Origin of the sequence: Francisella adeliensis (genome assembly GCF_003290445.1) — a bacterium.
GTDB lineage: Bacteria > Pseudomonadota > Gammaproteobacteria > Francisellales > Francisellaceae > Francisella > Francisella adeliensis.
Map to the genome: position 1 here is coordinate 865,070 of NZ_CP021781.1, position 57,671 is coordinate 922,740.

The window sequence follows — 57,671 nt, forward strand, 5'->3', positions numbered from 1 at the left end:
CTTGCCCAAGCTTCAAAACTTTCTCCTTTAGGTACTTTTCCAAGTTTATGTGTAATAAATGCGATATTATGTTCATCACAAATATTGTTACAATACTGTTGCCAACTATTAGCATCAGAGTGAATAGCATGGTTTATATATATAGCTATGATTGGAATTTTAATTTCTTTGAAAATATCAACTAATACGCTAGAGTCAATGCCACCACTGAAACCAATAATTATATGAGAAGGGTTAAATTCTAGGGTTTTTGATATGATAGAATGTTTGCAGATAGTCATTTAGATAAGATAGCGAGCTCGAATAGTGGCTTTAACTTTTTTAAATTCTTTAACTAGGATTTTTGCATCTTGAGTTGATGATTTAATATCCATAACTACATAGCCTATATCATCTTGTGTACGTAAATATTGACCTTCGACATTTATATTTTTCTGAGCTAGTATTTCATTGATTTCATTCATTACACCAGGGATATTTTGATGAATATGAAGAACTCTATGATTATCAGCACCTGCATTTGAAGGTAATGAAAGTTCTGGGAAATTAACTGCATTTAAAGTAGAGCCGTTATCAGAATACTTAATAAGTTTAGCACTCACTTCATTAGCAATATTTTCCTGTGCTTCAATAGTGCTTCCACCAATATGCGGAGTAATAAATACATTGTCAAAATCTTTAAGTGGACTTTCAAATTGCTCATTTTTTGATGAAGGTTCACTTGGAAATACATCTATAGCAGCACCTTTAAGTTTCTTACTTTCAAGAGCATCCACTAAAGCATCAATATCTACAACATTACCTCGCGAAGCATTAATTAATATTGAGTTATTTTTCATCAAAGCAAATTCTTTTGCTGTAATGAGATTTTTAGTACTAGTAAGCTGGGGAACATGCAAAGATACTACATCAGATTGTTTTAGTAATTGTGCTTGAGACTCTACTTGTGTTGCATTACCTAACGGAAGTTTTTCTTCTACATCATAGAATATTACATTAATTCCCATACTCTCAGCTAATACGCCAAGTTGCATCCCTATATGGCCATAGCCAATAATTCCAAGAGTTTTGCCTCGAACCTCATTAGCATTATCAGCAGATTTCAACCATAGACCACGGTGAGCTTTAGCATTTTTATCAACAACATTTCTAACTAATAGAATTGCTTGAGCAAGCACTAATTCTGCAACACTTCTAGTGTTTGAGTAGGGCGCATTAAATACGGGGATACCGTGCTTGTGAGCTGTTTGAAGATCAACTTGGTTTGTACCAATACAAAAGCATCCAATAGCTGCTAAATGTGTAGAATTTTCTAGGACCTCTTTAGTAAGCTGAGTACGTGAGCGCAAGCCAACCATTTTATAATTTTTTAATTTATCTATAAGTTCTTGACCTTCTAGTGCAGAACTCATAAGTTCAATATTTTCATAGCCAGCGGTTTTGAAAGATTCAACAGCATTATTATGAATACCTTCTAATAGTAAAATAGGTATTTTCTTTTTACTTAAAGATAATTTAGACATCAAAAAATTCCTTTATATTGAGATTTTTGCTTTAATAGCGGGATGGTGATCATAACTTTCAAACTCAAAGTCATCAAACTTATAATCAAAAATGTTTTTAGCTTTTCTTTTTATTTTTAGAGTTGGAAGTTTTAATGGATTACGAGTAAGCTGCTCATTTACCTGATCAGTATGATTATTATAGATATGACAATCACCACCAGACCAAATAAATTCTCCAACATCTAAATCACATTGTTGGGCAATCATGTGTGTAAGTAATGAGTAGCTTGCGATATTGAAAGGAACCCCTAGAAAAGCATCAGCACTTCTTTGTGTAAGCATACATGAAAGTTTATTATCAGCGACATAAAATTGAAACATTGCATGACAAGGAGGAAGAGCAGAATTACCTTCTGCTACATTTTCTTGAGGAGTTAGTCTTTCAGATGGTACTACACATGGGTTCCAAGCAGATACTAATATTCTACGTGAATTTGGATTAGTTTTTAAAAGCTCAATCACATCAGCTATTTGGTCAATGCCTTCGCCATTAAAGTCACGCCATTGCTTACCATAGATAGGACCTAGATCACCATCTTCAGTAGCCCATTCGTTCCAAATACGGACTTTGTTTTCGTTTAGATATTTGACGCTAGTATCACCACTTAAAAACCATAAAAGTTCATGAACCACACTTGGAATATGGATTTTTTTAGTAGTTACTAGAGGAAAACCTTGCTGTAAATCAAAGCGCATCTGATAACCAAATACACTTTTTGTTCCAGTACCTGTACGGTCACCTTTAGCAACACCATGAGTTTGAATATGTTTTAAAAAGTCTAAATATTGTTGCATTTGTTACCTCTTGTTTTAATAAATACAGCAATCAAAATTATTGCACCTAATATAATCATTGGTAGAGAAAGTATTTGCCCCATAGTCATCCAATTAAAGAATATAAATCCATACTGAGGATCAGGTTGCCTTACAAACTCGCAAATAAATCGTGCACAGCCGTATAAGAACATAAATAAACCTAGCACAAGGTATCTAGGTCTTTTCTTAATAGTTACTAGCCATAGTACGGTAAATAAAACAACTCCTTCAAAGAAAAACTCAAAAAGTTGAGAAGGGTAACGAGGTAGTGGTCCGCCAGTAGGGAAAATCATACCAATTGGAGAGTCAGTAACTCTACCCCAAAGTTCACCATTGATAAAATTACCTATTCTACCAGCACCTAAACCTATAGGAACAACTGGGGCAACAAACTCACCAAGGTCAAAAAAATTAACTTTTAATTTTTTAGCATATATCGCAAAAGCAATAAGCACACCAATAAAACCACCATGGAAAGACATGCCTCCATCCCATAGCATTAACATTTGAAGAGGATTGTGTAGATAAAATGATAGGTTATAGAAAACTATGTAACCAATTCTTCCGCCTAAAATAACACCAAGTGCGATGTAGAAAGTTAGATCGCCTGCTTGATCTGGCGAAAATGGAGCCCAAGGTTTTTTTTTCGCTCTATATCTAAGTAGCATCCATCCAGAAAAAATTCCAAAAAGATACATTAAGCCATACCAATGAACTTTAATAGGACCCAAATGTATTGCTACAGGGTCAATATGAGGATACTGTAACATTTAACAGCCTTATCTTATTGATTGAGATTCAAAGTCAATAGCAGGTGAGTAGTTAATAAACTCTTCTTTTACTGATGTTTTACTCTGTTGCTTAGGAGCATCTTTAGCTTTAGCTTCAGTTTTTTCTTGCTTAGGAGCTTTTTGCTTCTTATCAGAAGGTTTTTTTATTTCTTCTTTTGGAGCATTTACCTCTACTTCATTAAGCGTAGTTGTTTCTGCTACTGCAACTACTTTTTCTTCTACTGAAACAGTAGCTTCAAGAGGCGCCTCGGATATAACTACATTTTCACTGTCGTTATGCTTAATTGACTTTTCTTCGTTAGCAACTTTTTTAGTTTCAGTAGCTTTGATTTCAGCATCTACAGATACGGTGTTAAATCTAAGATACTTGTGAGTTTTACCTTTTTCAGTTGTAGTGATTTTAGCAGAGCCATCGTCTTTTAAACTATCGTAGTTTTCAAGCACATCTGTAACCATTACTGACATAAACTCATCAGGGTTTTTAGAGATTACTTTCTTAATGTTATCTACTTCACTCGTTGTAACTTTATTAGCGTACTTAACTTTAGTGATATCAACAACTTCTTCAGCATTATTTAGGTTTAAGTTACTACTTCTGCTTGAGCTATTGTTTCTATTGTTCGATTTTTTATCAAACTTATCATTTCTCTTATCGTTACGGTTGTTACGATCACCTTTCTCACTTTTGTCGTTGCGATTATTTTCGCTACGATTAGGACGATTGTTGTCACGTTGCTCATTATTACGAGGACGTTGATCTTGTTTTTGGTTATCGTTTTGGTTACTGCGATTAGAGTTTTCAGGACGAGATTTTTTTAAATCATTATTTTTATTCTCATTCTTGTTATAATTTTTATTTTGCTCTTTAGTTACAGGCTTTTGAGGTTTATTCTCTTGCTTAGGCTGAGCTTTTTCAACTTGTGCTTGAGGTTTTGTTTCTTCATTAGCAAAAGACCCAAAAAGTTTGCTAAAGAAGCCTTTTTTTTCAGCAGGTTTAACTGGAGCAACAACTTCTTTTTGTTTGATTTTAGGAGCTTGTTGCTTAGTTTCTTCCTGATTATTTTCTTGCTTTGCTTCAACTTTTTGTTGAGGTTTTTCAGATTTAATAACTTTAGTCATATCAACAGCAGCTTGAGTTTTTTTAGCAGCTTTTGGTACTTCAACACTATAAACTTCTTCTATAAGATCTGGACTTGTTTTGTTGGATTTATAACTAGAACCCCATATTCTTTGCATCTGAAACTTAGGAGCTTCAAGGTTGAAGTTAGGTATAAGCATAACTTTAACATTAGTGACCTTCTCTATTTCAACGATATTATCTCTTTTTTCATTAAGAATATAAGCTGCAATATCGACAGGTACTTGTACACGAATTTCATTAGTATCATCTTTCATAGCTTCAGCACGAACTTTTCTTAAAATAGTAAGAGCTGTTGCTTGAGTAGTTTTAATGAAACCATGGCCTTCACAACGAGGACATTTTTGCATTACACTTTCACTTAGTGAAGAGCTAAGTCTTTGTCTTGAAATTTCAACAAGCCCAAGTTTAGAAATGCGAGACATTTGGATTCTAGCTTTATCTTGTTGTAAAGCTTCCATAAGCTTTTCTTCAACTTGCTTTCTATTCGGGAAAAAGCTCATATCGATAAAGTCAATAATCACAAGACCACCTAAGTCTCGGATTCTAAGTTGTCTTGCAACTTCTTCAGCAGCTTCCATGTTTGTTTTGAAAGCAGTAGTTTCAACATCTTCAGCCTTATTTGCACGAGATGAGTTAACATCAACAGCAACTAAAGCTTCTGTAGTATCTATAACGATTGAACCACCAGAAGGTAGACGAATTTCTCTTTTGTAAGCATTTTCAATTTGCTGATCAATACCAAACTGAGCAAATATAGGTAAATCCTCATCATAGAGTTTAACTTTGTTGATGTTAAAACTTTGTCTTAATAGACCTAGTTGTCTTTTTACATCTTCAAAACATTCTTTAGAGTCTACAACAATTTCTTTAACATCTTCTTTTAAATGATCTCTAACCGTACGGATTATAATGTCACTTTCTTTATGTAAAAGAGTTGGCTTTTTGATTTTGTGATAAGCACGAGAAATAGAGCTCCATAACTCAGCAAGAGTATCAAAGTCATGTTTTAATTCTTCAAAAGTACACTCAACACAAGCTGTTCTAGCAATTACGCTCATGTTTTTTGGCATATTTAAATCTTTTAAATATTTTTTAAGCTTTTCTCTATCATCACCTTCAACACGACGAGAAATACCACCACCAGAAGGATTGTTTGGTAATAAAACCATGTATGATCCTGCAAGTGTAATGAAAGTAGTTAAAGCAGCACCTTTATCGCCTCTTTCTTCCTTATCAATTTGTACTATAAGCTCTTGACCTTCAGATAAAAGGTGGGCAATATTATCTCCCTTAGGAGTATCTTTTAGGTAGTATTCTGAAACTTCTTTAAATGGTAAAAAACCATTTTTTTCTTCGCCGTAGTTTACAAAAATTGCATTTAAACTAGGTTCAATTCTTGAGATATAACCTTTGTAAATATTAGCTTTTTTTTGCTCTCTATCTACATTTTCAATATCTAAATCTATAAGTTTTCCATTATCAAGAGTAGCGATTCTAGTTTCCTCATTACTCTTACTGTTAATTAGTATTTTTTTCATTATTTTAAATTCCTTTTGTGTAATTCATAATTGACTGTTTAACGAGTCAATTCGTTTTTAGATCTCTGGATTTGTAAGCCTTCGATCTTCTTAATTAAATCACTAGTAAATATATGACCGTTTAGTACAGCAATAAGTTGATTAAATTTACCATCTTTAATCAGCTTCATATATATGGTAGTGATTTTGTAAAAGTAGTATGTATACAATTATTTGATATAATACCAATATTGACTATTAATTAAAAGAAGTAATAAAGTTTAATGAGCTTTATATACCTAGATTACGCAGCGACAACACCACTTAGTAAGCAAGTAAGATCAATGCTTGTTGATTCAATAAATGATGATACTAGTTTTTTTAATTCTGGTTCTTCTACTTATGAAGAGGCTCAACAGATTAAGAGTCAGATTGAGCAAGCAAGAGCTACCATCGCTGACACGATAAATGTACTCCCTCGTGAGATAATATTTACATCAGGAGCTACAGAATCAAATAACCTTGCTATTAAAGGTGTTGCTTATGCTTGCAAAAACAAAGGTAATCATATAATTACATCAAAAGCTGAACATAAAGCAGTGTTAGATGTTTGTAAGTACCTTGAAACAGAAGGTTTTGAGATTACATACCTTGATGTTAATCATCATGGTCAGATTAATATAGAAGAGTTAAAGAAAAGTATTACACCAAATACAATTTTGGTAAGCTTGATGGCTGTAAATAATGAACTAGGGACAAAAAATAATCTTTTAGATATCGGTGGGGTTACAAAGCAAAACAAAATACTATTTCATGTCGATGCAGCTCAAGGTTATGGAAAGGTTAATATTGATATTAAAGCTATGAATATAGATCTACTTTCAGTATCTGGTCATAAAATATATGCTCCAAAAGGAGTGGGTTTTTTATATGTAAGATCAAAAGCTCCTAAAGTAAAACTTGCTAAACAGATTCATGGAGGTTCCCAAGAATATAACATTAGAGCTGGTACGCTAGCTAATCAGCAGATATTTGCACTTGCTCAAGCTAGTAAGGAGATGTTTGAAAATTTCGATAAGAATTTTGATTATATTTCTAATTTAAGAAGAGTTTTTTTAGATATGTTGTTATCAAATGTTGAAACTAAAGAACAGGTCGTGATCAATACTTCTCTTGAGTACAGCTATCCTGGTATTTTAAATTTAACGATAAAAAACATTAAAGCTGAAACCCTTTTAGCGATGTTGCCAAATATCTGTATATCTACAGGTTCTGCGTGTAATTCTCGAGCGATTGAACCATCCCATGTGTTAACAGCAGTAGGTTTATCAGCTGAGTATGCTGATAGTACTATAAGAATTTCTTTTGGTATTATGACAACTAAATATGAAGTTATAACTGTAGCAAATAAGATGCTTGAAAAGATAAGTCTACTGAACGCTATATCTCCCCAAAAAGCTGATGGAGGAGAGAATGTATAGTGATATTATGAAGGATTGCTTAGAGATGATAAAAGTTACAGATGCTCAGGTAAGTGCTGAACAACTAAAATATAGTGTTAGAGATGGTTATGCAGAGATTGAATTGTACATTTCAAATAAGCGAGTCAGCTATAGAGTAAAAGGTGATCCATATATAATTGCAATGGTAAAGTGGTTGCAAATATATTTATCTAATAATGATACATTTAAGTTAAGTTTAAATACTTTCATTGAAAAATTTGAACTACCAGATAATAAACTCAGAAATGCTATTTTAATGATGGAACTTATTGAGCAACTTAAATGAAAGATCAACTATATGAATTTTACATATTACACCAACAAAAGTACAAAGAGAATGCATTGTTGGTATCTATATTTACTCGTGAGTTTGGTAAATTGTCAGCAATCATTAGGGTACCAAAAAAACAAGCGAATCTTTATCAGCCTTTGGTTAAATTAAGAGGGCAGATTTCTCTCTCAAAGAAAGCTACTGGGCTTAGTAAGGTTTATAATATCGAACTTGTAGAATCATTTTATAAAAAATCTTATATAAATTTATTATCGTTACAATATTTGAATGAGCTTTTGTATTTGTTGTTAAGTTACTCACATGAAGAGTACAAGCTATTTGAAAAATATAATTTTGTTATTGAGAATATTATAGATGAAAATTATAGGTATTTACTAAGGTTTTTTGAATTAGAATTGCTTGAAAGTCTAGGGCAAGGCATTTATATATGTGATGATAGTGACGGTAATGAAATTCAATCCGATAAAAGTTACTCTATAACTGGATATGGATTTAAACTGATAAGTGATGAATCTTTACAATCTATAAAAGGGGAGAGCCTGCTTAAAATCAATCAGTCAATTAGTCTTTGGAATGATATTGATTTGAAGGCTATTTCAAAGGTTATAAGAATCAATATTGATAGCTTGTTGACGGACAAGGAGTTAAAGAGTCGTAGACTTTTAATTGATTATCTTAATTTGAAAAAATAATTCTAGTTTAAATATAAGTATTTCGTTATTTACTATAGGCTAATACGGCCTGCTTTTCCCGTAATAGAAAAATATGCAAAGCCCCCATAGCATCAGTATATTGTGGCCCAAAACAAATAGATAAAACTCACAACTTATTACTCAAATAGTTTTATTTTCTATTTATTTTTTTGTAACTATTAACCTCTGTAAACCTAAAATCAAAATAGGTTATTTGAGTTTAAATTGAGTTTTTTGAAAAAAGTTTACTTTTCATTGCTTTTAAGAATGATATGGCTGCTGGAACTACAGAAACGGCAATGATTACAATTATAAATAATCCAAAGTTTTTGCGAACAAAGTCATTGTTGCTAAACATAAATGCTAAATATGTGATTGAATAAACCCAGATAAACGCTCCTAATATACCCATGGCAACAAATTTAGGATATCTCATACGAGCCATACCAGCTGTAAATGGCATAAATGTACGCACAATGGGTGTAAATCTAGCTAGTATAATAGCTGCAGCTCCATACTTGTCAAAGAAGCTTTGAGCTTTATCAAGGTGAGCTGTTTTCAGTATTCTAGCATCATCCTTAAATATTCTTTTACCAATAAGTCTACCTAAGAAGTAGTTGCAAGAATCTCCTAATACAGCTGCTAAAACAAGAATCGGAGCAACGAGGTGGACGTTAAGAGTAGTTGCTGCACCGGTTAATCCAATGGCAAATAAAAGTGAATCTCCTGGAAGGAAGGGAGTAATTACAAATCCTGTTTCACAAAAAATAACTGCAAAAAGCAGTAAATAAGTCCAGTCACCAAGAATGTTAATGTATGAACTGATAAATTGATCTAGGTGTAAAATGATATTAAATAACGCTACGATAGTATCCATATTTTCGCTTTTGGTATTTTAATCGTTAAATTATAGGGAAATAATGATTAAAGGTTAAGTTTTTTTCGCTTTTATTTTATTTGAGATATATTTATAGAATGTTTGAATAGCTACAAATATTACAATTAGCATTATTATAGTTGTAAGATTTTCTCTAACAAAATCATTGTCACTAAAGAAATATACAGTATAAGTAATTGAGAAAGACCATATGATTGCGGAAATAACACCTAACAAAACAAACTTAGGGTAGTTCATACGACCAATACCTGCAACAAATGGCGTTAAGGTTCTAACAAATGCAATAAACCTAGAAAATAAGATTGCTTTATTGCCATGTTTATCCATAAATTTTTTCGTTCGTATTAGGTGAGCTGTTTTAAAGACTCTTGCATGAGTAGTAAAAAACTTATCACCAATGAGTTTACCAGTAATATAGTTACAGGAATCACCAAGAATAGCCCCAAGACAAATAGCTAATACAGCAAAATGTATATTTAAACCAGTTGCAGCGGCTGTAAGACCTACAGTAAACAGCAGTGAATCCCCAGGGAAAAATATTCCAAATATCGATCCTGTTTCACAGAATATTATAAAAAATAACAATATATAAAACCATGGGCCAAGACCGTTTACAAATTCACTAATATTTGAGTTAAAGTGCATGAGTGATTCAAGCATTTTTAGACTCCTTATTAGCTAATAACTTTATAGATAAAGCATGAATATGTTCCATAAGTGGATCCACAGCTTTATAAATGTTTTTATGAGCATTAATTTTAGAGATTGAGTTTAATTTATCTGATACTATTTCAAGAGCAAAATGTCTTTTACCCTCGATAAAGCCTTTGTGTTTTTTATGTTTATGAGTTTCATCAATAATTTTGATAAATGCTGCTGAATCAATGTCTTTTAATAAGCTTTGACGGATTTTTTCGATTAGTGCAGATTCATCCATTATAGTATCCTAGTTGGCGTGATTATTAAATCAAGCTGAATATCATGATTATCTACGATAATATCATTATTTTGTTGTTCATCAAAGGCTATACCTATAGTTATTGGTAAAAATGTGTTTTTTTTGAAACTAAAAGAATAGTCATAAAAACCACCTCCCATTCCCATTCGGTATTTATTTTGATTAAAACCAACTATGGGTACTATAACTAGGTCAAGTTCCCATGGGGCAATTATATCCTTGGCATTATGTATAGGTTCTTTGATTTTATATTTATTTAAATAATATTGTCCAGTATCTTTTGCAAACCACATACAGTGTTTAAGATGAGGATGTACTATTGGTAGATAAGTTGTTAATGAGTTGTTTATAGTGGTTGTATTGACTTCATTAATTAAAGATACGAAGCTTGCTATCTTTGAATTTGGATAATGTTTTGAAATATGCTCTAGCAGTTTATTGCAAATGTCTTGGGAAAGCTTATGCTTATTATTAAGATTGTTGCGAATTTGTAGTAGATTGTTGCGAATTTCAGATTTAGTCATAAATTTAATTAGCTACCCGAGTTACCGTTTTAGTTCAATGTTCTTGATCCCTTTAAGGTTCAAGTGGGTGTCATAGTTCCAACATTGGGTTTCTTTGTGAATACTAATGTATCAAAGCTTACTCTCTAGTCAAAACACCAAAACTCCCTATTTTAGTATTATCGGCTCAAGATTGTAACTAAATCACAAACAACCCAGGTAGCTAAACTGTTAACTGGAGTTACGTGAACCACAGTTTAAATTATATAAGCTATTATAATTGATAACTTAAAAGATTCAAAAAGTTTTAACACCAAATATTTTCCTCAAAAGACTATTACTAGGTACATATATAAAGTAAAATATTATGTTAATAAAATATAACTACAAAACACTATTATTCATATGCAAAATGAAAAACCGAATTTTGAAGATGTGCGTGAAGCACTGAATATCATGCAGGCATTAACAACAGCGTCAGAGTCTCATGGGCTTTTGTGTGCGTTGTTTAGCTTTGGAGCTGAAGTGAAATTTACAGCGTGGTCAGATTCTTTGATGACAAAGTCACTAGAAGAGGGTGATTTAGTTGCTATATCTGCACTGCAAACTATGAAAAAACTATATGATTATACTAAAGCTCAGTTTGATGAAAAGGGTTTAAGCTTTGATTTATTTATTCCTGCAGATGATGAGGAACTTTGTTATCGAGCAGAAGGCTTAGCTAACTGGATAAAAGGTTTTTTATCAGGCGTGGGACTTTTTGGTTTAGATTTTGAAAAGACTGATAAAAAAGATGTTAAAGAAGCGATAAATGACCTAATGCAGATATCTTATATGGATCATAGTGAGTTAGGTGATGATGAAGATAGCGAGGCTGATTTTTTAGAACTTTTAGAATATACACGAGTAGCAGTATTACTTATAGATAGTGAGAAAGTTTAGCTTATGCAAAAAAAATATGATATTGCTATTGTTGGTGGAGGTATCGTTGGTTTATTAACTTCACTTGCCTTAGCAAAAACAGATTATAGTATTATTCATATTGAAAAAGACCAACTTGAGCTTAAAAATGATAATCGAAGTCTAGCTGTGTCTTATTCATCAATAGCATTTTTAAACACTCTTGGATTATGGGATAAGGTTACAACATATACACAAGCTATTAAAAAAGTGCATATTACTGATAAAGGTAAATATGGTCGTGCTGAAATTTATGCTGAAGATGAGAATTTGCCATTTTTAGGTGCAATAGCACCAATGAAAGAGCTTTTAAGAGCATCTTTGCAAGCGGTGTCTGACAATACCAATATTACTAAATCATTTAATACTACTGTCAAAAAAATAGAGCTACAAGATGATGATAACTATGCATTAGTTGTTGAAGAAGCTGGTCAGAAGAAAATTATACAAGCAGATTTTATAATTGCTTGTGATGGTGCAAACTCTAGCATGAGGAAAATGTTAAGTGTAGATGCTGAAACTACTGATTATAATCAAGATGCGATAGTTTTTGATATTGAAACAGACATTACTCATAACAATACTGCTTTTGAGCGATTTATGAGTGATGGTGTATTAGCGATGTTACCAAAAACAAATAATACTATGGGTTGTGTTTGGACTGTTGATAGGAAGGATTCAAAAGCTAAGCTTGGGCTTAACAAACAAGAGTTTCAAGAGTTGGTGCAGGAGAGGTTTGGATTTAGGTTAGGACAAGTTAAAGTAGTGTCTAAACCAGCAATATTTCCTCTCTATTTAGTTCAATCAGAAGAAATTTTTCAGAAAAATGTATTATTTTTTGGAAATGCTTTACATTTTTTACACCCTGTATCTGGGCAAGGGTTAAATTTAAGTATAAGGGATATCGGCTGTTTGTATGATTTGATCGATTCTAAGCACTCGTTAGATGAGATACTGTCAGAGTTTAGTCAGATTAGAAAACCTGATCATGATAGAACTATAAAAGTTACACATGGATTTATAAAATGGTTTGTCTCTAATGATCCTAGGCTTGTAGCTAGTAGAAATATTGGTTTACATTTGTTACAAAGAAGTAAACTAGCAAAGAAAGTATTATCAAGGGTAATGATGGGTAAGTTAAGTAAAGGCTCAACCTTAATGCGTAAGGTGGTCGAAGAATGACAACTCCGCAAATAAATAAAGATGTAGTTATAGTCGGTGGTGGTATGGTGGGGCTTAGCCTAGCATTATCTTTACATAAAAATGGTTTACAGGTTGCTATAGTTGAGGCAAGAAGTATATCAAAAAAATCTCTGGCTAATGACAGGATTGAAACTCGAGTAAGTGCTATAAATCACACTTCGAAAAAACTACTTAAAGACTTAGGTGTTTGGAAAGATATTCAGAACAACCGTATATCACCGTATTATCAAATGAGAGTTTGGGATGATGAACCTACGCAATCAATAAATATAACAGCTGAAGAGATAGCAGAACACAGCTTAGGAAGTATCGTTGAGAATGATGTTATAACACAGTCACTGCTTAAAGAGATCGCAAATACAGGCATTGAAATTTATGAAAATCAAACTATAACTAAAATTGAGCGAAATGGTAATACTGAAAAATTATACTTAGCTGATAGAGTTATTGAAACAAGTATAGTTGTAGGGGCGGATGGAGCAAACTCATTTATTCGAGATTATTTTAACTTTGATACAAAAGTTAAACCATATAAGCATACCGCTATCGTGGCGACACTTGAGCTAGAAAAACCTCATAATCATACAGCATATCAACGATTTTATAATAAAGGTGTGCTTGCATTTCTTCCATTAGAAAACTCAAATAAAGCTTCTATAGTTTGGTCAGTTAATAGTGATTATGCTAGTTATCTTATGGCACTTGAAAATACCGAGTTTGAAAGGGTGTTAGCTGAAGCAATATCTAATGAGCTTGGTGCTATAAAACTTTTATCAAAAAGATTTAGCTTTGAGTTGATACAGCGTCATTCTAAAAGTTATATTCAAAATAATGTCGTGCTTGTTGGCGACGCCTGCCATAGCATCCACCCATTAGCAGGGCAAGGCGTAAACCTTGGTTTTAAAGATGTGCTTTCTTTAAATGATGTGATTAGTAAAGCATTTGCAAAAGGACGATTGATTGGGCATATATCTACCTTAGATAAGTACCAACGTGACAGAATGCTTGATAATAAAAAGATGGTACTATTGATGAAATCTTTTAAAGAAGGTTTTGGTAGTCAAAAAGAATTTATTAAAAGAACTCGTAGAGCAGGCTTAGACTTTGTAGATAACAGTGAAGTTCTGAAAAAGATTATAGTTAAGCAGGCTTTGTAGAGGTTTAAAATACTACCTTTTCAAGTGTCGAAGGAGTGTATTGCTTACAAGTGGGATAAAGCTTAAATTAAAGAATAAAAAGAGAAGAAGAAAAATGAAAACAGATGATTTTGATTACACGCTCCCAGAAGAGCTAATAGCAAGTTATCCTCTTGAAAGTAGAGATGCTAGTAGGCTACTAAAATTAAGTAAGCAAACAGGCGATATTATTGATCATAAGTTTACGGACTTTATAGACTTCGTGACAGATAAAGATTTACTAATATTTAACGACAGTAAAGTAATGCTTGCTAGATTGTATGGTAAAAAAACTACAGGAGCTAAGCTTGAGTTTCTAGTTGAGAAAATTAAAACACCAAAAATTTTTGAAACTCATATCAAATCAAACCGTTCACCAGCTATAGGTAGTGAGATATTTATAGAAGATACGCCGGCAAAAGTTCTAGAGAAAGATGGTAGCGTATATTTACTTGAGCTTCAGGGCGATGCAGATATTTATCAGATAATGAATGAGTTTGGGCATATTCCATTGCCTCAATATATGAAACGAGAAGATGAAGAGTTTGATGCTGAGAGATACCAAACAGTCTATGCAAAAGACTTGGGTTCTGTAGCAGCTCCAACAGCAGGATTGCACTTTAGTGATGAGCTTATGCAAGCTATAAAAGATAAAGGTGTAGATACGGCTTACATAACTCTTCATGTGGGTTCTGGGACATTCAAACCTGTACAAGTTGACGATGTAAATAATCATAAAATGCATTCAGAAGTTATATCTGTGTCAGAAGAAGTTTGTGAGAAGATTCGCCAGACTAAAGTAAATGGTGGTAGAGTGATAGCAATAGGGACCACTTCTGTAAGGTCGCTTGAGACAGCAGGGCAAAGTGGTCAGATAGAAGGTTATCAAGGTGAGACGGATATTTTCCTGTATCCTGGTAAAAAGTTTAATGTCGTAGATGCGATGATTACAAACTTTCACTTGCCAAAATCCACTTTAATAATGCTTGTAAGTGCATTTGCAGATAAAGAAAAAATTATGAAAGCATACGAGCATGCCATAGAAAACAAATATCGTTTCTTTAGTTATGGTGATGCAATGTTTATTTGTTAAGAGATAATTTAAAACGGTCATACTCGCGTAGGCGAGTATCTTTTAGATATTAACGGTGATTGAAGAGATTCCCATCTACATGGGAATGACTTTATTGTTTAGTTATAAAAGTAGGAGCAAAATGAAAAAAGCATTTTTTTTTGATATAGATGGTACTTTAGTGCATAAAGTTGGAGATAAATTAGTTGTATCGGATAAAAACATCCAAGCTATAAAAAAGCTTAGAGATCAAGGTTATAAAACATTTATCGCAACAGGTAGGTCGCAAGGCTTTATACCTCCAACAATACTTGATTTGCCAATGGATGGCTATGTTACGGCAAATGGATCAGTAGTCGAAATTGTAGGTAAGATTATCTATGAGAAGCTACTTCCTCAAGAAGCTTTAAATCATGTTTTAGAGTTTTGTGAGAAGCACAATCATGATTGGTTATTTGAAGGTGAATTTGCTTACACAAATAACTTAAAATCAGAAGCTCTAATAGCTTTTTATGAAAGTGTTGTCGTGAATAAAGATAAAATATTTGAAGCTGATCATAGTAATCTAGGAAATAAAACTATATATAATGCTTTGATATTAGGGTACGATGTCGATGTTGTTGGCTTACAACATACTTTAGGTGATGAGGTCGTTACAGCACCACATCCCGCACATGGTTATGTAGATTGTTACCTTAAAGGTAATACAAAAGCTGATGGTATTAATAAAGCGATTAAGCATCTAGGCTTGGAAGACTATGAGACTTATGCTTTTGGTGATGGGAATAATGATCTTGAGATGTTTGGTCGTGTAGATGTAGCAGTAGCTATGGAAAATGCAACTGATGAGTTAAAGCAAAAGGCAAGCTTTATAACAAACTCCAATAATGACGATGGAGTTTATCATGCTATAGCTAAAATCGAAGGTTGGAATACTATCTAGTGATATTTATAGTTTTAGGGTTCATATTTGTTGGGTTATTGATCGGAGTCTTAGCGGGGCTTTTTGGTTTTGGTGGGGGACTGATAGTTGTTCCTGCTGTGATGACATTTATAACAATATATGCGCCAGCATTTGCAAGTGACTCTATGCACATTGCAATAGCTACTTCTTTATTTTGTATGATTTTTACTTCATTAACAGCTTCTTACGCCCATCATCGTGCAAAAAACATACTTTGGAATATTGTACTAAAGCTTAAAGGTGGACTTATATTTGGTGTTATTTTTGGTGCGGTTATAGCTAGTTATTTTTCAAGTGAAGTTTTAAAAGCTTTATTTGTTATATTTATGCTTTATACCATAATAAAATGGGTATCGAAACTACTAAGTAATTCAAAGTCTAGTGTAGCTGTAGAAGATTTACCGGTAAATAAGCCATCATCTAGGGTTTTGTACATTTATGGGTTTATAACAGGGACTGTGTCAGTACTTTTGGGTATAGGAGGAAGTATAATTATTGTTCCTTTCTTCAAGCATCGTAACTATAAGCTTGCTCAAGCTGCAGCTATTGCTACATCAATTACACCGGTTTTAGCTTTATTTGGTGCGGTATCTTATATTCTATTAGGATCTGACTCATCAAGTGTGCCTGATTATTGTTTAGGATTTGTATATTTGCCTGCAGCTATTGGGATTATTATAGGATCTATGATTGGGGCGATTTTTGGCGTTAAACTATCAAAAAGTATTCCTAATAATATACAAAATACAATTTATCTATTTATTATGGTTGTTGTTTTACTTGTTATGATTCTTTAGATAAAGTTGAATTATATATTGGCAGTATTAACTTTTATTGATTCTGGACTATTAGCCTTATAAACAGGGTATTTTGGATTATCAACAGTCATCTTAGGCAAGAATTTAGAGAAAATATCTTTGGTTTTTTGAGTCTCATTAAGCTTTGTTAAGCAGATATTTATATCGTTTTGATATGCTTCTTTACAGTATGATTTTGCAAAGCTATAGAGTTCTGAAAGTTTAAAATCTCCATTTTTATTGCTATGTAGTTGATAAGCTATATAGTCATCTATACTCCATTTTTCAGTAGAATCTTTATGTATGGAATATGTTTTGTATGAAGGAGAGTTTCCATGAGAGGTTGATAGACCTGCTGTATAATATTCGCCTAAAACTTTATCTTTAAAAGGTAGTATCTTAAGCTCTTCAATGTGTGTATGGCCTACGAGGATACCTGCTATTTGATTATGATACTTTTTTATTAGTTTTAAGTATTTGTTCATATAATCTTTTTTGAAAAAGTTTGAGCCATCATAAATGTTATTACCAAAAGGTATATGTGTTGCAATTAGTACAGTTTGGTTATTATCTTTAGCATTTTTCAAAGTATTTTTTAGGAAATCAAATTGCTGATTAGATTCTTCTTTACTAAAGCTAGATATATCAGTATACATTACTGTATTTAGACCAATTAATACTAGTTTATTTTCTAGCTTAATGCTAAAAAATCCAGTGTGAGTATTTTGGTTTATTAGACAAGGGAATACTTTTTTATCTTTATCACAGATTTCACCAGAAGATAAAAATCCATTTTTAAATCCACTTTTCATAGCGATAGTATATGGCGAAATGTTATTACTTTCAAAGCTTCCATAATTTTTTTCAGCACTATCATTATTGCCAAAGACATTAATTATAGGAGTATTAGGGAAGCTTTTTTGCAGGCTTTTATATATTAAAGTTTCATTTTTAGTTACAAATTCTGCTCTGTCTTTAGGTTTTAGTGTGTTGTCATGTCCAACAGCATCTCCAAGATACAAAACTGAGTTAGGTAGATTAGAGCTGTTATATTCAGTAATCTTCTCCATTATTTTATCAAACGAATCTTTGTCCATATCATTTTTAGGATTATAACCTTTCGGGTCACTTTCCATTATATTCTTCTGATTAGCATTTAAATGAATATCTGAAATAGTTAGTAATTTATAGTTATCAGCATCACTTTGTTTAGTTGTATTTGCAATAGCTAAAGATGTTAGGAGACTTAGTATTATGCTTATTTTTATTGCTTGTTTAAATAACATTTAGTGGTTGAGGAATTTTTTTAGATATAGTACTTTAAATTTTGCCATATGCAAAGCTAAACTCTAGGTTTAACTGCTGCCAGTAGATAGAATAAAGGAGCGTTTATAGCAGTAATTATATACTTGATTATTAATGTTGAAAATACCATTTCTAAAGCATATTCATTTGGGATAATTCCAGCAAAAACAAAGCCATAAGTAATTAAAAAACTATCTACTATTTGTGATAATGCTGTAGAGCCAGAGTTTCTAAACCATAACCACTTAAAGTCTGAGTTATAACTCTTAAGTTTTGAGTATATTAGTACATCAAATGATTGAGAAATTAAGTATACAAGGTTTCCTATAATAATAGCTTTTATAGCACCACCATTTAATGAGAAAAATAGATTCATTGCATGGTTAACATCGTTATACTCTTGTTGATTAATCGACTGAAAAAGAGTCGCAAAAAACATTAGTAACATAAATCCTATACCGAAGAATATAGATGTAAGAACCATTTTCTGAGCTTCAGCTTTTCCGTGTTTCTCATTAATAAGATCATTTGCCATAAAAATACCACTAAACATAACATTGCCCATAGTCGCTACAAAGTGAAAGCCTAGGATGTCATATTCTACTCCTTTATTAACTTGTATATTAGCAGCGATCACACTAATAACTATAAATATACTAATACCTTTCTTACCAAAATATTTGTATGACAACAGCATCATTACAAAGTTTGTTAAGGTGTAGGCAATTAGTAGTTCAAAGTTGCTCATTTTAGAGTCCTAATTTTATATTGGAATGATAAAAATTTGTTATAATATATTAAAAATAGTTTTAAACAATAGTTTTAAGGGCTTTTACTTGAATATGTGTTTTTTATCGGTGTATTTTTTTCAAGAAATAATGGTACTAAAATAAATGAATATTCTTATTATCAGAGGTTATGATAGTAGCTTTAGCATGAAAGAAACTATTGAAATATACGGTAAAGCCGTAAATATAACTATGGAACCTATAGGTAAGCCAGTTAACCTTAGAAAAAAGTTCAAGAACATATTATCAAAATATCATCTTGCAGATTATGATCAGATTTATCTAGTATCAATGTCGTCATGTATGACGAGTATTATTGATAAGAAGTACTTTGATCGAGTTTGTTTGATTACTCCTTTTTATCTCTATACAAAACCCGTTTGTAAGCTTTTAAAAGCAGCACCTAAAGATTTTTTTGGATGTCATATTCTGATACTTTTGAATGGTCGTATGGGTACTTTTGATAAGAGAATTAGACTCAAGCTTGCAGAATTAGATAATATTACAGATAATAAATATTTCATGAAACATTTTGAGAATATTGAAGTTATAAAAGGTGTTGATCATTATCTTGGTGAAATGGGGGTATTAGATATTGTTAAAAGTGATATTTCTAAACAAATTTCTAACTAACTTTATAGGCAATCATTCTTAGTCGCACATAATCTGCATACCATTTACCATTTTTGTATAATTTAGTTTTAGCAACATTTTGGACCTCTTTTAAAAATGCATCTTTATTACTAATTTGATCTAATAGGTTACTTCTGAAAGTCGAAACCCAATTAGCTAAACCATTTTTGCCTTCAAGTAAAGTTGGACGGTTAAAAAGCAGAGCGTATCTTACTTCAAAGCCATTTTTTTCAAGTAGAGAAGAGTATTGTGAGAGACTTGGGTAAAAATTTTGTAAATGATAGTCTTTAAGTTGATAGCTTTGAGAAACCTTATCTATAGAAGCCAAGACTTCTTTGATATTTCCATTACCACCCATTTCAAATACAAATCTGCCATTAAGCTTTAATACTTTATGTATGTTCTTAATTACACTTTCTGCATCCATCATCCAGTGAAGAGCAGCATTAGAAAATACAGCATCAAATGTTTGATCTGGGTAATCCAAGTTTAATTGGGCATCTGCTACACTAAACTCAATATCTTCAAAATTTTTTCTAGCACTATCAATCATTGCTTGTGAATAGTCTACTCCATAGACCTTTTTTGCTTTTTTAGAGATATCGCTGGTTAAACGACCTGTTCCGCAACCTAGGTCTAAGATTGTTTCATTTTGATTTGGCTGTAGTAGATTAACTACATCATCGCCATAGTTGGTTACAAAACTTCCTGTAGAGTTATAATGCTCAGCATTCCAAATTTGTTTTTCCATATTTAATCCTTAGTTATTGTAGAGTGGTGCATTAACCAGTATATAAGTAAACCCCAAATCCCAAAGACTAGCCCAACTAGTATCCAGATGTTTTTTGGTAGTAGTACGGTTGTAATTCTTCGTTCAAGTACTCGAGCTATATCCTTTGCAATCGCCAAACCACAGAATATATGTATAAGCACACTAAAAGCTGTAATTATTGGTAAGGAGTTGTTGATTAAAGTGGCTGAAATAGTATTAATATCCATAATAGTAGACCTTTAGAATATGATTTTTGAATCTTCTTGTGAATGATACGTGTTGTTATAATGATCTCTAATTATTTCGATAGTCTCATCGATACTGTCAACAAGATGTAGAATTTTAAAATCACTTTCATCAATAACCTTATTATCAATCATAGTTGTTTTTATCCACTCAATCAAACCACCCCAAAAATCCTTACCAAAGAGTATAACAGGCATATGTGATTTTTTACCAGTCTGTACTAATGTTGATATATCAAATAACTCATCCATTGTACCAAATCCCCCAGGCATAACGACATAAGCCATAGAGTGTTTAATAAACATGGCTTTTCGTGTGAAAAAATATCTAAAAATTAAGCTAATATCTTGATAATCATTTGGTTTTTGTTCATGAGGTAATGTTATATTGAGTCCTACACTTTTAGAACTCCCTTCATGAGAGCCTTTATTCCCAGCTTCCATAATTCCAGGACCTCCACCTGTGATTATACTAAAGCCATGATTTGAAAGTGTTTCAGCAAGCTCCACGGTTTTTCTATAATATTTATTTTCTTTTGAAAGTCGTGCTGAACCAAATATACTAATAGCAGGTGTTAAATTATCGAGCCTTTCATAACCTTCGACTAATTCGGAGGTAATTTTCATGATGTTCCAAGTTTCTTTTGCTCTATCAAAAGTTACTTCACCGTTATGAGAAGGTACTATTTTTTTGGTTTTATTTGTCATTATTTACTCCCTTATAATTTAAATAGTGATTTTTAATGACTGATTATCTATAATTATAGCTATTAGTTTTAAATATTAATACTAGGTTGCAAGCACAGGCTGATAATTAGTACTTTAGTTTGTTGTAAATCTAACTATAAATATAGTTTGTCAAAATCTACAAAGGAGAAATAAAACATGGGTTTTCTAGCAGGAAAAAAAATACTTGTAACAGGACTTTTAAGTAACAAATCAATAGCTTATGGTATCTCAAAGGCTTTACATAGAGAAGGTGCTGAGCTTATCTTTACTTATGTTGGTCAGTTTAAGGAAAGAGTTGAGAAGCTATCTAAGGAGTTCAACCCAGCAGCAGTATTAGAGTGTGATGTAACTTCTGATGAGCAAATTAAAACATTATTTGCAGATGTCGCTAAAGTCTGGGATGGTTTAGATGGGATTATCCACTCTATAGCATTTGCTCCTCGTGATCAATTAGAAGGTAACTTTATTGACTGTGTAACTCGTGAAGGTTTTGCTATTTCTCATGATATTAGTGCTTACTCATTTGCTGCATTAGCAAAAGAGGGTCGTAGCCTAATGAAAGGTCGTAATGCTTCTATGGTTGCTCTTACTTATATTGGCGCTGAAAAAGCTATGCCAAGTTATAATACTATGGGGATTGCAAAGGCATCCTTAGAAGCTACAGTTCGTTATACTGCACTAGCTTTAGGGGAAGATGGTATCAATGTGAATGCTGTATCAGCGGGCCCTATTAAAACATTAGCAGCATCTGGTATTTCAAACTTTAAGAAAATGCTTGACTATAATGCTACGGTTGCACCTCTAAAGAAAAATGTAGATATTATGGAAGTTGGTAATACAGTAGCCTTTTTATGCTCTGATATGGCTTCTGGTATTACAGGTGAAAACGTTCATGTAGATGCTGGCTATCATAGTGTAAGCATGGGCAATGTTCTATAGTATTTAACAAAATCTAGCTCTCAGAATTAACTGTAAGCACTTTCTTTTTTATTCAATAATTTTTCAAAATTCTTAACTTTAGATTATTACATATATCTTTAATAAGATTTACTTATATATAATATAAAAAACTTTTGTTTTACTAATATTGAATATGAACTTACAATTGCTCCATAAGTTTATTAACTCATTGTTAAATATGAGAAAATCAAGGAGAATCATAATGAAAAAAAAGCTTGCTGGTTTGGCTTTAACATCACTATTAATGGCAACTGCCTCTAATGGTATTGCAAAGACATCTTTGCAATGTTTAGATAAGTCTTTTACACTTCAATTGTTAGGGTCTGGGGGTCCTATCAGTGATGATAAAAGAGCATCACCAGGCGCAGTTATATGGATGGATGGTAAATCTAAAGTATTAGTTGATGCTGGTGGTGGAACATATCTTAGATTTGGTCAGTCAGGTGCTAGAATTGAGGATTTAGAAAGCATTAATATGACTCATTTCCATGCAGATCATTCAGCTGATATCCCTGCAATATTAAAAGGTGCTTATTTCTCAGATAGAAAGACAGACTTACCTTTTTCTGGTCCTATTCACGGCGGATTATTCCCAAGCGCTACTGAGTTCTTACAAAGAGTTTTTGGTAAAGATAGCGGAACTTATGCTTATTTACATGGAATCCTTACGGGTACAGATGGTTTTCCATTTAAACTAGATCCAGTAAAGAATATTGATTATACAAATAAAACTCCAACAAAAGTATTTTCAAATGATGAATTTACAATTTGGGCATTAGGAATTCCTAAAGGTGATGTACCTGCTTTAGCATATAAAATAGTTTCTAAAAAAGGAACTATAGTTGTTGCAGGTTCTAGTGGTCATAATCAACCAGATGACTTTAGAAAAGCATTTGTTGATTTTGCTAAAGGTGCTGATGTACTAATGATGCCTATGCCAATAGATGAAAATGCAGATAAAGCTTCAACATTCTTGCATGCTAAACCATCAACAGTTGGTAAAGTTGCTGCAGAAATTAATCCTAAAGTTTTAGTGTTGAGCCATTTCTTAGGTAGAGGATTAGTCTTAAAAGATCAATCTACAAAAATTGTTAAAAAATACTATAAAGGTCAGGTCTATGAAGGCAGAGACTTATCATGTTTCCCAGTTGATGGAATAAAAAAGGAGAGTAAAGATGAAAAATAAAATACCTTTAACAATAGCGTTAACAGCTACAATGAGCTTAAGTGCAGCATTTGCAGCAGATACTAGCAGTACTGATAATTCATCAAGTGCTGAAGCCTCTGAAACAAGCCCAATAGCACAGGGTGAAGGAAAATGTGCGAGTGGTAAATGTGGATCACTTAAAAAGTTTGGTGTTGTTGAAGTAGATGCAGATGAGCAAGATGGAAAGCTTGTTCGTGTCAGAGATGGCAACTGTGGAACAGGAAGCAACAAGGTTTATGGTAAATTAGACAAAAAAGAAGTACCTCAGTTAGGAAAATGCTCTAGTGGAGTTTGTGGAAAATGATTAAAAAATCTCAGGGTATAGGCTTAAGGTCTGAACATCAAGCTGATTTGGCAAGTAAAAAAGTTGATGGAATTGATTTTCTTGAGCTGTCACCTGAGAATTGGATGAATTTAGGTGGTTATAAAAAAACTTACTTAGATAAAATCGCATCAATCTATTCACTAGTAGCACATGGTTTAAATCTATCAATAGGTGGTTTTAAACCATTAAATACTGATTTTGTAAAGCAAGTAAAAGTATTTTTAGATGAGTATGATATAGAGATATACAGTGATCATTTGTGTTTTACTGATGATGATAAAGGTTATTTATATGATCTTTTGCCTGTACCTAGGCAGAAAGAAAATATTGACTATATCGTAAGTAGAATACAGCAGGTTCAAGATATTATCAAAAGACCGTTGGTTCTTGAAAATATATCGTACTACCATAAGTTTGAAAAAGATATTTCTGAGACATATTTTATAAATACTATCTTAGAAAAAAGTGGTGCTAAATTGTTGCTTGATATTAATAATGTATATGTAAACGCTCTTAATCATAGCTATGATCCGTATGCGTTTATTGATGAAATTAAGCAAGAAAGTATTAGTTACTACCATATCGCAGGGCATTTGCAAACTGAAGATATTGTCTTAGACACTCATGGTAAAGATGTGAATCTAGCTGTTAAAGACTTAGCTAAGTATACTGTCAAAAAGCATGGTTGGCATCCGTTGCTACTAGAACGAGACAATAGATTACCTAGTTTGTCAGAGCTTGTATCTGAGCTTAATGGTATAACTGCCCATATAAATCAGGAGTAAAAAATGAAGATACCTGAGTCACTAAAACTACAGATGGAGAACTTTACTAATAGCATTAGAACTGGTTCGAAAACTAAAGATTTAGAGTTGTATCGTGAGTTTATAGTGAGTAATGTTGAAGGAGTTTTGGAAAATACCTTTCCATACTTTAATACTTACGCTTCTGATAAGAATAAAAATGAGTTAGTTGACTATTTTCTGCAGCAAAATGATAGTAATGATCCGGCATTTCACCAGATTGCTACAGAGTTTTTAAAATGCTCTCAAAATATAGAGCTAGGTACTGAGTTGAAAAAATTATTAGAGTTTGAATGGTTGATATTTAATACTGAAATTTCGCCAGAAAAAGCTTTTGACAATAAACAAATTAACATCGAAATTGATTATAGAGATGTAGTTAAAGTAGATGCTAATCCAACGCTAAATTTTATATCTCTACCTTTTGAGATATGTGATTTAGAGAAAAGTTTTGATAGTGTTGATGATATTTCTTATGCGGTATATCGAAATATAAATGACAGAGTCACATATCAAAAAGTGAGTATAGTTGATCATCTAGTCTTAAAATCCTTAATAGATGAAGGGGTTGAAAAGACATTTGAATTAATAGGTTATGAGAATCTAAGTATAAACCGTAAAAGTGATTTTTTTAAAAAAATTACAAATTGGCATAATCAAAATATGATTAGATTGAATTTGAAAGGAGAAAAAAATGATAAATAAAGTATATAATCTTTATTCTAAGGTTACTAGTAAGTTTGTATCGGTAGACTTTTTGCTACTTTTAGGAATTAGACTATATTTGGTGCCAACAATGTTTGTTGGAGCTAGATCTAAAATTGAAGGGTTTAGCACTACAGTAGCATGGTTTGCAACGCCAGCATCAAAAGGTGGTTTAGGAATGCCTTTCCCAGAAGTTATGGCGTTTTTAGCAACATCTGCTGAAGTACTTGGCTGTATAGGGATTGCTTTAGGTCTATTTACTAGACTAGTTTCTATCCCGATGATGTTTGTTATGGGGGTTGCTGGTGTAATGGTACATTGGGCTCACGGCTGGCCTGCAATTGCTGACAAAACAGCAGAGTCTACTCAAAGACTAAACGACTTATTTATTTGGTTAGCTCAAAACTTCCCAGATAGATATAACCATGCTACAGCTTTAGGAGATCCTGTTGTGCTAAATGGCGGAATGGAGTTTTCAGTAACATATTTTATTATGCTATTTACACTATTTATATATGGTGGTGGTAGATATGTAAGTGCTGACCATTGGTTAAAGAAAATATTTATCAAAAAATAATAAGAAAAATAAAAGATTTATTTCAATCCTAACTTCACCAAGTCGTGGAGTGTTACTACACCAATTATATGATTTTTCGAGTCTACAACTGCTAGACTTGTAATTTCAAACTCTTCCATTATTTCAAGAGCAGTTATTGCTAAATCATCTTTTGAAATTGACTTAGGATTTTTGCTCATTACATCTGCTATAGGTAAGTGAGAGTTAAAGCTGTCAGCTTCAAAGATTCTTCTTAAATCACCGTCAGTAAATATACCTAGTAGCTCATTGTTTTCAGTAATAAGAGTATTACCTATACCTTTACTACTAATTTCGAGTATTGCCTTACGAATAGTGTCTGTTGGGTTTATAGTGGGTATTTCATTTTCTCTACGCATAATATTTTCAACTTTCAAAATTAGTTTTTTACCTAGTGCACCACTAGGGTGAGAAAATGCAAAATCCTTAGCTGAAAAATTCTTTGCTTTTAACAATGCGATAGCTAGAGCATCACCAAGTACTAGTGTAGCTGTAGTACTTGAGGTTGGAGCTAAATTTAGAGGACAAGCTTCTTTTTGTACTCGTAGGTTTAGGGTAACATCACTTGCTTTTGCCATTAGGGAGCTACTATTACTAGTCATAGTAATAATTGGTATTTTTAGGTACTTAATCATAGGCATAAGACCCATAATTTCTCCAGAGTTACCGGAGTTAGATATAGCGATTAAAACATCGTTAGCTGTAATCATGCCAAAGTCACCATGTCCAGCCTCGCCTGGATGAACAAAAAAAGCAGGGGTACCAGTACTAGATAAGGTTGCTGCTATTTTCTTACCTATATGTCCTGATTTACCCATTCCTGTAATTATAACTCGACCATTTGGGTTTTTTAGGATTATGTCGCATGCTTTTTCAAAATTTTCATCTATAGAGTTTTTGAGTGTTTCTAAAGCACTAATTTCGAATTCGAATGTTTTTTTTGCATTCTCAATATTACTCATGTATAAGCCCTTAGTATGATATAAATAATTGATTAACTTAAATATTATAGGATTTGTCTAAGCTTAGCTCAATTATTTTATCGGATTATGGTAAAATAATTTTAAATAACTTTAATATAATGTATTTCAAATATGAGTGTTTTTCAAATTAATCCATCAATTTTATCTGCTGATCTAGCAAGACTTGGTGAAGATGTAAAAGCTGTACTTGATGCAGGAGCTGATAATGTCCATTTTGATGTGATGGATAATCACTATGTACCAAACCTTACATTTGGGCCTATGGTCTTAAAAGCGTTGCGTGATTATGGTATTACAGCGGGTATGGATGTGCACCTTATGGTTAAGCCTGTAGATAGTATGATAGAGAGTTTTGCAAAAGCTGGCGCTAGTAGCATAGTTTTTCATCCAGAAGCGAGTGAGCATGTAGATAGAAGTTTACAACTAATTAAGTCTTATGATATTCAAGCAGGGTTAGCTCTTAATCCAGCTACTAGTTTAGAATGCTTAAAATATGTAGAGAAACATATTGATAGAGTATTGCTTATGTCTGTGAATCCTGGTTTTGGAGGACAAAAGTTTATACCCGAGATGCTTGATAAAGCAAAAGAAGTTTCAAGCTGGATAGAATCTACAGGTAGAAATATAACTTTAGAAATAGATGGTGGAGTAAATCCACAAAATATTGTAGAAATTGCTAAGTGTGGTGTGAATGCTTTTGTGGCGGGATCTGCTATTTTTAATTCAGATAGTTATAAGAATACTATTTCTAAAATGCGTGAAGAGTTAGCTAATATATAAGATGTTTGTATATATTAAGATATTTGAACTTGTAGTTTCAGTAGTTATTATACTTGCTAGTTATTCTATTCCGCTTCATTTTTTTAACTACAACTCTAGTAACTTTTCAAGTTTTAATTTTCTTGCGATATTTATGGCTATCATAGCGATATTAATCCTATTGTTAGCTGAATATACTAATGGTGAAAAAGTTTCTAAGACAAAAAATATATTAAAGGTTATTATTTCCTCTCTAGCTATAGCAATAGTGATTACAGCATTAGCTTTCTTTTTAAGAGGATTTTCATTTCCAAGAAGTATTATACTTATCGGTTTTGTAGTTCAAGTAGTGTTTTTATCATTTACTAGAGTGTTTTTTAGGAGCCTTATTAGAAAAACTATTTATAACAATATACTACTTATTGGTTTAGCAGATGAACAGCAGTGGATTTTTGAAAAAGCTGAAAGCTCTAAATTACCTAAAGAAAAATTAGGTGGATATTTTGAAATTGATAACGATGGCTATGACTTAGAGACTATAGTTTCACAATATACAAAAGCGTTTATATCTGATAAAGCTTTAAAAATAATGACAGATGATGACTTAGCTTGTTTGAGTCAAAATAATATAGAAATAGTCGTGATACCGCGTAAATATGAAATATCTATATGGGGAGCAATGCTTGTACCTCTAGGTGACAGTGTTGCAATGAGTGTAAGAAATTTTGGACTATCCTTTGAGGCACAAATAGTAAAAAGAATATTTGATATAGTGTTTAGTGTAATTTTTATAATAATAAGTTCGCCTATAATGCTAATTACAGTATTAGCAATATACTTAGAAGATAAAAGTAATCCATTTTTTGTACAAGAACGAGTAACAAAGCATAATAAAAAATTTAAGCTAATCAAGTTTAGAAGTATGAGCGTTGATGCAGAATCAGCAACTGGAGCTGTATGGGCAACAAATGATGATGCTAGAATAACCAAGGTAGGTAAGTTAATCAGACCATTGTGGATAGATGAGTTACCGCAATTTTTTAATGTACTGAAGGGTGATATGTCTATAGTTGGTCCTCGTCCTGAAAGGCAACAACTTATAGAAGAGTTTACAAAAGATACTCCAGAGTTTTCTTATAGAACAAAAGTAAAAGCAGGAATTACTGGGTATGCTCAAGTTTTGACTAGTTACTCAACACTTCCAGAAAATAAATTAAAGCTGGATTTAATATATATCCGTAGGTGGAGCTTTTTGTTTGATTTATTGATAATAATCGAGACAGTTAGGGTAATTTGCATGAAGTTTATCGGAACCTTTCGACCAAGTAAAAAAGACGTTAGTGTTAAAATAGAAAGAGTGGTAGATGGAAATTATATAAGGTATACATTATGAGTAAAAAAGTATTAGTAACAGGTGGTGTAGGTTATATAGGTAGCCATACAGTAGTTGAGTTGTTAGCTCGTGACTATGAAGTTGTAGTGGTTGATGATTTATCAAACAGTAAAGAATCTGTGATAGATAGAGTCAAAGAGATTTCGGGTAAAGATTTTGATTTTTACAAACTAAATATACTAGATAAAGACTTATTAAAGAAAGTATTCCAAGAGCATAAAATTGATTCAGTAATTCATTTTGCAGGCTTTAAAGCAGTTGGTGAAAGTGTCGAGAAACCACTAGAGTATTATTATAACAATATTGTAACTACTCTAAACTTACTTGATGTGATGAAAAAGTATGACTGTAGAAACTTCGTGTTTAGCTCATCAGCAACTGTATATGGTATGACTAATAAACCTCCATTTGTTGAAACTATGCCACTTAGCACTACTAATCCGTATGGTGCAACTAAGCTGATGTGCGAAGATATTCTGAGAGATTTTCAGCATGCAAATCAAAAGTTTAATATAACTTGCTTGAGGTACTTTAACCCAGTAGGTGCTCATAAAAATGGTCTGATTGGCGAAGACCCTCAAGGAATACCAAACAACCTTATGCCATATATCGGTCAAGTAGGTTCTGGTAAGCTTAAAGAACTTAAAATCTTTGGTGGAGACTATGATACTCATGATGGTACGGGTGTGAGAGATTATATCCATGTGGTAGATTTAGCGATAGGGCATATATTAGCTTTAGAAGGTATTGCAGGAGATACACCAGCATGGCGAGCATATAACATAGGCTCAGGTGAAGGCTATAGTGTACTTGACTTAGTCAAAGCTTATGAAAAAGCATTAGGTAAAAATATACCCTACCAAATAGTAGACAGAAGAGCAGGTGATATAGCTGCTGGATTTGCTAATGCTTCAAAAGCAAAAACAGAACTAGGCTTTGAAACAAAGAAATCTGTAGATGATATATGTGAAGATATTGTTAGGTGGGAAAATTACGCGAGAGAGAATGATTTATGAAAACTCTCTATAGATTAAATAATTATTATAAGCTTTCAACTTTGCTTTTAAGTTTTAGCTATAAGCTCGTAAAAAGTTAAAAGAGGCTCTTGTTTTAACTATGTTAGAAGTTTTAAAGTTATTTACTGCTGTTTTAGATACTAAACAAAAAAAACGCTTTATAGTATATGTAGTGCTATTATTTATCGGTTCTATATCTTCTATATTTGGCATAGGTGCAGTTATACCTTTTATATCTGTACTTTTACAGCCTGAAAAAATCACGGAGTACTCTTTATTTCAGGGCTACAGTTATCACCAGATGGTTTTATTTTTAGCTATGATTTTAGTACTAGCTTTTTGGCTTAAAAATACAATAGCTGCTGGGCTTCTATTATATCAAACTAAATTTTTAAACGGTTTAACAGCAAGTATACAGAGTAAGCTTTTTAAAAAATATATATCTATGGATTATGAATACCATCTTGGTAGAAGTACACCAGCGTTAATTCGTAATATAAATACAGAAACCTCGCAGGTCTCTGGTGGGATTATAAATCCATTAGGAGCATTAATTACGGATTTATTCTCGACTTTTTTTATTGTGGCAGTATTGCTTTATTTAAATGTACTTTTTAGTAGTGTGATTATCTTATCATTAGGCATTTTTGTACTAACCTTTATGTCATTTATCCGTAAAAAGTCAGCGGAACAAGGTAAGGTTCGCTCAGCTGTTTGGGCTAGTATGACAAAATCAACTTTAAATGGTTTGAGTGGTATAAAAGAGGTGAAACTTTATCAGCGAGAAGATTATTTCACAAATAACTTTGATGATAAATCTCAGCAACTAAAAAAAGCTACTATTTTTAGTAACTTCTATCAACAAATACCTAAAATGTTTATAGAAGCTATAGCTATATCTGTGGTGTTTATTATGCTTGTAGTTTTTATATACTCTGGTGTTTCAGCTGTTGATTTGTTTGTACTCTTATCCGTATTTGGTGTTGCATCAGCACAGTTACTACCTGCGTTAAATAGAATAATGTCATCATTAACTAATATAAAGTACTCAAAGCAGGCGTTAGTCACAATCCATAAAGAGCTTTGTGGTGACAATGATATAGTAAATAATAGCTCTAAACTAAATGAGATAAACGAACCAATATTTAATAAGCAGATAAAGCTAGAAAATATTAGCTATAGCTACCCAGATGGTACACAAGCTTTAAAAGATATTTCAATAAATATACAAAAAGGCAAAAAAACTGCTCTTATAGGGCCATCAGGGTCTGGTAAAAGCACCTTGGTTGATTTGCTTTTAGGGTTTTATATCCCACAACGAGGAGGTATTTATATAGATAGTGACAAAGTAGACAGTGTTAAAACTTTACAAAAGCTATTTGCATATATCCCACAGCAGATAATTCTTTATGATTGTTCTATAAGAGAAAATATTGCCTTTGCAATGAATCAAAAGAATATTGATGATGCTAGAATATGGAAGTGCTTAGAAATGGCTAAGCTTAAAGAGTTTGTCAAGGGTTTACCAAAGAGCATAGATAGTTTTGTTGGTGAAAACGGTATAAGACTATCCGGTGGTCAAAGACAAAGACTGGGTATAGCTAGGGCGTTGTACCAGAACCCGCAAATATTAGTGATGGATGAGGCAACATCTGCTTTAGACAATGAGACAGAAAAAGAAGTCACAAATGTGATAAAAGAATTAAAAAATATAACTATCGTAACTATTGCTCATAGGCTTAGTACTATTGAGGGGTATGATAAGGTTTATAGTTTAGATAAAGGGATTCTAAAATGATAAATGTAACAAAAACATATCTACCCAATAAAGAAAAATATAAAAGTTATATTGATGAGATATATCAAAATGGTTGGATAACTAATAATGGACCATTAGTTAGAAAACTTGAAAAAAGGCTTGAAGATTATTTGGGTGTAAAAAATGTTGTATTAGTTTCTAATGGAACAACAGCTCTTGAAATTGCATATAGAACTTTAGATTTGAAAGGCTTTGCTGCAACTACTCCATTTTCATTTGTTGCTACTACTAGCTCGTTAGTCACAAACAATATATTGCCAATATATGCAGATATAGACCCTAATACATTTAATATTGATGCTGAGAATATAGAAAAAGCGATTACAAAGAATACTAATGCAATTGTAGCAACTCATGTTTTTGGTAATCCTTGTGATGTTGAAGCTATACAAAAGATAGCAGATGAAAAAAAATTAAAAGTTGTATATGATGCAGCTCATGCTTTTGATGTTGAATATAAAGAGCAAAGTATACTTAATTATGGAAATATAAGTACACTAAGTTTTCATGCGACAAAATTGTTTCATTGCATAGAAGGTGGTGCATTGATAATTAATGATGATGAGCTCGTGCAAAAAGCTAGGTACTTAATAAATTTTGGCTTTGAAAATGCTGAATCTATCCCTCATTTAGGTACAAATGCTAAGATGAATGAGTTTGAAGCTGCTATGGGCTTATGTGTACTTGATGATATAGAGAGCATCCATAAATCTAGAAAGGAAGTAGCTCAGAGGTATAAAGCAGAGTTAGATGGATTGGTTCAATTTCAAGAGTTTAATTCTAATGCTATAGAGAATTATAGTTATTTTCCTATAGTTTTTAAAGATGAAGAAGAGTTACTAAGGGTACAGAAAGCTTTAAATGAGGAGAGTATTTATCCAAGGAGATATTTTTATCCTTCCTTAGATACTTTAGACTATATAGAACCAAAGCAATATATGCCCATCTCAAGAGATATATCAAAAAGGATAATGTGTCTGCCTATTTATGCCGAGTTGGATAAGAGTGTTCAAAATAAGATAATTAAAATCATAAAGAGCCAATTGTGAAAAAATATAATATTCTAGTATTTCCTGCAGGTACTGAGATAGCTAATGAAATTATAAACTCATTAAAGAATCATAAGTATTTTGATCTTGTATTTGCATCAAGTGAAAGTAATGCTTATTGCAACTTTAGAAATAAAGAGGTTAATAGCCTGTCTTATGTAAGTGATAAATCGTTTTTAGATGATTTAAGAGATTTAATTTCAAGAAGGAATATAGATTTTATTATTCCTGCTCATGATGATGTAGCATATAAATTAAGTCAAATTGATAACATCATAGATGCTCAGATAATTGGACAATCTAAAAGAGTTAATGATGTGGTGAGATTTAAAGATGTTACTTATAACTACTTTTCAAATATTCTGCCAATAGCAAAACTCTATGATGGAGAAATTTCATTAGATGATTTCCCAATATTTGTTAAACCCAAGAGGGGGCAGGGTTCACAAAATTCGCAAAAAATCAGCTCCTTTGAAGAGTATCGGTCATTTTTTCTGAATAAAATAGAGGAAGAGTTTGTATTGATGGAATACTTAACTGGTACAGAATTCACAGTTGACTGTTTTTCTGATAAGTCTAAGGTACTTTATTATGGAGCAAGAACTAGAGAAAAAACTTCAAGAGGAATTGCTACTCAGTCAACCTTTATATCTTGTGATCAGCTAAACCAACAGTTTAGAAAATATGCAGAACTTATTAGTGAGTCTTTAAATTTGGAAGGTATTTGGTTTTATCAAATGAAGCTTGATAAAAATAAAGAACTAAAACTTTTAGAAATTGGGGCAAGAGTATCAGGAACTATGATGTTAAATCGTGCTAGAGGAATAAATTTTGTAGAACTTGCTCTTTATCAAAAACTTGGGTTTGGCGTTAACATAGCTCATAATAATATTGAGATTTCACTTGCAAGGGCATTAGTCCCTATTTATAAGAGTAGTATTAAATTTGAGAATTTATATGTTGATTTTGACGACACCCTTTTTCTTAACGAAAAAGATATTAATACGGACCTTATAAAGCTTATTTTCCAAATTAAAAACGAGTGTAAAAAAGTATACTTAATAACTAAAAACTCTAAACGAAATCTTGCAAAAGCATTACATAGGTTTGGTATTTTAAATATTTTTGATGAGATAATACATCTTCAAGATGATGATAAGAAAGTGAAGTATATGAAAGAGCATTCTATTTTGATTGATGATTCTTTCGCAGAAAGAAAAGAGGTTATTGATAGAGGTTTATACGCAGTAGGTGTGGATTCTATATCTACTCTGTTCAGAGATAAGAATTAAAAAACAATAGGAATGCCGTTGAAGAATTATGAAATATTCAATCATTATATTAATAAAAAAAATAGTTAGGAAAATACTAAGCATTTCTAAAAGAAAGTTATTAAAGGCTAGTAACCTATTTTTAGCAATCATTGATAAACAAGTGCTCAAGAAAGATAATTACTGGATCTTTCCTGTTTATTTTATAGGTGAGGGGCATTTGAGTGATAATATGTTAGCTATTTTTGAAGCTGTTAAAAATGATCCAAAAATTAAGAAAATTATCTTAACAAAAAATATTCCTATTGATGTAACTGGTAAAAATATTAAGGTTTTACCTATGAGGTCACTTAGAGCTGTATATTATTTATTGTGCTCAAATCTCATTTTAGTTCAACACTCTGTATGGTTAGACTTGAAGCAATCATATTTTCAAATAAATAAACCTCTTAAAAGAAATATCATAAACCTTTGGCACGGTATTCCAATAAAACATATAGGTAGTCAAAATATTAATGACCCAATGCCATGGCGTAAATATCCTAGAGTAGTTAATGAAATGGAGAGAACTTATATTATCACATCATCGGATACTGATCTTCAAAATATGGCATCTGCTTTTAATGATATTCCAAAAATGAATTTTTGGATTACCGGTTTGCCTAGAAATGATTTTTTACTTATGGCTGAGCAAAAATTACCTCAAATATTTAAGAATGAGATAAATCTTTTGAAAAAAATATTGGGAGGTAAAAAAATGATTATATATGCTCCAACATATCATGAAAAAAATGTTGGAGGTGAACATTATAGTTTTGCTCGAGATGAGTTAGATAAGTTAAATAATTTTTTAATGGTAAATGATATGATGTTGGGTGTTAGGTACCATCCATACTTACCTCCAGATAACTATTCTTATTTATTTGATTATTCAAATATAACTGATATGTCATCAGAAATTATATCAGATATTCGAGTATTAATTCGAGATGCAGCTATAGTTATTACTGATTATTCAAGCTTATTTATAGATGCTTGCTATATAAATAAAAAATGTATTAGTTTTGCTTATGATTTAAATCATTATAAGACGACACAAAGAGGTTTTTTTTATAGCCTTGAAGATGTTTTTCCTGGTCCGGTATGTAGAAGTTTTGAGGAGCTAATGATAAGTCTATCAAAAACTATTTCAGATTGTGATGAGTATAATCAATTAAATAAAACTAAAGAATTGTTTTTTAAATACATAGATTTAGATAATACCAATAGAGTTGTTAATAAAATAAAAATGGTTTGTCATATTAATAGTTAAACTTTTATGATGGATAAAAAGTTAATTGAAAAAAGGGTAAAACATGTGTGGAATTTTATTTAGTAATAAAACTGGTTTATCAAAAGATAGATTTAAAAAATCGTTGAATAAGTTTTCTTATAGAGGTCCTAATAACAGTGAGATATTAAAAATAGATAATATATTGCTTGGTCACAATAGACTATCTATACACGATTTAAGTTCTAATGGAAATCAGCCTTTTTTTTCTCAAAGTGGTCGATTTGTAACTATTTTTAATGGTGAGATTTATAATTACAAGGAATTAGCTGAAAAGTATAGTATTTTTTTAAAAACATCCTGTGACACAGAACTACTTGTAGAGCTATATGAGAAAATTGGAAAGTCTTTTTTATCTGAATTAAACGGGATGTTTGCTTTTATTATTTATGATCTGAATAATGGTAAATATTTTGCTGCAAGAGATAGATTGGGTATAAAACCTTTATACTTTTGTAAAACAAATGATTACATATCTTATAGTTCAGAAGTTAATGGCCTAAAGTATTTGCATAATCTTAGTGATATAGATGACTGGGCTATTCGTCAGTATAAAAAAGTAAGAATGTTTTTTGGAGGACATACAATATATAAAGATATTAAAATGTTTCCTGCTGGTCACGTCGATGATAATGGATGCGTTGAAAAATATTGGAGTCTACCATATAAGGTAAATAAAAAACCTCCTTCTGATATTGAATTAAAATCATTAATACAATCAGCAATTGATTATAGAAGATCGTCAGACGTCCCTGTTGGTAGTTACCTAAGTGGAGGTCTTGATAGCTCAATAATAGCAACTTTAGCTAAAGAGCCGGATACATGGACAGTAGGGTTTGATGATGATAATGAGTTCTATTGGTCGGATATCGTTGCTAAAAAGATAAGGTCTAAGCATACAAAAGTAAATGTTGATTATGATGAGTTTATTGATACTGCAAAAGAAATGATTGAAATAAGACAAGAACCATTGTCTGTCCCAAATGAAGTCTTATTATATCTTATGACAAAACAGGTATCATCTAAAAACACTGTTGTTTTAAGTGGTGAGGGCGCTGATGAATTGTTCTTTGGATATGACCGGATATTTTCTTGGGCTATGTCTGTAGATAGTTTTTCTATAAGTGAATTTGATAAGTTATACTCTTATGGAAAACATGAAGATAATGAAGTATTAGAAAGCTTATTAAAGCCATATATTAAAGAAAATTATAAGGTTATAGATATAGTTAGTCATTTCTTTCAAGTTGGACATCTACATGGTTTATTAAGAAGGCTTGATAATAGTACAATGCTTTGTGGTGTTGAAGCAAGAGTCCCATTTGTAGACCATAGGTTAGTTGAATTAATGGCTGGTGTTTCTGGAGAGTATAAAATGTCTAATAATATAGTTAAAGCTCCATTAAAAAGAATTTACAAAGATTATTTGTCAGAAGAAATTGTGATTAGAAAAAAAATTGGTTTTCCAGTACCTCTTGATAGAATCTTTAATAGTAATAGCCAGTATGGTGCCTGGCTTGATTTTAATTTAAAAAGTTTGGGGATTTAATATGATTATAGGATATACAACAGGTGTATTTGATCTGTTTCATGTTGGACATGTAAATATGTTAAGGAATGCTAGAAGTTTATGCGATAAGTTAATTGTTGGTGTCACAACGGATGATTTAGTCTTGTACAAGGAAAAGAAATCAGTAATCTCTTTTGAAGAGAGAATAGAAGTTGTAAGATCTTGTAGATATGTTGATGTTGCTGTTCCACAAGAGACAATGGATAAAATTGATGCTTTAAATCGTTATAAATTTGACGTGATGTTTGTAGGAGATGATTGGTACAAAACAGATAAGTGGAAAGTTTTTGATAAGGAGCTAGGTGATAGAGGGATTAGAATAATATATTACCCTTATACAAAAGGTACATCTTCTACATTAATTAATAACACATTAATGTCTTTAAGGAATGAGTAATTATTGAATAGCAAGAAAAGCCACGGATAGAGGCTTAATATAGTGGCAAATGAGCAATGTGGAAAAAATCATAGAAAAATTGAGAGTATAAGTAATCTTTCAAATATTTTCTTATCAATTGTATGACAGCTAGAAAATTTGGATATATAATGAATAAGGGGTTTAATAACTGTCACAAATTGTTAGGGTATATTGAAATGACAGAAAAGAAAATTATTTCTAAATGGGTTGGAGACATAAATAAGCCGACTGTAAGTATTTGTTGCATAACATATAATCATGAACTTTATATAAAAGAAGCATTGGATAGTTTTTTAATGCAAGAAACAAATTTTATTTTTGAAATACTTATAGATGATGATGCATCGTCAGATCAGACTAAAAATATAATAAAAGACTATAAAGAAAGATACCCAAAAATCATAAAACCTTTGTCGAGAAAGAATAATGTTGGTTCGATGACTAATTTTATAGAGAATATCAAGCGAGCGAAAGGAAAATATATCGCATTATGTGAAGGAGATGACTATTGGACTGATCCAAGGAAATTACAGGTACAAATTAATGAGATGCAAAAGTATCCAAAAGTTGGATTAAGTTTTCATCTATCTTCAGAAGTAGATGGTTTAGGTAATATTGTTAGCCCTAAGTTGCAGAATGGAAATAGAATTTACAGCTTCAGAGAGATAATTACAGGAGATTTTCACTTAGTTCAAACAAATACAATAGTGTTTAAAAAAGAAAAATTAGACAATTTAAATTATAAACTATTTTCTCAGAGTCCTGTTGGTGATGTGTGGATTAGAGCTTGTTCTTCAATGCCAAATGGAGCATTGTTCATAAATAAGGTTATGGGGTGTTACAGAGTTTTAAGTGCTGGGTCTTGGAGTGCTTCGATGAATAATGATGAAAGATTTATTGGGTATGCTGAGCGTATGATAAAGAGTATTAATGATTTTGATAAATATTGGGACTACAAATATCATAAGATTTTTTTTATTTATAAAAATAAATTTATTAATATAGTGATTAAAAGAAATATAAGCTTTGAATTAAAATTAGAATTTATAAATAAACATAAAAAAATGATGTCATTAAAGAACTGGTTACAGTGGAGGATTATATATAGTTATCCCAGGATGGAATCTTTTTTGAAAGAATGTAAAAGGATTGCTAGGTGCTAAATATTATAAAGAATAATTTGAATGAATATCAAAAAAATAAAATAAGATCTATATATCATAAGTTTATAAATCTTTTTTATAAAAAAAACATAGGTAAGAATACATTTATAGATAAAAGTGTTAGTGTTCTAGGATGGAAAAGTGTATCTATAGGTAGAAATTCAGCATTATCACAAGATACTTGGATAAATATAAATCATCGCAAGAATCATTCAAAGCAGTGTGTTATAGGAGATTTTTGTTATATTGGTAAAAGAAATTTCTTTTCTGTAGGTGAAAATATTAGTATAGGGTCGTATACAATGACATCGACTGATTGTCGACTTCTAGGCAGTAATCATTTGTTTGATGATCCATATAAGCCTTACATGATAGCTAGTTGTACTAATAAGGATTCTATTATAATAGGAGTAAATGTTTGCTTGAGTTCTAATGTTACAGTCGTAGGTAATGTTAATATAGGACATGGTTCTATAATAGGAGCTGGGAGTCTTGTTAATAAAGATATTCCTCCTTTTTCAATAGCTGTAGGCAATCCTTGTAAAGTTATCAAAAGGTATGATTTTGAAAATAACAAATGGATTAAAGTGCAGAATTATAATAATAAATTAGATTCTTTGATACCTCTTGAAGAAGATTATTTAAATATTTTGAAACAAAATTATTCAGATATTAAAATGCCATTGCAAGCATGTAGTAAAAACTTTGGAGATATATATTGAAAAAAATTCTTATAACAGGAGCTAAAGGTTTTATAGGCAGTAATGTATGTAAATATTTTAAGAATCAAGGTTACATTACTTACGGTATAGGTCATGGGGATTTATCAATTAAAAGATCTCAACAAATAGGTTTGGACTTTTGGCAACAAGGAGATATATCTATATCTGCAATTTTAGCTTTTAATCAAGTTTTTGATGTGATTGTTCATTGTGGCGGTAGCGGATCTGTTGGATTTTCTGTAGAAAATCCTTACCAAGATTTTAAAAAGACAGTTGATGGAACTTTAGAGGTTCTAGAATATATGAGACTTTATAACCAAAAGGCACATCTTATTTATCCATCAAGTCCCGCAGTTCAAGGTGAATGTGCTAATGAACCAATAAATGAAGAATATATAGGGAAACCAGCATCTCCTTATGGTTACCATAAGAAAATAGCTGAAGATTTGTGTCAAAGTTATAGTGAAAAATATAATCTAGTAATTTCTGTCGTTAGGTTATTTTCTGTTTATGGAAAAGGACTTAAAAAACAGTTACTTTGGGACGCTGCTCAAAAAATACAAAGCGCTGAAGAAGAGGCTTTATTTTGGGGAACTGGAAATGAAACTAGAGATTTTATTCATATAGATGATGCTATTGCTTTATTTGAGAAAGTTTTGAAAAAAAATAAAAATTTTTTAATAATAAATGGTGGAGCAGGTATAAAGCTCAGTATTAAGCATGTGATTGAGAATATTAGAGATATAATTAAACCGAGTATAAATATAAAGTTTAATAATCAGATTAATGAGGGAAATCCTATATATTATTGGTCAGATATAAAAAAACAGCACGAATATGGTTTTGAAGTAAAAGTTTCATTTGCTGGGGGATTAAAAGAATTTATCACTTGGACGAAGAATGAAAATGATTAGGGTTGGCTTTATCGGAGATGTTTCAAGAAATTGGATGGGTGGTTTAAATTATTTTAAAAACCTTTTGTATGCTATTAAAAAACATAAAAGTGATGAGTTAGAAGTTTTTGTTTTTGTAGGCAAAAAACAAGACGAAGATATAAAAAACATGTTTAGAAAATATGCTACTGTTATAGAAGATAGTATTTTTGATAAAAAAAATATCAAGTGGATTTTCCATAAAATTGAAAAAAAATACCTAAAATCAAACTATATTTTGGAGCATTTTTTAAAAAATAATAATATAGATGTTTTATCTCATGCGAAAATAGTCAATCTTAAGTCTGTTAAGACTATAAATTGGATACCGGACTTTCAGCACTTTCATCTTCCTGAAATGTTTTCGAAAGAAATTTTAGAAAGTAGAGATAAAGAGTATGTGAACTTAATAAAATATAGTGATAAAGTAATTCTAAGTAGTTATGATGTATTAAATGATTATAAAAAATATGCTACTAATTATGTAAATAAAGCAAAAGTTTTACAGTTTGTTTCCCAACCAAATGAAGAGTATTTTACTTTTGATAACGAAGATGAGAAAAAGTTAAAAGAAAAATATAAAATTAAGTATAAATTTTATTATATTCCGAACCAATTTTGGAAACATAAAAATCATATGGTAGTATTTGAGGCTGTAAAATCAATAATTAATGATGGTGGAAATATTCACATAGTGTGTAGTGGGCACTTAGATGACTATCGGAATAAAACTTACATTGAGCAATTAAAAAAGTTTATACAAGATAATAACTTAATAGAGAACATAAAACTATTAGGTTTAATTGATTATAAGGATGTTTTTTTACTTATAAAATATTCAGAAGCTGTTATAAATCCATCACTATTTGAAGGGTGGAGTTCTACAGTAGAAGAGTGTAAAAGTGTAAGTAAAAATATGATTTTATCTGATCTAAATGTTCATAAAGAACAATACCCAGAGGCTACATTTTTCGAAAAAAATAATATGAAATCGTTAAAGAATATATTAAACGACTATAAAGCTACAGATAGTAACAAAGTTGAATCTCTAGAAGTTAGAACACAAATGTTTGCTAATACCTTCACAGAGGTCGTTAAGGAACTTGTTGACTAATGAATAAATCATATAGCACCACAAAACTACTTACGATAGATAAACCTAGATTACAGAACATTGCTAATGCTGAGTTTGAAAGTTTTTTATTATTACCATTCAATGATAAAAGGATTGCAGATGGTGGACTTCGGACTAAGGAATTATTTAAGTTATCTTATCAAAATAAGCCTCTTATTACTATTGTTACAGTAGTTTTCAATGGAGAGGATTTCCTTGAAGAAACTATATTGAGTGTTATTAATCAAACTTATGATAATGTCGAGTATATCATCATAGATGGTGGCTCTACTGATGGTACGATTGATATTATCAAAAAATATGAGCATGCTATAGACTACTGGGTGAGTGAGCCAGATGGTGGTATTTATGATGCTATGAATAAAGGGATTAGCTTAGCTACAGGTGACTGGATAAATTTTATGAATGCAGGGGATAGTTTTTTTTGTAAAACTGCGATTTTAACATTGATTAAAAGTTCTACAGATAGTGATGTGATTTATGGTGGGCGTAACAATATACACTCTAAATACTCTTTGTTATATAAAGCTAAGCCATTTGAAAAAGCAAAGTTTTGTGTGTCATTTTGTCATCAAAGTTGTATTGTAAGATTATCAGTTCACAAAAAATATTTATATGATACAAGCTTTATAGTATCAGGGGATACAGACTTTTTTTTTAAATTACGAGACTTAAGATATAGATTTAAGAGAGTAGATTCTATTATTTGTAATTCCGATATGTCAGGGGTTTCTTCAATTGTAAATACAAATTTAAGAAAAGAAAAGTTAAGAATCGTTAAGAGATATAAGTTAGGTATATTTTCTTATGTTATATGGGAAATATACAGAACCAGTATAGCCAAGATAAAAAAACTGCCATTTCTTGGAGATGTTTTGATGAGATTTAAATATTTATTATTTAATAAAAGAGATATTTGAAATTGGTGATTAAATGAACAATAGCTATGAAATCGATGTGGTGATACTTTGGGTAGATGGATCTGATGAAAAGTGGAGAGAAAAGAAGAATAAGCATGATATAAGAGAGCATGCATTAGATGAAAACCGTTTCCAAGATTGGGGAACATTGAAGTTTGTACTTCGTGGAATAGAAACATTTATGCCTTGGGTAAGAAAAATCCATCTAGTCACAGAGGGGCATATACCAGGTTGGTTAAAGAAGTCATCTAAATTAAATCATATAACACATGAAATGTTTTTCAAAGATAAAAGTGACTTACCGACATTTAATTCTAATGCTATTGAGTTAAATTTAGGTTGGCTTGAATGTTTAAGTGAACACTTTATCTTATTTAATGATGATATGTTTGTTCTTAAGCCTTGTGAAAAAGAGAGATTTTTTAAAAATGGACTTCCTGTAGATTTTTTTGTGCAATCAATATCAAGAGAAGGACATTTATATAGAATTTTAAAAGGAAAGCCAGAATATAATGAAATGCTAGTCAATAATATAAGTACAATTAATAAACTTTATGTAAAACAGAATATTAAAGATTGGCAATTATTTTCTAAAAACTATAGTCTATTATCTAATCTTTTAAACTTGTTCTTTAAAGTCCAATCTCCTAATAAAATTCCATGGATCAATACTTATCATCATCCTCAAGCACATTTAAAATCGACATTTATTAAAATATGGGAAAAAGAAGAAAAATTTAGAAATACTTCAAAAAAAAGGTTTAGAACAAATAAAGATTTAACTCATTGGTTATGTAGATTTGTTAATTTGATTGAAGGAGATTTTTACCCTTTTGAATTTAGTGACCATCAATCAATTTATTATAGAGAAATAAATGATTTACAAAAAATAAAGGATAGTACAACTTTTTTATGCGTATCAGATGATGTTACAGATGAATTTTCTATGCTAAGTGAAGCCTTAGCTAAATATTTATCTAAAATACTTCCTAAAACATCATCGTTTGAAAAGAATTAACTAGTATTTGAACTACACTAGGTGGTTATAATAAGTTAATTTAAAGAGTTTGTTTGGATAAGCATGTCACGCTAAAATAATTTTGATATATTAAGGCTATTATTAACAATCTTAGTTTTTTGTACATTATTTGAGTTGTTTTTTAACAAAGGTATAGAACAAATATTTGTTAAAATTCGTAGAACATTATAAAAAGGTCTTGAAACAATGTTTAAAGTAGCAGTCTTATTGGCGACATATAACGGTATAGATTATATTTACGAACAGATTGAGAGTATTTTAAATCAAGTAGATGTTGATGTTACTATATTTGTAAGTGATGATTTATCTACTGATGGAACTAAAGGTATTATAGAAAATATATCTGCAACAAATACTAAAATAATAGTACTTGAAAATGTAGGAAAATTTGGTGGAGCAGCAAAGAATTTTTATAGACTTATTAAGGATGTCGATTTTTCTAGTTTTGACTATATATCTTTGGCAGATCAAGATGATATTTGGTATGCAGATAAGCTTATTCATTCTATCAATAGTATAAAGGAGCAAAGTATAGATGGTTATTCTGCAAATGTTTTAGCTTTTTGGGAAGATGGTAAAGAATCAATACTACAAAAAGCAAGTACTCAAGCAAAATACGACTATATTTTTGAACCAGCTGGTCCAGGATGTACTTATGTTTTAAGTCAAAAACTAACAACTGAAGTAAAATCTTTTATAGAGTATAAGTGGAATGAAGTAAACAAAATAGATTACCATGACTGGATAATATATGCATTTGCAAGAGAAAATGGGTATAGCTGGTATATAGACAAAAAAATTAGTATGCGATATAGGCAGCATAGCTCTAATCAACTTGGAGCAAATAATGGTATAAAAGCACTAGCTAAAAGGTTTAAGCTTGTTTTCTCATCGTGGTATAGAAATGAGATAGTAAAAATAATAAAAGTACTTAATTTAGAACTCAAATATAAGTTTTCTCTTTATATTTTAGAAAAAAGTTATCTACATAATATTTTTTTATTAAAATATGCTCATAATTTTAGAAGAAATAAAAAAGAAAAGATATTTTTATTTATTTTAATTTTGATAGGTGCTTTTTAATAAATCTATAAAGAAGTTTAGCTAGTCTATATAATATTGATAATGAATTATAGGAAACTAAAAATGAAAACCTACATATTTGACTTAGACAACACACTTTACTCTTATAAAAATGGTCTATTTGCTAGTCAGCTAGATCGCATGAGAGAGTATATAAAGCTAAAGCTTAAAATCGCCGATAATGAAAAAGCAGATGCTATACGCGATGAGCTTTACTATGAGTTTGGTTCTACTATGCTTGGGATGATGCGTTATCATGGTATAGAGTCTAAAGAGTTTTTAGATTTTATTGATGATATAGATATTAGCCACTTCAAGCCAAATGAAAAACTAAACAAATATATCAATGATTTAAGAAAAAATCATCGTACTTATATATTCACAAATGCTTCTGACTTTCACACCTTTAGAGTCCTCAAGCAACTTGGCTTAGATAAAAGCTTTGATGGTATATTAACAGTAGAAGATACTAACCTTATAGCTAAACCAAAGACAAAGTACTTCGAGATAGGTCGAGATAAATTTGATATTGATTTTACAAATGCGATATTTTTTGAGGATTCATCGCATAATCTAGTGCCAGCTAAGTACCTAGGTATGGAGACAGTATTGATCCATGCAGATGATGATAAGTCAGAAGCTAACTTTTATGATAATCAAGAGATTGACTATTATGTTTCAGATGTTGAGTCATTTTTTGAGGGTAAATATTTGGCTAGTAGGTGATTTTGGCTAATGGTTTAGAGATTTTATCCTGTTAGGGAATGACCGAAAGGCAGAACATACGAAATATTGTAAAAAATCTGTGTAGGGGTTGAGCTGAGTATCAACTCATTATGGGCATGAGCTAAGATGCTAAGAGTTTAGTAGTCGATTGTACCTCGCAAGCATAGTAGCATTACCACTAGTTCCACCGCAGTGTATGTAGACTATTGGTTTTGGTAAATTATCATAGTTTTCTAATAATACTCGCCAAGTTATAGGATCATAAAGTAGCTCAAATTCTATACCTGTTTCTTTAAGAAGACTGTTATAGAGTTGATAGTTTTTTATATCTAATTGTCCAAAGTTTGATTTGAAAGATTCTTGTAGTATCTGAGGGTGTGCTAGAGTGTTATCAATACTATTAAACTGGTCTGTAAGGTATTTATCTGTACCTACACAAGATACTGTATATATTTTTTTGGGTAAATATTTTTCTAAGTATAAAGCAGTAGTACCAGTACCAGATGCTACAACTACACTGTAGTTAGCTATGTTATTATCACAACAATAATCCTTAATCTCATTAGCACAGTCTGCTAGACCAGTCTCAGCATTTGGATCTCTGCCTCCTTGATCGAAGAATAGACAAGTGTCTTTCTTGACACATTCGACTCCACTCAGTGGTTTAGAAAAATTCTGTTGTTCTAAAAGATAGTTTTTCTTTATATTCTCTAGAGTTAGAGTCTCTGTTGTTTCAAAGAGTATCATGCCATTTTTTAGGGCTAAATCGAGATTACCAATTTTTTTCTGCTTTAGAAATTTAGGAAGTGGTTTTATCCAATATTCAAATTGCCAGCCCATAAGTTTTGCAAGTTGAGAAAGAGCAAACATAAAGTTAGACTGATTACCACCAAATGAAACTATCGTTTTTATATGCGAGTATTTTTTAGGTTCATTGATGATATAAGCAAGCTTACGAGCTTTATTTCCTGAGAAGGTTGGGTGAGATAAGTCATCACGCATTATTACAAACTCTTTGTTATCAAAGAAGATTTTTTGAAATAATGCTGACATCTATGTTTGAAATTATTCTTCTAAAAGCTCAAAGTCTTCTTTTGTAACGCCACAGTCAGGGCATTCCCAATCATCAGGGATATCTTCCCATCTAGTACCCGGTGCTAGACCATCTTCCTCACAACCTTCGGCTTCATCATAAATCCAGCCACATACGATACAAATGTATTTTCTATATTCCATAATTATTTTTAAAAAAATTTAAATTGAAAAAGTGAAGGTATTTTAGCATATTTTAGAAGTGTATTTAAACATAGATGTGTTTATAAAAAATATTTAATTTTTAGGCTTATTGACAATATATAAAAATCTTCAAAAAACTTCTTAAACAGTAACATTTTATTACTATATAAAGTATTATTTATATATAACATAATTTTTATAAATAGTTAGAATAAATGCACAGCGAGCCACTCATCCCAATTTTTGTATTTTTAATGTTAGGCATTTTGATTTTTACAATGATAATCAAAAAGCTAAAACAACCTTATGTAATAGCGTATCTTTTTACAGGTATTCTTCTTGGACCTTATGGATTAGATCTTATAAAAGATACTCATAACCTTGAAAGGCTTGGAGAAATAGGCGTGATTTTGTTATTGTTTTTTGCAGGGATGGAGATTTCACCAAGAAAATTTGCGGAAAATTGGAAAGTGCCAACATTAGGTACAATGGCTCAGATATTAGTAACCTCCTTGATAGTCTCATTAGTAGGATTATACTTTCAGTGGTCTATGGCTAAGATTGTACTTTTTGGTTCTGTTATGAGTCTAAGTAGTACAGCAGTTGTACTTAAGCTACTTCATGATGGTGGTACTATGAAGACTAGACTAGGGCAAAATGTTTTAGGAGTTCTTCTAGTACAAGACCTTGCGGTAGTACCTATGTTGATTATTATTGGTTTATTGGGGGGAGAAACACCTCATTTAAGCCAAATACTTACACAAATAGCTGGAGGTATTTTAGTCGTTGGTATTGCAGCTATTATGGCGATTAAGAAAAATATAAAATTTAAATTTATAGCGATGCTTGGTCAAGATGAAGAGATGCGTGTATTTGCGGCATTAATTATTTGTTTTGGAATGGCTGCTATTACAGGGTCATTAAATCTTTCATCGGCATTAGGAGCGTTTGTAGGTGGGATGATTGTAGCTACAGTAGAGGAAACTGAGTGGGTTGGACACAGTTTATCTACTGTAAAAACTATATTTATGGCATTGTTTTTTATATCTATTGGAATGCTAATAAATTTACATTTAGTTTGGCAGTATCTCTTTGGTTTTGTAGTGTTTTTAGTATTGATATTTGTAATAAATACAACAGTAAATACCATAATATTTAAAATGCTAAAACAAAGGTTAGATGAGTCCTTAATTGGTGGAGCAATGCTATCTCAGATAGGAGAGTTTAGTTTTGTGTTGATAACCATGGGGTATTCTTTAAGAATTGTAAACGATAATACTTATGAGTTATCAATTACATTAATTTCATTATCTTTACTATTTAGTCCATTATGGATTAGCTTAGTTAATCTTTATATTAGAAAATATCTTAAGCAAGATAAAAAGGAATCGTAAGCAAGATCACTTAACTATTTCAGCTAAAATTCTATGGTAGTTCTTAAACCTCAATAAAGAAATATTACCAGCTTCAATTTGCTCTACTATTTTACAGCCTTTTGAATTTTCTTCATGGGCACAGTTTCGGTACTGACATTCGCCTTTATACTCTTTAAAATCTATAAATCCATCAAAAAGTTCTTCTTTTGTAATATGCCAAAGTCCAAACTCTCGTATTCCAGGAGAATCAATAATATTTGTATCATCATCAATTTCATATAAAGTAGAGGCTGTAGTTGTATGACGTCCTTTTTTTGTGGAGTTTGAAACAGCTTTAGTAGCGGTAATTTTCTCACCAAGAATTGTATTTAAAGTTTCAGATTTACCGACACCAGATTGACCTAGAAATATAGAAGATTTACCTTTAAGAGCTTCTAAAAGGTTATCAATACCAACGTTTTCCTGAGCTGAAATATAGTAAATTTCGTAACCAATTTTTTTATAAATATCCATTAAAGACTCAATATATTCTTTATCTGCTGAGGATTGGCTGTCTACTTTATTTACTATAATAATAGGCTTAATGTCACTATTGTGTAATGCTGCAAGGTATCTATCAATATAATGCTCAACTGGAGCAGGAGAGTGACAAATAATAACAGCTGCTTGATCAATATTTGCGGCAATATTCTTGTTTTTACGCTGATATAGATTTGGGCGAGATATAAGGTTTCTTCTATCATGAAGAGTTGTAATAACATAAGTTTGATTGTTGTACTCTAAATCAACTATATCTCCAACTGTTAGTTCACCCTTAAGATTGCTACGCATTGTGGCATTTATTTTTTCACCATTAGTTAATTTAACGGTTATACTTCCACCAAAATTTGTGATTATTTTTCCAGTATGTGTCAACGATTATTCTATAAATTGCTTAAGTTGTAGTAAGTATAAACTTATCTGTGTTATTTGTTAAATTAAATGCTCAGATGTTTGAATAAAAAGTATATCTTTGCTAGTATCGATACTGTTGATTGAAAAATTTTCATACAAAAGGAGAATATATGAAAAAAACTAAAATTGTTGCTTTACTTGCACTAGCAGGTTTTTCAGGTTCACTTTATGCTGCTGAAGCTACAGAAGCGAGTGCAAATCCGTACGAAGGCTACTGGGTGCAATTTGATGAAGATAAAGATGCTGGTCGTGGTAAAGTACAAGGTGTAATTCATACATATTTAGCGACTAATGATACTCATGGTAAAAAAGGTACATTAGAGATGAATATAGCAGTTCCTATTATGAAAATTAATTCATCAGGTGAAATGGTTCCAGCAGATATTCGATTCCAAAAGGGTGGTGCTGTTAGTGTAGTTAAAGGTGAAATAAATGGGTTTAAATACGATTATACTTCCAATAAAACAAACTTTACTCAAGGCCTAGTGTTCTCAGGTAACCTGCAAAAAGTAGGTGCTGGTTATGATAAGGGTGGTGTACTTAATCCGAATGATGGTAAAACTTACTCAGCTAATGCAATAATCGCAGATGGTGGAAAAACACTTGATGTAAGAGCTTATTATGGCTGGTTTGGTAAAGATGCTCATTGGAAGAAAATCACTCCAGAGCAGTATGAAGCAGTTAAAGAGAAGTGTGGTTTAACAGCCGATAATGTATATCCTTATCAAGATGAAGATGGAAAGCTTAAAGATAGTAAGTTGTTTAAAGAGTGTTATAACTATGACTTTGGTGTAGCTAATCCAACAGCATAAATTTAGTTTTTATAAACTAATTACTACCTAATAAATTTGTATAACTATAGATTTTCTTTATACTTTATTCTTATAATAAAAATATTTTTTCATTCTTATGTTAAGAAAAATTCTTTTAGTACTTTTACCTATATGTGCAACTATAAGTTTTGCAGCTGAAAAAGATGCTTTACCAAATGGTTATTGGCTACAAAAGGATAAAGATACTAATACAAACACATCAGTAATCCAAGCTTACAATAATAAAGACGGTAATTTAAATGCAAAAATATTTGTACCTCTTTCTAATGTTGATGATAATAAAGTTCATGCTCCGATGATTTACTGTAAAAATTGCGGTAAAGGTAGTGCTTATGGTAATGATTATGATTATTCAAGTGGTAAGGATAAATACCAAGGTATGGAATTTGTCTGGAATGCAAAAAACTCTGATGATAACACAAAAGGAACAAAAGGCCCTCTTTACAAAGATGGAGCGGTTTTAAATCCTCATGACGGTAATTATTATCATATGAAAGCACAGACTATAGATAGTGGTCAAAGAGTTTATGTAAGAGCTTTTTGGGGATTTTTGGGTAAAGATGAGTATTGGGAAAGAATAACACCTAAAGAAGCTAAGAAAATCCAAAAGTTATGTGGCCTAACAAAAGATAATGTATATCCATACGAAAATAAAAATGGTGAAGTTGTAAATCAAAAACTTTTTGAAGAATGCTCAACAAGAGATTTTGTAAAAAAACCATTATAACTAATAGGCTTGAAAGTGGAAAATACCCGTCAAATAAAAGTTTTATCAGAAAGTTTAGCTAATCAAATTGCAGCTGGTGAGGTAATAGAACGACCATCTTCAATCATTAAAGAGTTAGTAGAAAACTCTATAGATGCAGAAGCTAGTGATATAACTATCGAGATACAAGAGGGCGGTAAGTCATTTATTCGTATAAGAGATAATGGTAAAGGTATTTCAAAAGATGATTTAGCACTAGCACTAGCACCTCATGCTACAAGTAAGGTTTATAATCTTGATGAGCTAGAATCTGTAGCTAGTATGGGTTTTCGTGGCGAGGCTTTAGCAAGTATTGGTTCTGTTGCAAAAGTTAAGATAATCTCAAAACACATAAGTTCAGAAGAGGCTTGGCAGATAAACAACATCTCAAATGAAATTATACCTGCAGCTCATGTAACTGGCACAACAATAGAAGTCGGTGAGCTTTTTTATAACACTCCTGCACGACGAAAATTCCTGAAAAAGGATAATACCGAGTTTTTACATATATTTGAATTACTTAAAAAGTATATGCTTTGCTACTTTAATGTCGCATTTAAGGTTATTCATAACGGTAAGGAAATCAAAGGCCTATTTGCTGCAAATGAAGCTGAGCTAAAATACAATCGTGTACTTGATTTATATAGTCGTGAGTTTATTGAAAATGCTATTTATATAGATGAAAATGTCGGCGATGCTCACTTGTGGGGTTGGGTTGCAAGCCCTAGGTACAATCGTGCTAGAGCAGATATGCAGAGTTTTTATATAAATGGTCGTATCATCAAGGATAAGATCGTTAATCATGCTATAAAAAGTGCCTATAAAGATGTAATGTATGGTAATCGTTTTCCTGCATTTTTGTTATACTTAGATATGGATCATCGAGAGGTTGATGTAAATGTCCATCCTGCAAAAAGTGAAGTTCGCTTTCGCAATCAACGCTTTATTTATGATTTTCTATATAGTAAGGTCAAAAAAACTATAACTACAAGTGCAGATGTACAAGCTGATGATAAGTACTCTCAACCTGTAGAAGATATTCATCAAGCAAATAACAATCCGCTTAATATCGGCAATATGAACCTTGATATAGAGATTAAAGCCGAAGATTTTGAAAGTAAGAGCGAGTTGAGTTTTTCAAATACAGCTAATACCACAGAGTTTAAGCAACCAACAAATACAGAAGATAAAACACAACAAACTAGTGGTTTAGGGCAAGCAATTTGTCAGATTCATGGAATATATATACTTTCTCAAATTGAGGGTGGTGTAGTGCTAGTAGATATGCACGCCGCTCATGAACGAATACTTTATGAAGAAATGAAAGAAACTTGGCACTCAGATGCTCAAAAGTTTAAGCAAAATCTTCTTATGCCTATGACTTGTCAGTTAGCCGTAAATCAAGTTGCTACTATAGATGAAAACCTAGAAGTTTTTGAAAAGCTTGGGTTTGAAATCTCAATAGTTGCTGATGATGCCATACTTGTTCGCTCAACGCCAAATTATGTAAAAGATAAAGATATAAAAGATCTTATCTCAAATGTAGCTACAGAGCTTAGTACTTCTGGTAAGACTAAAAGCGTAGAGTTTTATCTAAACCACATATTAGCTACAGTGTCTTGTCATGCAGCAGTTCGAGCTAATGATAAACTCACACTACCAGAGATGAATCATTTATTAAGACAAATGGAAACAGTTGAAAACTCAGGGCAATGTAATCATGGTCGACCAACTTGGGTGAGATTGTCTAATTCTCAGTTGGATAATTTCTTTTTGCGGGGTAGGTAATGAAAAATTATGATATATACTTTGAAGATCAACAGATAATTTTATCTTATACTATTGCATCATATCCAGTAAAAAATGACTGGATTAGTGATAAAAATGATAATGAAGGTTTTTGTTTATTGAAAACTTTTGGTTTAGAAAAAATAAATATATTGAAAAAAGAAGACGATACCTATTTTTTTGTTATCTCAAATAAAATTAATAATGATGGCTATTTCATTATTGATAAAAAAATATTAGGTTTAAAATTTGATTTGTTAATCCATGAAAGTTTAGAGTGTTTAGACCTAAAATTATTTGTTTCAAAATTAACTCATTTTCCTGAAGTTTCTATCTTCAATAAGATAGATGACTTAATTAATGAACAAATTATTATTGGAGGTAATCATAAATCTAGTATCTCGCAGGACACTATAGAATTTATAATAAATACCCTACCAACAAATACAGAGGTATCGCATTATTTTAATTCTAGAATATCTAATGTAGTTAATGAATATTTTGATACAACTATCGATTATCAATATAAGCTAGAACGATATGTTAAAAATCGACTAAAATATATTCCAAAGTCTCATATCGAAACAAATGAAATAAATAAATTAGAATTAAATAAATTTATTTATATTGGAGACATATTAGAGACTGAATTAGATAAAAATGAATATAATGAAAATCAATGGCAAAATTTTATTGCAAAAATAATAAGATATATCTATCCGAAATATATAGAGGTCTTTGAGACTATTCATGTGAAAAGTGACTTCAGAATGGATAACAAAAAAGAGATAGATATTATGATGTTAGATGTGAACGGCAACATAGATATAATAGAGGTGAAACAACCATTTAATAATAATTATTTGTTCTGCAAACAAACATATAGAGGAAACTATACTCCCACAAAAGCATTTAGTGGTACTATAATGCAGACAGAGAAATATCTTAGGTACTTAACTAGACTTGGAGAGAAAGGCGAAAAAAATCTAAAAAATAGTTTAGTTAAAAAAAATAATGGTATAAAAAGTGAGAGCTTAGAAAAATTGAAAATAACAAACCCAACCGGTATGATTATTGCAGGAAGAAGTAATGATTTTAATGAAGCTCAACTTTTAGATTTTGAAATAATAAAAAGGAAATATAAAAATGTTGTTGATATAATGTCTTATGATGACCTTCTTAATCGAATTAATAGTATAATTGATTCATTGAAGGATGAATGATTGTAAATTACAAGACGATATATTCAATACAAAAGTTCATTGAATACATTCGACAAGCTCAATATGTCATAGATGACTTTTTGAATCCAATAAAAACAAGGCTTACGATAGGCACAGCCAACTTATTTGTGGATATAATATAGCTTCTGAAAATTATGGTGAAAAAAACTGCAGTGAAAAATGAAAGCAATGCTATCATACTCAAAGCAGTTCAAGTCAAATGAATAATAAAATTAGTCAATTAGTTATATAGTTTCAAATAGTCTATATTTCAATTATTTGGTAAGTGAAAATATGAAAAGTTATTTTAAAGCAAGAAGTGAATTATTTACAAACAAATCTTTTAGCTATGCTTGTGCAATGTCATTCTTTAATGCTGTCGTTGTTGGTGTTGCATATGTATCTATTAGCTGGCATCTATTATCTATAAAAAATAACATAGAAGTAATAATTATCTTCATGCTTACTTGGTGGACTTCAGGTGTTTTATTGTCTCCTATTACAGGGTACTTTGCAGATCTTGTTTCAAGAAGGCTGATAATAATACTGGTTAATGTATTTAAGGTTATATTATTGTTAGTGTTTATATTGTTTGTAAGTATGAACTCCTTAACATCAATATATTTATTTACAGGTTTATGGGGCATTATATTGGCTTTTTTTATGCCTGCTATGATGATAATGTCTAGAGAATTATTTCCAAATGACAATGTTTTACTATACGCAAATAGTACTATGGATGGGTTATTTGAATTTGGGATGATCTTTGGGATGTCTTTGGGAGGCGTTTTAATTGCTTGCTTTGATATGCATCAAATTATGATTGTAATGTTAGTTTGTAGTGTCTTAGCGATGTTTTGTAGTTTCAAAATTAGAGCTGGTAGGTATATAGAAAATAACCAAGGCGGTTTTTTAAAGAATTGGCAGGAAGTAATAAGTTATCTTAATCAAAATACAGCATTATATTGGTGTTATTTAGCTCAGATAGGAATGACTTGTTTATATATGATAGCTCCGATATTTATATCTCCTTATGCAAAAAATATATTAGGAGCATCATCATTAGAGTTTGGAATGATTGAAGTTGCTTTTTCTATTGGTTTTATTATTGGAAATATTTTATTGCCATATATGATAGAGAGGTTTTCTACAAAGCTAACTTTAGTTCTTTCAATAAGTATATCTGCTATCGCATATTTGCTTTTAGCATTAAATGAAAGTATATCTATGGCTATTTCATACTATCTGATAGCAGGCATATTTATATCATCATGGGTTATAATCGTTACATTAGCTCAAAAAAATACGCCTATAAATTTACAAGGTAAAATCCAAGGTATTGCGTATGGTTTATCTGGGTTGGTGGTAATGCTTGTATATGTTTTGTTTTTTATAATTGACTATATTTGTCCTTTACCGAGTAACAGATGGTTCTATATTTTGGCTATATTAGCATTATGTACATTATGGCCAGCATTTAAAGGTATAAGTAGTTTAGAAAGAAGTAATAAGGTATAAGTTAAAAGATAGACTGTATTCTTTATTTTATAAACCTTGCATCTAAACTATTTTGGATTAGTTTATTTATATCATTATTAGTTAGATTCAGACTTGAGGCTAATTGCTTATAATTCTCATTAAGATAACCACCAAAATAAGCAGGATCATCCGAGTTTATAGTAACTTTTACACCCATATCTAATAAAAGCTTAGCAGGATAATCTTTTAAATCAGGGGTCACTTTTAATGATTTATTTGATAATGGACACATTGTCAGAGCTATATCATCTTTGATTATTCTTTGTATTAACTCTTTATCAGTAATTATCGCATTACCATGGTCTATTCGGTCAACTCCTAATATATCGAGAGCTTGCCAAACATATTCAGCGGGTCCTTCTTCACCAGCATGAGCCACTAAAAACAAGTCTTCCTTTCTAGCTAAATTAAAAAGGTTTTTAAACTTAGTTGGAGGATTGCCAAGCTCAGAACTATCTAGGCCTATACCTATAAACAATTCACGATAATTCATAACCTGCTCAAAGCATTCTAAAGCACTTTTTTCTGATAAATGTCTAAGAAAGCAAACAATCAAACTAGCTTTAATTCCAAAGTCTATTTCAGCTTGTTGTATAGCCTTATTTATACCCATAAATACATTTTGTAGATTAATTTTTCTTTCTAGATGTGCTTGAGGGTCAAAAAACATTTCTGTATGAGTGATATTTTCATCGGCTGCTTTTTGAAGATAAGCATAAGTTAAATCATAAAAGTCTCGTTCGGTAATTAATACAGACATACCTTGATAATAAAGATCTAGAAATTGTTGTAAATTATTAAAACTATATGCTTTTTTTATTTCTTCTATAGTTTTGTATTTTAGTGGGATGTTATTCCTTTTTGCTAATTTAAACATCATTTTGGGTTCTAGACTACCCTCTATATGCATGTGTAACTCTGCTTTTGGTTTAGCTAATAATTTTTGATCAAACATTATTTATGAGTTTTTAAATAAAATATGCCCCTAAATATAGCATATAAAGTTATGTTTTCTCAACTTGTATCTTACGCTTATTTTTTTATCTAAAGATTTATGGTAAAGTCACAGATAAAGAACTTCATATAAAGTAGATTATGAAAAAAATATTTTGCTCGATAATTATAGGTAGTTGTCTTTTAAATTTAAATAGCTGTATTTTGATAGCAGGGTCATCATATGCTGTAGACCAGGAAGCGACTTATTCGAAAAATTTTGATTACTCAGTAGCACAAGTAAGCCAAGCTGTTTTAGATTTATTTAAGAAAAATAAAAACATAACTATAACCAAGAAAATAGTCACTACTGAAAAATCAGTAATAGACGGTACGGTCAACTCTAAAAAATATAAAGGGAGTTTTACTGTTTCAGTAGTCGCTTTAACAAATATCTCATCAACTCTAGAAATAAAGTATGATATTTTTGGAGATGAGGTTAAATCAAAAGAATTATTAGAAAAAATAAATAAAGATTTAGAGGTAAAATATAAAAATAGTACTAATTAGAGTTTAAGGTATCCAAATACTTCTCAGCATCTAAAGCAGCCATACAGCCTGTACCGGCAGAAGTTACAGCTTGCTTATATACATGATCTGCTACATCGCCAGCAGCATAGACACCTTGGATATTTGTCTGAGTAGCATCACCTGTTAGACCAGATTTTACTTTTATATAGCCATTTTCCATTTCAAGCTTACCTTCAAAGATACCTGTATTTGGCGTATGTCCAATCGCGACAAATACTCCATGGACATCAAGCTTAGCTTCTTCATTAGTTTTGATGTTTTTTACACGGATAGAGTCTACGCCCATATCATCACCACAGACTTCTTCAAGAGTGCTATTCCATAGGATTTTGATATTACCAGTTTGAGATTTTTCCATTAGTTTGTCGATAAGAATTTTCTCAGACCTTAGAGAATCTCTACGGTGAATTAGAGTTACAGATTTTGCAATGTTGGATAAAAAAAGAGCTTCTTCAACAGCAGTATTACCGCCACCAATTACAGCTACATCTTTATTTTTATAGAAAAAGCCATCACAAGTAGCACAAGCAGATACACCTTTACCCATAAACTTCTCTTCTGATTCTAAGCCTAAATATTTAGCAGTAGCACCGGTGGAGATGATTAGGGCATCACAAGTATATTCCTCTAGCTCACCTGTAAGTTTAAAAGGTTTATTTGTAAGCTCTACGGCATTTATCGTATCGTACACTAACTGTGTGTCGAATCTCTCAGCTTGTTTTTGTAGATTTTCCATAAGCTGTGGTCCCATGATACCGTCAGCTTCACCTGGCCAATTATCTACATCTGTAGTAGTCGTAAGTTGACCACCGGGTTGCATTCCTGTAATAATCACAGGGTTTAAGTTTGCACGAGCTGCGTAAATTGCTGCAGTAAAGCCAGCTGGACCTGATCCTAGTATTATAAGTTTATGATGAGTTGCCATTTAAATGTTTTAATATAATAAGTATTGTTAGAATTATAGCATCTTTGCTATAGTTTTCGAGCTTAGCTATAATTACATATCATCTAAAGCAGTTGTGCTTGCTTATCGGAGTAAAAAATCATGAAAATACCAGCTTATATAGTTCTTAGGGGGTTGACTCTAATATTGATTGCTATTGGATTGGGTTTGGTGTCTCTTTCTATCTTAATACAAACATCAGAAAATAGCCTATTACAATATAGAGCACTCTCGTTTGGGATTGGGATAATACTCTTACTAATCGCGTT

General features: G+C 31.3%; 61 protein-coding genes and 1 other RNA gene (2 of these 62 running past the window's edge). 41 read left to right on the top strand and 21 right to left on the bottom strand.

Annotated features, from left to right (window positions below; all coding sequences use genetic code 11):
* The 5 genes in view from tilS to CDH04_RS04235 are tightly spaced (at most 12 nt apart) and all read right to left on the bottom strand, a layout consistent with a single transcriptional unit that may run on beyond the window.
* On the bottom strand, nt 1-281 hold the 5' portion of the coding sequence (gene tilS / locus CDH04_RS04215; RefSeq protein WP_112869834.1) for a tRNA lysidine(34) synthetase TilS. 931 nt of this gene lie to the left of the window's left edge; the window shows 281 of its 1,212 coding nt (coding positions 1-281); its start codon is at nt 279-281; its stop codon lies off the left edge, out of view.
* Nucleotides 282-1,523 (bottom strand): phosphoglycerate dehydrogenase, encoded by a 1,242-nt coding sequence (gene serA, locus CDH04_RS04220; protein WP_112869835.1) that lies wholly within the window; start codon nt 1,521-1,523, stop codon nt 282-284.
* A gap of 12 nt (nt 1,524-1,535) precedes the next feature.
* On the bottom strand, nt 1,536-2,360 hold the full coding sequence (locus tag CDH04_RS04225) for a thymidylate synthase (protein WP_112869836.1): 825 nt from the start codon (nt 2,358-2,360) through the stop codon (nt 1,536-1,538).
* On the bottom strand, nt 2,345-3,151 hold the full coding sequence (gene lgt, locus CDH04_RS04230) for a prolipoprotein diacylglyceryl transferase (protein ID WP_112869837.1): 807 nt from the start codon (nt 3,149-3,151) through the stop codon (nt 2,345-2,347). The genes CDH04_RS04225 and lgt overlap by 16 nt, the downstream gene beginning before the upstream one ends.
* Nucleotides 3,152-3,160: 9 nt before the next feature.
* Complete coding sequence (locus CDH04_RS04235; protein WP_112869838.1) at nt 3,161-5,851, bottom strand: Rne/Rng family ribonuclease; 2,691 nt, start codon at nt 5,849-5,851, stop codon at nt 3,161-3,163.
* Nucleotides 5,852-6,114: 263 nt separating this feature from the next.
* On the opposite strand from CDH04_RS04235, the gene CDH04_RS04240 reads away from it, so the two are divergent.
* Genes CDH04_RS04240 through recO form a run of 3 tightly spaced genes read left to right on the top strand, consistent with a single transcriptional unit; the run spans nt 6,115 to nt 8,316 of the window.
* Nucleotides 6,115-7,311, top strand: coding sequence for a cysteine desulfurase family protein (locus CDH04_RS04240; RefSeq protein WP_112869839.1), 1,197 nt, complete (start codon nt 6,115-6,117; stop codon nt 7,309-7,311).
* The gene (locus tag CDH04_RS04245) at nt 7,304-7,618 is read left to right on the top strand and encodes a hypothetical protein (protein ID WP_112869840.1); all 315 of its coding nucleotides are present in this window, start codon (nt 7,304-7,306) and stop codon (nt 7,616-7,618) included. The genes CDH04_RS04240 and CDH04_RS04245 overlap by 8 nt, the downstream gene beginning before the upstream one ends.
* Complete coding sequence (recO, locus tag CDH04_RS04250; protein ID WP_112869841.1) at nt 7,615-8,316, top strand: DNA repair protein RecO; 702 nt, start codon at nt 7,615-7,617, stop codon at nt 8,314-8,316. The genes CDH04_RS04245 and recO overlap by 4 nt, the downstream gene beginning before the upstream one ends.
* A gap of 220 nt (nt 8,317-8,536) precedes the next feature.
* Here the strand turns inward: recO and CDH04_RS04255 are convergent, their stop codons facing one another.
* From CDH04_RS04255 to ssrS, 5 genes are all read right to left on the bottom strand, one after another.
* On the bottom strand, nt 8,537-9,193 hold the full coding sequence (locus CDH04_RS04255; RefSeq protein ID WP_112869842.1) for a VTT domain-containing protein: 657 nt from the start codon (nt 9,191-9,193) through the stop codon (nt 8,537-8,539).
* 54 nt (nt 9,194-9,247) lie between these two features.
* Entirely contained in the window at nt 9,248-9,874 is a 627-nt protein-coding gene (locus CDH04_RS04260; protein WP_112869843.1) for a VTT domain-containing protein, read from the bottom strand.
* Entirely contained in the window at nt 9,867-10,151 is a 285-nt protein-coding gene (locus tag CDH04_RS04265) for a BolA family protein (RefSeq protein WP_112869844.1), read from the bottom strand. Before CDH04_RS04265 ends, CDH04_RS04260 begins: the two co-directional genes overlap by 8 nt.
* Nucleotides 10,151-10,696: a 5-formyltetrahydrofolate cyclo-ligase gene (locus tag CDH04_RS04270; protein WP_112869845.1), complete on the bottom strand. Its 546-nt coding sequence runs from the start codon at nt 10,694-10,696 to the stop codon at nt 10,151-10,153. Before CDH04_RS04270 ends, CDH04_RS04265 begins: the two co-directional genes overlap by 1 nt.
* Before the next feature lie 9 nt (nt 10,697-10,705).
* A non-coding RNA gene (gene ssrS / locus CDH04_RS04275) (6S RNA) lies at nt 10,706-10,900 on the bottom strand.
* 180 nt (nt 10,901-11,080) lie between these two features.
* On the opposite strand from ssrS, the gene CDH04_RS04280 reads away from it, so the two are divergent.
* The 6 genes from CDH04_RS04280 to CDH04_RS04305 all read left to right on the top strand — a co-directional run bounded on the left by CDH04_RS04280 (nt 11,081) and on the right by CDH04_RS04305 (nt 16,846).
* Nucleotides 11,081-11,617 (top strand): UPF0149 family protein, encoded by a 537-nt coding sequence (locus CDH04_RS04280; protein WP_112869846.1) that lies wholly within the window; start codon nt 11,081-11,083, stop codon nt 11,615-11,617.
* Nucleotides 11,618-11,620: 3 nt separating this feature from the next.
* On the top strand, nt 11,621-12,817 hold the full coding sequence (locus CDH04_RS04285; RefSeq protein ID WP_112869847.1) for an FAD-dependent monooxygenase: 1,197 nt from the start codon (nt 11,621-11,623) through the stop codon (nt 12,815-12,817).
* Entirely contained in the window at nt 12,814-13,995 is a 1,182-nt protein-coding gene (locus tag CDH04_RS04290) for an FAD-dependent oxidoreductase (protein ID WP_112869848.1), read from the top strand. Before CDH04_RS04285 ends, CDH04_RS04290 begins: the two co-directional genes overlap by 4 nt.
* A 94-nt stretch (nt 13,996-14,089) precedes the next feature.
* Nucleotides 14,090-15,106: a tRNA preQ1(34) S-adenosylmethionine ribosyltransferase-isomerase QueA gene (queA, locus tag CDH04_RS04295; protein ID WP_112869849.1), complete on the top strand. Its 1,017-nt coding sequence runs from the start codon at nt 14,090-14,092 to the stop codon at nt 15,104-15,106.
* A 121-nt stretch (nt 15,107-15,227) separates the two neighbouring features.
* Complete coding sequence (locus tag CDH04_RS04300; protein ID WP_112869850.1) at nt 15,228-16,028, top strand: HAD family hydrolase; 801 nt, start codon at nt 15,228-15,230, stop codon at nt 16,026-16,028.
* Nucleotides 16,028-16,846, top strand: coding sequence for a sulfite exporter TauE/SafE family protein (locus CDH04_RS04305; RefSeq protein WP_112869851.1), 819 nt, complete (start codon nt 16,028-16,030; stop codon nt 16,844-16,846). The genes CDH04_RS04300 and CDH04_RS04305 overlap by 1 nt, the downstream gene beginning before the upstream one ends.
* 11 nt (nt 16,847-16,857) lie before the next feature.
* Here the strand turns inward: CDH04_RS04305 and CDH04_RS04310 are convergent, their stop codons facing one another.
* Both CDH04_RS04310 and CDH04_RS04315 read right to left on the bottom strand, forming a co-directional pair.
* Nucleotides 16,858-18,132: a metallophosphoesterase gene (locus CDH04_RS04310; RefSeq protein ID WP_112869852.1), complete on the bottom strand. Its 1,275-nt coding sequence runs from the start codon at nt 18,130-18,132 to the stop codon at nt 16,858-16,860.
* 56 nt (nt 18,133-18,188) lie between these two features.
* On the bottom strand, nt 18,189-18,899 hold the full coding sequence (locus CDH04_RS04315; RefSeq protein ID WP_112869853.1) for a queuosine precursor transporter: 711 nt from the start codon (nt 18,897-18,899) through the stop codon (nt 18,189-18,191).
* Between the two features lie 145 nt (nt 18,900-19,044).
* On the opposite strand from CDH04_RS04315, the gene CDH04_RS04320 reads away from it, so the two are divergent.
* Nucleotides 19,045-19,572, top strand: coding sequence for a hypothetical protein (locus tag CDH04_RS04320; RefSeq protein ID WP_112869854.1), 528 nt, complete (start codon nt 19,045-19,047; stop codon nt 19,570-19,572).
* On the opposite strand, the gene CDH04_RS04325 is transcribed toward CDH04_RS04320, so the two are convergent.
* The 3 genes from CDH04_RS04325 to CDH04_RS04335 are packed head-to-tail and all read right to left on the bottom strand — an operon-like array spanning nt 19,565 to nt 21,297.
* On the bottom strand, nt 19,565-20,323 hold the full coding sequence (locus tag CDH04_RS04325) for a class I SAM-dependent methyltransferase (protein ID WP_112869855.1): 759 nt from the start codon (nt 20,321-20,323) through the stop codon (nt 19,565-19,567). The genes CDH04_RS04320 and CDH04_RS04325 overlap by 8 nt on opposite strands.
* Before the next feature lie 2 nt (nt 20,324-20,325).
* Nucleotides 20,326-20,571, bottom strand: coding sequence for a hypothetical protein (locus CDH04_RS04330; RefSeq protein ID WP_112869856.1), 246 nt, complete (start codon nt 20,569-20,571; stop codon nt 20,326-20,328).
* A gap of 12 nt (nt 20,572-20,583) precedes the next feature.
* Nucleotides 20,584-21,297, bottom strand: a complete 714-nt coding sequence (locus CDH04_RS04335; RefSeq protein WP_112869857.1) for an LOG family protein — start codon at nt 21,295-21,297, stop codon at nt 20,584-20,586.
* A 177-nt stretch (nt 21,298-21,474) separates the two neighbouring features.
* Here CDH04_RS04335 and CDH04_RS04340 point away from each other — a divergent pair, with 177 nt between their 5' ends.
* From CDH04_RS04340 to CDH04_RS04365, 6 genes are all read left to right on the top strand, one after another.
* A complete protein-coding gene (locus CDH04_RS04340) occupies nt 21,475-22,257 on the top strand; it encodes an enoyl-ACP reductase FabI (protein WP_112869858.1) in 783 nt (260 codons plus the stop codon).
* Nucleotides 22,258-22,522: 265 nt separating this feature from the next.
* Nucleotides 22,523-23,464 carry an MBL fold metallo-hydrolase gene (locus CDH04_RS04345; RefSeq protein ID WP_409254764.1) on the top strand — a complete coding sequence of 314 codons (942 nt, stop codon included), beginning with the start codon at nt 22,523-22,525 and terminating at the stop codon, nt 23,462-23,464.
* A complete protein-coding gene (locus CDH04_RS04350) occupies nt 23,454-23,789 on the top strand; it encodes a hypothetical protein (protein WP_112869860.1) in 336 nt (111 codons plus the stop codon). The genes CDH04_RS04345 and CDH04_RS04350 overlap by 11 nt, the downstream gene beginning before the upstream one ends.
* The gene (locus tag CDH04_RS04355) at nt 23,786-24,595 is read left to right on the top strand and encodes an MbnB/TglH/ChrH family RiPP precursor modification enzyme (protein WP_112869861.1); all 810 of its coding nucleotides are present in this window, start codon (nt 23,786-23,788) and stop codon (nt 24,593-24,595) included. The genes CDH04_RS04350 and CDH04_RS04355 overlap by 4 nt, the downstream gene beginning before the upstream one ends.
* A 3-nt stretch (nt 24,596-24,598) precedes the next feature.
* Complete coding sequence (locus tag CDH04_RS04360) at nt 24,599-25,318, top strand: HvfC/BufC family peptide modification chaperone (protein WP_112869862.1); 720 nt, start codon at nt 24,599-24,601, stop codon at nt 25,316-25,318.
* Nucleotides 25,308-25,895 carry an HvfX family Cu-binding RiPP maturation protein gene (locus CDH04_RS04365; RefSeq protein ID WP_112869863.1) on the top strand — a complete coding sequence of 196 codons (588 nt, stop codon included), beginning with the start codon at nt 25,308-25,310 and terminating at the stop codon, nt 25,893-25,895. The genes CDH04_RS04360 and CDH04_RS04365 overlap by 11 nt, the downstream gene beginning before the upstream one ends.
* Before the next feature lie 17 nt (nt 25,896-25,912).
* Here the strand turns inward: CDH04_RS04365 and CDH04_RS04370 are convergent, their stop codons facing one another.
* On the bottom strand, nt 25,913-26,875 hold the full coding sequence (locus CDH04_RS04370; protein WP_112869864.1) for a KpsF/GutQ family sugar-phosphate isomerase: 963 nt from the start codon (nt 26,873-26,875) through the stop codon (nt 25,913-25,915).
* 132 nt (nt 26,876-27,007) lie between these two features.
* Between CDH04_RS04370 and rpe the strand changes: the two genes are divergently transcribed.
* From rpe to CDH04_RS04455, 17 genes are all read left to right on the top strand, one after another.
* On the top strand, nt 27,008-27,676 hold the full coding sequence (gene rpe / locus CDH04_RS04375) for a ribulose-phosphate 3-epimerase (protein WP_112869865.1): 669 nt from the start codon (nt 27,008-27,010) through the stop codon (nt 27,674-27,676).
* 1 nt (nt 27,677) lies between these two features.
* Nucleotides 27,678-29,048: a sugar transferase gene (locus CDH04_RS04380; protein ID WP_112869866.1), complete on the top strand. Its 1,371-nt coding sequence runs from the start codon at nt 27,678-27,680 to the stop codon at nt 29,046-29,048.
* Nucleotides 29,045-30,064 carry a UDP-glucose 4-epimerase GalE gene (gene galE, locus CDH04_RS04385; RefSeq protein WP_112869867.1) on the top strand — a complete coding sequence of 340 codons (1,020 nt, stop codon included), beginning with the start codon at nt 29,045-29,047 and terminating at the stop codon, nt 30,062-30,064. Before CDH04_RS04380 ends, galE begins: the two co-directional genes overlap by 4 nt.
* A 100-nt stretch (nt 30,065-30,164) precedes the next feature.
* Entirely contained in the window at nt 30,165-31,862 is a 1,698-nt protein-coding gene (locus CDH04_RS04390; RefSeq protein WP_112869868.1) for an ABC transporter ATP-binding protein, read from the top strand.
* Nucleotides 31,859-32,932, top strand: a complete 1,074-nt coding sequence (locus CDH04_RS04395) for a DegT/DnrJ/EryC1/StrS family aminotransferase (protein ID WP_112869869.1) — start codon at nt 31,859-31,861, stop codon at nt 32,930-32,932. The genes CDH04_RS04390 and CDH04_RS04395 overlap by 4 nt, the downstream gene beginning before the upstream one ends.
* Nucleotides 32,929-34,224, top strand: a complete 1,296-nt coding sequence (locus CDH04_RS04400; RefSeq protein ID WP_112869870.1) for an ATP-grasp domain-containing protein — start codon at nt 32,929-32,931, stop codon at nt 34,222-34,224. The genes CDH04_RS04395 and CDH04_RS04400 overlap by 4 nt, the downstream gene beginning before the upstream one ends.
* 28 nt (nt 34,225-34,252) lie before the next feature.
* Nucleotides 34,253-35,515 carry a CDP-glycerol glycerophosphotransferase family protein gene (locus tag CDH04_RS04405; RefSeq protein ID WP_112869871.1) on the top strand — a complete coding sequence of 421 codons (1,263 nt, stop codon included), beginning with the start codon at nt 34,253-34,255 and terminating at the stop codon, nt 35,513-35,515.
* A 43-nt stretch (nt 35,516-35,558) separates the two neighbouring features.
* Nucleotides 35,559-37,082, top strand: coding sequence for an asparagine synthase (glutamine-hydrolyzing) (asnB, locus tag CDH04_RS04410; protein ID WP_112869872.1), 1,524 nt, complete (start codon nt 35,559-35,561; stop codon nt 37,080-37,082).
* Between the two features lies 1 nt (nt 37,083).
* Complete coding sequence (locus CDH04_RS04415; protein WP_112869873.1) at nt 37,084-37,500, top strand: FAD synthase family protein; 417 nt, start codon at nt 37,084-37,086, stop codon at nt 37,498-37,500.
* A gap of 197 nt (nt 37,501-37,697) precedes the next feature.
* Nucleotides 37,698-38,684 (top strand): glycosyltransferase, encoded by a 987-nt coding sequence (locus tag CDH04_RS04420; RefSeq protein ID WP_162699196.1) that lies wholly within the window; start codon nt 37,698-37,700, stop codon nt 38,682-38,684.
* Nucleotides 38,678-39,406 carry an acyltransferase gene (locus tag CDH04_RS09880; protein ID WP_200164544.1) on the top strand — a complete coding sequence of 243 codons (729 nt, stop codon included), beginning with the start codon at nt 38,678-38,680 and terminating at the stop codon, nt 39,404-39,406. The genes CDH04_RS04420 and CDH04_RS09880 overlap by 7 nt, the downstream gene beginning before the upstream one ends.
* Nucleotides 39,403-40,320 carry an NAD-dependent epimerase/dehydratase family protein gene (locus CDH04_RS04430; protein WP_112869875.1) on the top strand — a complete coding sequence of 306 codons (918 nt, stop codon included), beginning with the start codon at nt 39,403-39,405 and terminating at the stop codon, nt 40,318-40,320. Before CDH04_RS09880 ends, CDH04_RS04430 begins: the two co-directional genes overlap by 4 nt.
* Nucleotides 40,307-41,452: a glycosyltransferase gene (locus CDH04_RS04435; RefSeq protein WP_112869876.1), complete on the top strand. Its 1,146-nt coding sequence runs from the start codon at nt 40,307-40,309 to the stop codon at nt 41,450-41,452. The genes CDH04_RS04430 and CDH04_RS04435 overlap by 14 nt, the downstream gene beginning before the upstream one ends.
* Entirely contained in the window at nt 41,452-42,393 is a 942-nt protein-coding gene (locus CDH04_RS04440; RefSeq protein WP_112869877.1) for a glycosyltransferase family 2 protein, read from the top strand. Before CDH04_RS04435 ends, CDH04_RS04440 begins: the two co-directional genes overlap by 1 nt.
* Nucleotides 42,394-42,406: 13 nt before the next feature.
* The gene (locus tag CDH04_RS04445; RefSeq protein ID WP_112870896.1) at nt 42,407-43,411 is read left to right on the top strand and encodes a stealth family protein; all 1,005 of its coding nucleotides are present in this window, start codon (nt 42,407-42,409) and stop codon (nt 43,409-43,411) included.
* Between the two features lie 207 nt (nt 43,412-43,618).
* Complete coding sequence (locus tag CDH04_RS04450; protein ID WP_112869878.1) at nt 43,619-44,515, top strand: glycosyltransferase; 897 nt, start codon at nt 43,619-43,621, stop codon at nt 44,513-44,515.
* 63 nt (nt 44,516-44,578) lie between these two features.
* Nucleotides 44,579-45,241: a pyrimidine 5'-nucleotidase gene (locus tag CDH04_RS04455; protein ID WP_112869879.1), complete on the top strand. Its 663-nt coding sequence runs from the start codon at nt 44,579-44,581 to the stop codon at nt 45,239-45,241.
* A gap of 129 nt (nt 45,242-45,370) precedes the next feature.
* On the opposite strand, the gene CDH04_RS04460 is transcribed toward CDH04_RS04455, so the two are convergent.
* Both CDH04_RS04460 and CDH04_RS04465 read right to left on the bottom strand, forming a co-directional pair.
* Nucleotides 45,371-46,294: a 1-aminocyclopropane-1-carboxylate deaminase gene (locus CDH04_RS04460; RefSeq protein WP_112869880.1), complete on the bottom strand. Its 924-nt coding sequence runs from the start codon at nt 46,292-46,294 to the stop codon at nt 45,371-45,373.
* Between the two features lie 12 nt (nt 46,295-46,306).
* The gene (locus CDH04_RS04465; RefSeq protein ID WP_112869881.1) at nt 46,307-46,477 is read right to left on the bottom strand and encodes a rubredoxin; all 171 of its coding nucleotides are present in this window, start codon (nt 46,475-46,477) and stop codon (nt 46,307-46,309) included.
* A gap of 215 nt (nt 46,478-46,692) precedes the next feature.
* Between CDH04_RS04465 and CDH04_RS04470 the strand changes: the two genes are divergently transcribed.
* Nucleotides 46,693-47,871 carry a cation:proton antiporter gene (locus tag CDH04_RS04470; RefSeq protein ID WP_112869882.1) on the top strand — a complete coding sequence of 393 codons (1,179 nt, stop codon included), beginning with the start codon at nt 46,693-46,695 and terminating at the stop codon, nt 47,869-47,871.
* Between the two features lie 6 nt (nt 47,872-47,877).
* Here the strand turns inward: CDH04_RS04470 and rsgA are convergent, their stop codons facing one another.
* The gene (rsgA, locus tag CDH04_RS04475; protein ID WP_234393411.1) at nt 47,878-48,768 is read right to left on the bottom strand and encodes a ribosome small subunit-dependent GTPase A; all 891 of its coding nucleotides are present in this window, start codon (nt 48,766-48,768) and stop codon (nt 47,878-47,880) included.
* Nucleotides 48,769-48,917: 149 nt separating this feature from the next.
* Between rsgA and CDH04_RS04480 the strand changes: the two genes are divergently transcribed.
* The 5 genes from CDH04_RS04480 (at nt 48,918) to CDH04_RS04500 (ending at nt 54,914) form a co-directional block, all read left to right on the top strand.
* On the top strand, nt 48,918-49,619 hold the full coding sequence (locus CDH04_RS04480) for a DUF2147 domain-containing protein (protein ID WP_112869883.1): 702 nt from the start codon (nt 48,918-48,920) through the stop codon (nt 49,617-49,619).
* A 97-nt stretch (nt 49,620-49,716) separates the two neighbouring features.
* Nucleotides 49,717-50,367 (top strand): DUF2147 domain-containing protein, encoded by a 651-nt coding sequence (locus tag CDH04_RS04485; RefSeq protein WP_112869884.1) that lies wholly within the window; start codon nt 49,717-49,719, stop codon nt 50,365-50,367.
* Between the two features lie 15 nt (nt 50,368-50,382).
* Nucleotides 50,383-52,173, top strand: a complete 1,791-nt coding sequence (gene mutL, locus CDH04_RS04490) for a DNA mismatch repair endonuclease MutL (protein ID WP_244909967.1) — start codon at nt 50,383-50,385, stop codon at nt 52,171-52,173.
* Nucleotides 52,173-53,396 carry a Shedu immune nuclease family protein gene (locus tag CDH04_RS04495; protein WP_112869886.1) on the top strand — a complete coding sequence of 408 codons (1,224 nt, stop codon included), beginning with the start codon at nt 52,173-52,175 and terminating at the stop codon, nt 53,394-53,396. The genes mutL and CDH04_RS04495 overlap by 1 nt, the downstream gene beginning before the upstream one ends.
* Nucleotides 53,397-53,690: 294 nt before the next feature.
* Nucleotides 53,691-54,914, top strand: a complete 1,224-nt coding sequence (locus CDH04_RS04500) for an MFS transporter (protein WP_112869887.1) — start codon at nt 53,691-53,693, stop codon at nt 54,912-54,914.
* Between the two features lie 22 nt (nt 54,915-54,936).
* Here the strand turns inward: CDH04_RS04500 and CDH04_RS04505 are convergent, their stop codons facing one another.
* Nucleotides 54,937-55,890: an adenosine deaminase gene (locus CDH04_RS04505; protein WP_112869888.1), complete on the bottom strand. Its 954-nt coding sequence runs from the start codon at nt 55,888-55,890 to the stop codon at nt 54,937-54,939.
* A 140-nt stretch (nt 55,891-56,030) separates the two neighbouring features.
* Between CDH04_RS04505 and CDH04_RS04510 the strand changes: the two genes are divergently transcribed.
* On the top strand, nt 56,031-56,438 hold the full coding sequence (locus CDH04_RS04510) for a DUF3568 family protein (RefSeq protein ID WP_112869889.1): 408 nt from the start codon (nt 56,031-56,033) through the stop codon (nt 56,436-56,438).
* Here CDH04_RS04510 and trxB read toward each other — a convergent pair.
* Nucleotides 56,431-57,384, bottom strand: coding sequence for a thioredoxin-disulfide reductase (gene trxB, locus CDH04_RS04515; RefSeq protein WP_112869890.1), 954 nt, complete (start codon nt 57,382-57,384; stop codon nt 56,431-56,433). The genes CDH04_RS04510 and trxB overlap by 8 nt on opposite strands.
* 120 nt (nt 57,385-57,504) lie before the next feature.
* Here trxB and CDH04_RS04520 point away from each other — a divergent pair, with 120 nt between their 5' ends.
* Nucleotides 57,505-57,671: the 5' portion of a deiodinase-like protein gene (locus CDH04_RS04520; RefSeq protein ID WP_112869891.1), read on the top strand. Its footprint extends 877 nt past the window's final position; the window shows 167 of its 1,044 coding nt (coding positions 1-167); the start codon lies at nt 57,505-57,507; its stop codon lies off the right edge, out of view.

Coding starts and splice junctions, on each gene's coding strand:
- CDH04_RS04390 (WP_112869868.1), top strand. CDS start 30,165: ATGTTAGAAGTTTTAAAGTTATTTACTGCTGTTTTAGATACTAAACAA.
- CDH04_RS04290 (WP_112869848.1), top strand. CDS start 12,814: ATGACAACTCCGCAAATAAATAAAGATGTAGTTATAGTCGGTGGTGGT.
- CDH04_RS04495 (WP_112869886.1), top strand. CDS start 52,173: ATGAAAAATTATGATATATACTTTGAAGATCAACAGATAATTTTATCT.
- CDH04_RS04240 (WP_112869839.1), top strand. CDS start 6,115: ATGAGCTTTATATACCTAGATTACGCAGCGACAACACCACTTAGTAAG.
- CDH04_RS04370 (WP_112869864.1), bottom strand. CDS start 26,875: ATGAGTAATATTGAGAATGCAAAAAAAACATTCGAATTCGAAATTAGT.
- CDH04_RS04280 (WP_112869846.1), top strand. CDS start 11,081: ATGCAAAATGAAAAACCGAATTTTGAAGATGTGCGTGAAGCACTGAAT.
- trxB (WP_112869890.1), bottom strand. CDS start 57,384: ATGGCAACTCATCATAAACTTATAATACTAGGATCAGGTCCAGCTGGC.
- asnB (WP_112869872.1), top strand. CDS start 35,559: ATGTGTGGAATTTTATTTAGTAATAAAACTGGTTTATCAAAAGATAGA.
- serA (WP_112869835.1), bottom strand. CDS start 1,523: ATGTCTAAATTATCTTTAAGTAAAAAGAAAATACCTATTTTACTATTA.
- CDH04_RS04420 (WP_162699196.1), top strand. CDS start 37,698: ATGACAGAAAAGAAAATTATTTCTAAATGGGTTGGAGACATAAATAAG.
- CDH04_RS04360 (WP_112869862.1), top strand. CDS start 24,599: ATGAAGATACCTGAGTCACTAAAACTACAGATGGAGAACTTTACTAAT.
- CDH04_RS04340 (WP_112869858.1), top strand. CDS start 21,475: ATGGGTTTTCTAGCAGGAAAAAAAATACTTGTAACAGGACTTTTAAGT.
- CDH04_RS04310 (WP_112869852.1), bottom strand. CDS start 18,132: ATGTTATTTAAACAAGCAATAAAAATAAGCATAATACTAAGTCTCCTA.
- CDH04_RS04320 (WP_112869854.1), top strand. CDS start 19,045: ATGAATATTCTTATTATCAGAGGTTATGATAGTAGCTTTAGCATGAAA.
- CDH04_RS04380 (WP_112869866.1), top strand. CDS start 27,678: ATGTTTGTATATATTAAGATATTTGAACTTGTAGTTTCAGTAGTTATT.
- CDH04_RS04350 (WP_112869860.1), top strand. CDS start 23,454: ATGAAAAATAAAATACCTTTAACAATAGCGTTAACAGCTACAATGAGC.
- CDH04_RS04315 (WP_112869853.1), bottom strand. CDS start 18,899: ATGAGCAACTTTGAACTACTAATTGCCTACACCTTAACAAACTTTGTA.
- CDH04_RS04255 (WP_112869842.1), bottom strand. CDS start 9,193: ATGGATACTATCGTAGCGTTATTTAATATCATTTTACACCTAGATCAA.
- rpe (WP_112869865.1), top strand. CDS start 27,008: ATGAGTGTTTTTCAAATTAATCCATCAATTTTATCTGCTGATCTAGCA.
- CDH04_RS04395 (WP_112869869.1), top strand. CDS start 31,859: ATGATAAATGTAACAAAAACATATCTACCCAATAAAGAAAAATATAAA.
- CDH04_RS04510 (WP_112869889.1), top strand. CDS start 56,031: ATGAAAAAAATATTTTGCTCGATAATTATAGGTAGTTGTCTTTTAAAT.
- CDH04_RS04445 (WP_112870896.1), top strand. CDS start 42,407: ATGAACAATAGCTATGAAATCGATGTGGTGATACTTTGGGTAGATGGA.
- CDH04_RS04260 (WP_112869843.1), bottom strand. CDS start 9,874: ATGCTTGAATCACTCATGCACTTTAACTCAAATATTAGTGAATTTGTA.
- recO (WP_112869841.1), top strand. CDS start 7,615: ATGAAAGATCAACTATATGAATTTTACATATTACACCAACAAAAGTAC.
- CDH04_RS04500 (WP_112869887.1), top strand. CDS start 53,691: ATGAAAAGTTATTTTAAAGCAAGAAGTGAATTATTTACAAACAAATCT.
- CDH04_RS04485 (WP_112869884.1), top strand. CDS start 49,717: ATGTTAAGAAAAATTCTTTTAGTACTTTTACCTATATGTGCAACTATA.
- CDH04_RS04415 (WP_112869873.1), top strand. CDS start 37,084: ATGATTATAGGATATACAACAGGTGTATTTGATCTGTTTCATGTTGGA.
- CDH04_RS04455 (WP_112869879.1), top strand. CDS start 44,579: ATGAAAACCTACATATTTGACTTAGACAACACACTTTACTCTTATAAA.
- CDH04_RS04365 (WP_112869863.1), top strand. CDS start 25,308: ATGATAAATAAAGTATATAATCTTTATTCTAAGGTTACTAGTAAGTTT.
- CDH04_RS04330 (WP_112869856.1), bottom strand. CDS start 20,571: ATGGATATTAATACTATTTCAGCCACTTTAATCAACAACTCCTTACCA.
- CDH04_RS04265 (WP_112869844.1), bottom strand. CDS start 10,151: ATGGATGAATCTGCACTAATCGAAAAAATCCGTCAAAGCTTATTAAAA.
- CDH04_RS04285 (WP_112869847.1), top strand. CDS start 11,621: ATGCAAAAAAAATATGATATTGCTATTGTTGGTGGAGGTATCGTTGGT.
- CDH04_RS04465 (WP_112869881.1), bottom strand. CDS start 46,477: ATGGAATATAGAAAATACATTTGTATCGTATGTGGCTGGATTTATGAT.
- CDH04_RS04325 (WP_112869855.1), bottom strand. CDS start 20,323: ATGGAAAAACAAATTTGGAATGCTGAGCATTATAACTCTACAGGAAGT.
- lgt (WP_112869837.1), bottom strand. CDS start 3,151: ATGTTACAGTATCCTCATATTGACCCTGTAGCAATACATTTGGGTCCT.
- galE (WP_112869867.1), top strand. CDS start 29,045: ATGAGTAAAAAAGTATTAGTAACAGGTGGTGTAGGTTATATAGGTAGC.
- CDH04_RS04270 (WP_112869845.1), bottom strand. CDS start 10,696: ATGACTAAATCTGAAATTCGCAACAATCTACTACAAATTCGCAACAAT.
- CDH04_RS04405 (WP_112869871.1), top strand. CDS start 34,253: ATGAAATATTCAATCATTATATTAATAAAAAAAATAGTTAGGAAAATA.
- CDH04_RS04480 (WP_112869883.1), top strand. CDS start 48,918: ATGAAAAAAACTAAAATTGTTGCTTTACTTGCACTAGCAGGTTTTTCA.
- CDH04_RS04300 (WP_112869850.1), top strand. CDS start 15,228: ATGAAAAAAGCATTTTTTTTTGATATAGATGGTACTTTAGTGCATAAA.
- CDH04_RS04335 (WP_112869857.1), bottom strand. CDS start 21,297: ATGACAAATAAAACCAAAAAAATAGTACCTTCTCATAACGGTGAAGTA.
- CDH04_RS04470 (WP_112869882.1), top strand. CDS start 46,693: ATGCACAGCGAGCCACTCATCCCAATTTTTGTATTTTTAATGTTAGGC.
- CDH04_RS04460 (WP_112869880.1), bottom strand. CDS start 46,294: ATGTCAGCATTATTTCAAAAAATCTTCTTTGATAACAAAGAGTTTGTA.
- CDH04_RS04450 (WP_112869878.1), top strand. CDS start 43,619: ATGTTTAAAGTAGCAGTCTTATTGGCGACATATAACGGTATAGATTAT.
- queA (WP_112869849.1), top strand. CDS start 14,090: ATGAAAACAGATGATTTTGATTACACGCTCCCAGAAGAGCTAATAGCA.
- CDH04_RS04355 (WP_112869861.1), top strand. CDS start 23,786: ATGATTAAAAAATCTCAGGGTATAGGCTTAAGGTCTGAACATCAAGCT.
- CDH04_RS04225 (WP_112869836.1), bottom strand. CDS start 2,360: ATGCAACAATATTTAGACTTTTTAAAACATATTCAAACTCATGGTGTT.
- CDH04_RS04235 (WP_112869838.1), bottom strand. CDS start 5,851: ATGAAAAAAATACTAATTAACAGTAAGAGTAATGAGGAAACTAGAATC.
- CDH04_RS04345 (WP_409254764.1), top strand. CDS start 22,523: ATGGCAACTGCCTCTAATGGTATTGCAAAGACATCTTTGCAATGTTTA.
- CDH04_RS04440 (WP_112869877.1), top strand. CDS start 41,452: ATGAATAAATCATATAGCACCACAAAACTACTTACGATAGATAAACCT.
- CDH04_RS04435 (WP_112869876.1), top strand. CDS start 40,307: ATGAAAATGATTAGGGTTGGCTTTATCGGAGATGTTTCAAGAAATTGG.
- CDH04_RS04505 (WP_112869888.1), bottom strand. CDS start 55,890: ATGTTTGATCAAAAATTATTAGCTAAACCAAAAGCAGAGTTACACATG.
- CDH04_RS04245 (WP_112869840.1), top strand. CDS start 7,304: ATGTATAGTGATATTATGAAGGATTGCTTAGAGATGATAAAAGTTACA.